The organism is Metabacillus lacus (genome assembly GCF_009674805.1).
Lineage (GTDB): Bacteria > Bacillota > Bacilli > Bacillales > Bacillaceae > Metabacillus_C > Metabacillus_C lacus.
Genome location: NZ_WKKI01000004.1, coordinates 1 through 57,671, shown reverse-complemented (window position 1 = coordinate 57,671; position 57,671 = coordinate 1). Strand labels below are relative to the sequence as shown.

Annotated in this window: 56 protein-coding genes, 1 tRNA gene, 1 pseudogene and 1 other annotated feature (1 of these 59 running past the window's edge); of the genes and pseudogenes, 51 read left to right on the top strand and 7 right to left on the bottom strand. The window is 42.5% G+C overall.

Annotated features, from left to right (window positions below):
- On the top strand, positions 1 to 495 hold the 3' portion of the coding sequence (gene holA / locus GJU40_RS04025; RefSeq protein WP_343031397.1) for a DNA polymerase III subunit delta. It extends 519 nt beyond the left edge of the window; 495 of the gene's 1,014 nt are visible here — the last part of the coding sequence; the start codon falls outside the window, past its left edge; the stop codon is at positions 493 to 495.
- Positions 496 to 527: 32 nt separating this feature from the next.
- Here the strand turns inward: holA and rpsT are convergent, their stop codons facing one another.
- Positions 528 to 794 carry a 30S ribosomal protein S20 gene (gene rpsT, locus GJU40_RS04020; protein WP_154306466.1) on the bottom strand — a complete coding sequence of 89 codons (267 nt, stop codon included), beginning with the start codon at positions 792 to 794 and terminating at the stop codon, positions 528 to 530.
- Between the two features lie 194 nt (positions 795 to 988).
- Here rpsT and gpr point away from each other — a divergent pair, with 194 nt between their 5' ends.
- The 40 genes from gpr to GJU40_RS03820 all read left to right on the top strand — a co-directional run bounded on the left by gpr (position 989) and on the right by GJU40_RS03820 (position 41,409).
- Positions 989 to 2,110 (top strand): GPR endopeptidase, encoded by a 1,122-nt coding sequence (gene gpr, locus GJU40_RS04015; RefSeq protein ID WP_154306465.1) that lies wholly within the window; start codon positions 989 to 991, stop codon positions 2,108 to 2,110.
- Between the two features lie 69 nt (positions 2,111 to 2,179).
- Positions 2,180 to 3,382: a stage II sporulation protein P gene (gene spoIIP / locus GJU40_RS04010; RefSeq protein WP_281350658.1), complete on the top strand. Its 1,203-nt coding sequence runs from the start codon at positions 2,180 to 2,182 to the stop codon at positions 3,380 to 3,382.
- On the top strand, positions 3,354 to 3,752 hold the full coding sequence (locus GJU40_RS04005) for a DUF3679 domain-containing protein (protein ID WP_154306464.1): 399 nt from the start codon (positions 3,354 to 3,356) through the stop codon (positions 3,750 to 3,752). The genes spoIIP and GJU40_RS04005 overlap by 29 nt, the downstream gene beginning before the upstream one ends.
- A gap of 184 nt (positions 3,753 to 3,936) precedes the next feature.
- Entirely contained in the window at positions 3,937 to 5,763 is a 1,827-nt protein-coding gene (gene lepA / locus GJU40_RS04000) for a translation elongation factor 4 (RefSeq protein WP_154306463.1), read from the top strand.
- A gap of 99 nt (positions 5,764 to 5,862) precedes the next feature.
- Positions 5,863 to 7,005 (top strand): radical SAM family heme chaperone HemW, encoded by a 1,143-nt coding sequence (gene hemW / locus GJU40_RS03995; protein ID WP_343031395.1) that lies wholly within the window; start codon positions 5,863 to 5,865, stop codon positions 7,003 to 7,005.
- Between the two features lie 173 nt (positions 7,006 to 7,178).
- Positions 7,179 to 8,216, top strand: a complete 1,038-nt coding sequence (gene hrcA, locus GJU40_RS03990) for a heat-inducible transcriptional repressor HrcA (protein ID WP_154306461.1) — start codon at positions 7,179 to 7,181, stop codon at positions 8,214 to 8,216.
- Between the two features lie 91 nt (positions 8,217 to 8,307).
- The gene (gene grpE / locus GJU40_RS03985; RefSeq protein ID WP_343031378.1) at positions 8,308 to 8,883 is read left to right on the top strand and encodes a nucleotide exchange factor GrpE; all 576 of its coding nucleotides are present in this window, start codon (positions 8,308 to 8,310) and stop codon (positions 8,881 to 8,883) included.
- A 38-nt stretch (positions 8,884 to 8,921) separates the two neighbouring features.
- Positions 8,922 to 10,757 carry a molecular chaperone DnaK gene (dnaK, locus tag GJU40_RS03980; RefSeq protein ID WP_154306460.1) on the top strand — a complete coding sequence of 612 codons (1,836 nt, stop codon included), beginning with the start codon at positions 8,922 to 8,924 and terminating at the stop codon, positions 10,755 to 10,757.
- A 249-nt stretch (positions 10,758 to 11,006) separates the two neighbouring features.
- The gene (gene dnaJ / locus GJU40_RS03975) at positions 11,007 to 12,128 is read left to right on the top strand and encodes a molecular chaperone DnaJ (protein WP_154306459.1); all 1,122 of its coding nucleotides are present in this window, start codon (positions 11,007 to 11,009) and stop codon (positions 12,126 to 12,128) included.
- Positions 12,129 to 12,145: 17 nt separating this feature from the next.
- A complete protein-coding gene (prmA, locus tag GJU40_RS03970; RefSeq protein ID WP_154306458.1) occupies positions 12,146 to 13,084 on the top strand; it encodes a 50S ribosomal protein L11 methyltransferase in 939 nt (312 codons plus the stop codon).
- 14 nt (positions 13,085 to 13,098) lie between these two features.
- Positions 13,099 to 13,854, top strand: a complete 756-nt coding sequence (locus GJU40_RS03965; protein ID WP_154306457.1) for a 16S rRNA (uracil(1498)-N(3))-methyltransferase — start codon at positions 13,099 to 13,101, stop codon at positions 13,852 to 13,854.
- Positions 13,855 to 13,860: 6 nt separating this feature from the next.
- Entirely contained in the window at positions 13,861 to 15,213 is a 1,353-nt protein-coding gene (gene mtaB, locus GJU40_RS03960) for a tRNA (N(6)-L-threonylcarbamoyladenosine(37)-C(2))-methylthiotransferase MtaB (protein ID WP_154306456.1), read from the top strand.
- A gap of 441 nt (positions 15,214 to 15,654) precedes the next feature.
- A complete protein-coding gene (deoC, locus tag GJU40_RS03955; protein ID WP_154306455.1) occupies positions 15,655 to 16,326 on the top strand; it encodes a deoxyribose-phosphate aldolase in 672 nt (223 codons plus the stop codon).
- A gap of 227 nt (positions 16,327 to 16,553) precedes the next feature.
- Positions 16,554 to 16,727: a 30S ribosomal protein S21 gene (gene rpsU, locus GJU40_RS03950; protein ID WP_015595024.1), complete on the top strand. Its 174-nt coding sequence runs from the start codon at positions 16,554 to 16,556 to the stop codon at positions 16,725 to 16,727.
- A gap of 15 nt (positions 16,728 to 16,742) precedes the next feature.
- Complete coding sequence (locus tag GJU40_RS03945) at positions 16,743 to 17,189, top strand: GatB/YqeY domain-containing protein (protein ID WP_154306454.1); 447 nt, start codon at positions 16,743 to 16,745, stop codon at positions 17,187 to 17,189.
- 177 nt (positions 17,190 to 17,366) lie between these two features.
- Positions 17,367 to 18,659 (top strand): NfeD family protein, encoded by a 1,293-nt coding sequence (locus GJU40_RS03940; RefSeq protein ID WP_154306453.1) that lies wholly within the window; start codon positions 17,367 to 17,369, stop codon positions 18,657 to 18,659.
- 15 nt (positions 18,660 to 18,674) lie between these two features.
- A complete protein-coding gene (floA, locus tag GJU40_RS03935; protein ID WP_154306452.1) occupies positions 18,675 to 19,661 on the top strand; it encodes a flotillin-like protein FloA in 987 nt (328 codons plus the stop codon).
- A gap of 34 nt (positions 19,662 to 19,695) precedes the next feature.
- The gene (locus tag GJU40_RS03930; protein WP_154306451.1) at positions 19,696 to 20,238 is read left to right on the top strand and encodes a hypothetical protein; all 543 of its coding nucleotides are present in this window, start codon (positions 19,696 to 19,698) and stop codon (positions 20,236 to 20,238) included.
- Between the two features lie 68 nt (positions 20,239 to 20,306).
- Positions 20,307 to 20,591, top strand: a complete 285-nt coding sequence (gene yqfC / locus GJU40_RS03925) for a sporulation protein YqfC (RefSeq protein WP_154306450.1) — start codon at positions 20,307 to 20,309, stop codon at positions 20,589 to 20,591.
- 23 nt (positions 20,592 to 20,614) lie between these two features.
- On the top strand, positions 20,615 to 21,802 hold the full coding sequence (gene yqfD / locus GJU40_RS03920; RefSeq protein WP_154306449.1) for a sporulation protein YqfD: 1,188 nt from the start codon (positions 20,615 to 20,617) through the stop codon (positions 21,800 to 21,802).
- Between the two features lie 3 nt (positions 21,803 to 21,805).
- Positions 21,806 to 22,765, top strand: coding sequence for a PhoH family protein (locus GJU40_RS03915; protein ID WP_154306448.1), 960 nt, complete (start codon positions 21,806 to 21,808; stop codon positions 22,763 to 22,765).
- A gap of 95 nt (positions 22,766 to 22,860) precedes the next feature.
- Positions 22,861 to 25,056, top strand: a complete 2,196-nt coding sequence (locus GJU40_RS03910; RefSeq protein WP_154306447.1) for an HD family phosphohydrolase — start codon at positions 22,861 to 22,863, stop codon at positions 25,054 to 25,056.
- Positions 25,053 to 25,541, top strand: coding sequence for an rRNA maturation RNase YbeY (gene ybeY, locus GJU40_RS03905; protein WP_212029789.1), 489 nt, complete (start codon positions 25,053 to 25,055; stop codon positions 25,539 to 25,541). Before GJU40_RS03910 ends, ybeY begins: the two co-directional genes overlap by 4 nt.
- A complete protein-coding gene (locus GJU40_RS03900; protein WP_154306446.1) occupies positions 25,507 to 25,902 on the top strand; it encodes a diacylglycerol kinase family protein in 396 nt (131 codons plus the stop codon). Before ybeY ends, GJU40_RS03900 begins: the two co-directional genes overlap by 35 nt.
- Before the next feature lie 97 nt (positions 25,903 to 25,999).
- Positions 26,000 to 26,398, top strand: coding sequence for a cytidine deaminase (locus GJU40_RS03895; RefSeq protein WP_154306445.1), 399 nt, complete (start codon positions 26,000 to 26,002; stop codon positions 26,396 to 26,398).
- The gene (gene era / locus GJU40_RS03890) at positions 26,391 to 27,302 is read left to right on the top strand and encodes a GTPase Era (protein WP_154306444.1); all 912 of its coding nucleotides are present in this window, start codon (positions 26,391 to 26,393) and stop codon (positions 27,300 to 27,302) included. The genes GJU40_RS03895 and era overlap by 8 nt, the downstream gene beginning before the upstream one ends.
- 119 nt (positions 27,303 to 27,421) lie before the next feature.
- Positions 27,422 to 27,565, top strand: coding sequence for a YqzL family protein (locus GJU40_RS03885; RefSeq protein ID WP_154306443.1), 144 nt, complete (start codon positions 27,422 to 27,424; stop codon positions 27,563 to 27,565).
- 32 nt (positions 27,566 to 27,597) lie between these two features.
- Complete coding sequence (gene recO, locus GJU40_RS03880; RefSeq protein ID WP_154306442.1) at positions 27,598 to 28,362, top strand: DNA repair protein RecO; 765 nt, start codon at positions 27,598 to 27,600, stop codon at positions 28,360 to 28,362.
- A 39-nt stretch (positions 28,363 to 28,401) separates the two neighbouring features.
- Positions 28,402 to 28,581, top strand: a binding site (T-box leader).
- A 63-nt stretch (positions 28,582 to 28,644) separates the two neighbouring features.
- Positions 28,645 to 29,535 (top strand): glycine--tRNA ligase subunit alpha, encoded by an 891-nt coding sequence (gene glyQ / locus GJU40_RS03875; RefSeq protein WP_154306441.1) that lies wholly within the window; start codon positions 28,645 to 28,647, stop codon positions 29,533 to 29,535.
- The gene (glyS, locus tag GJU40_RS03870) at positions 29,528 to 31,594 is read left to right on the top strand and encodes a glycine--tRNA ligase subunit beta (protein WP_154306440.1); all 2,067 of its coding nucleotides are present in this window, start codon (positions 29,528 to 29,530) and stop codon (positions 31,592 to 31,594) included. Before glyQ ends, glyS begins: the two co-directional genes overlap by 8 nt.
- Positions 31,595 to 31,820: 226 nt before the next feature.
- A complete protein-coding gene (ccpN, locus tag GJU40_RS03865; RefSeq protein ID WP_343031377.1) occupies positions 31,821 to 32,459 on the top strand; it encodes a transcriptional regulator CcpN in 639 nt (212 codons plus the stop codon).
- 19 nt (positions 32,460 to 32,478) lie between these two features.
- Positions 32,479 to 33,294, top strand: a complete 816-nt coding sequence (locus GJU40_RS03860) for a pyruvate, water dikinase regulatory protein (RefSeq protein WP_154306438.1) — start codon at positions 32,479 to 32,481, stop codon at positions 33,292 to 33,294.
- A 254-nt stretch (positions 33,295 to 33,548) separates the two neighbouring features.
- Entirely contained in the window at positions 33,549 to 34,001 is a 453-nt protein-coding gene (locus GJU40_RS03855; RefSeq protein WP_154306437.1) for a YaiI/YqxD family protein, read from the top strand.
- Positions 34,002 to 34,033: 32 nt separating this feature from the next.
- The gene (dnaG, locus tag GJU40_RS03850) at positions 34,034 to 35,857 is read left to right on the top strand and encodes a DNA primase (protein ID WP_154306436.1); all 1,824 of its coding nucleotides are present in this window, start codon (positions 34,034 to 34,036) and stop codon (positions 35,855 to 35,857) included.
- Positions 35,858 to 35,926: 69 nt separating this feature from the next.
- Positions 35,927 to 37,042 carry an RNA polymerase sigma factor RpoD gene (gene rpoD, locus GJU40_RS03845; protein ID WP_154306435.1) on the top strand — a complete coding sequence of 372 codons (1,116 nt, stop codon included), beginning with the start codon at positions 35,927 to 35,929 and terminating at the stop codon, positions 37,040 to 37,042.
- A gap of 182 nt (positions 37,043 to 37,224) precedes the next feature.
- On the top strand, positions 37,225 to 37,764 hold the full coding sequence (locus tag GJU40_RS03840; RefSeq protein WP_154306434.1) for a hypothetical protein: 540 nt from the start codon (positions 37,225 to 37,227) through the stop codon (positions 37,762 to 37,764).
- Between the two features lie 64 nt (positions 37,765 to 37,828).
- Entirely contained in the window at positions 37,829 to 38,968 is a 1,140-nt protein-coding gene (locus GJU40_RS03835; RefSeq protein ID WP_154306433.1) for an acyl-CoA dehydrogenase family protein, read from the top strand.
- A 160-nt stretch (positions 38,969 to 39,128) separates the two neighbouring features.
- Positions 39,129 to 39,491 carry a cytochrome c550 gene (cccA, locus tag GJU40_RS03830; protein WP_154306432.1) on the top strand — a complete coding sequence of 121 codons (363 nt, stop codon included), beginning with the start codon at positions 39,129 to 39,131 and terminating at the stop codon, positions 39,489 to 39,491.
- Between the two features lie 87 nt (positions 39,492 to 39,578).
- The gene (locus GJU40_RS03825; protein ID WP_154306431.1) at positions 39,579 to 40,295 is read left to right on the top strand and encodes a tRNA (adenine(22)-N(1))-methyltransferase; all 717 of its coding nucleotides are present in this window, start codon (positions 39,579 to 39,581) and stop codon (positions 40,293 to 40,295) included.
- Positions 40,288 to 41,409 carry a Nif3-like dinuclear metal center hexameric protein gene (locus GJU40_RS03820; RefSeq protein ID WP_154306430.1) on the top strand — a complete coding sequence of 374 codons (1,122 nt, stop codon included), beginning with the start codon at positions 40,288 to 40,290 and terminating at the stop codon, positions 41,407 to 41,409. The genes GJU40_RS03825 and GJU40_RS03820 overlap by 8 nt, the downstream gene beginning before the upstream one ends.
- Positions 41,410 to 41,472: 63 nt before the next feature.
- Here the strand turns inward: GJU40_RS03820 and GJU40_RS03815 are convergent, their stop codons facing one another.
- Positions 41,473 to 42,417: a 4-hydroxy-3-methylbut-2-enyl diphosphate reductase gene (locus GJU40_RS03815; RefSeq protein ID WP_154306429.1), complete on the bottom strand. Its 945-nt coding sequence runs from the start codon at positions 42,415 to 42,417 to the stop codon at positions 41,473 to 41,475.
- 135 nt (positions 42,418 to 42,552) lie between these two features.
- On the bottom strand, positions 42,553 to 43,215 hold the full coding sequence (locus GJU40_RS03810) for a YqfQ family protein (RefSeq protein WP_246188264.1): 663 nt from the start codon (positions 43,213 to 43,215) through the stop codon (positions 42,553 to 42,555).
- 261 nt (positions 43,216 to 43,476) lie between these two features.
- On the opposite strand from GJU40_RS03810, the gene GJU40_RS03805 reads away from it, so the two are divergent.
- Positions 43,477 to 44,793, top strand: a complete 1,317-nt coding sequence (locus GJU40_RS03805) for a DEAD/DEAH box helicase (protein ID WP_154306428.1) — start codon at positions 43,477 to 43,479, stop codon at positions 44,791 to 44,793.
- A gap of 10 nt (positions 44,794 to 44,803) precedes the next feature.
- Positions 44,804 to 45,712 carry a deoxyribonuclease IV gene (locus GJU40_RS03800; protein ID WP_154306427.1) on the top strand — a complete coding sequence of 303 codons (909 nt, stop codon included), beginning with the start codon at positions 44,804 to 44,806 and terminating at the stop codon, positions 45,710 to 45,712.
- Between the two features lie 45 nt (positions 45,713 to 45,757).
- Here GJU40_RS03800 and GJU40_RS03795 read toward each other — a convergent pair whose 3' ends face one another.
- Entirely contained in the window at positions 45,758 to 46,012 is a 255-nt protein-coding gene (locus GJU40_RS03795; protein ID WP_154306426.1) for a DUF2624 domain-containing protein, read from the bottom strand.
- Positions 46,013 to 46,380: 368 nt separating this feature from the next.
- On the opposite strand from GJU40_RS03795, the gene GJU40_RS03790 reads away from it, so the two are divergent.
- The 4 genes and pseudogenes from GJU40_RS03790 to GJU40_RS21475 form a co-directional block, all read left to right on the top strand.
- Complete coding sequence (locus GJU40_RS03790) at positions 46,381 to 47,148, top strand: metal ABC transporter ATP-binding protein (protein WP_343031376.1); 768 nt, start codon at positions 46,381 to 46,383, stop codon at positions 47,146 to 47,148.
- A 17-nt stretch (positions 47,149 to 47,165) separates the two neighbouring features.
- Positions 47,166 to 48,008: a metal ABC transporter permease gene (locus GJU40_RS03785; RefSeq protein WP_154306424.1), complete on the top strand. Its 843-nt coding sequence runs from the start codon at positions 47,166 to 47,168 to the stop codon at positions 48,006 to 48,008.
- Entirely contained in the window at positions 48,005 to 48,415 is a 411-nt protein-coding gene (gene zur / locus GJU40_RS03780) for a zinc uptake transcriptional repressor Zur (protein WP_154306423.1), read from the top strand. Before GJU40_RS03785 ends, zur begins: the two co-directional genes overlap by 4 nt.
- 589 nt (positions 48,416 to 49,004) lie before the next feature.
- A pseudogene (locus GJU40_RS21475) lies at positions 49,005 to 49,208 on the top strand (DUF308 domain-containing protein); the annotation flags it as partial.
- A 728-nt stretch (positions 49,209 to 49,936) separates the two neighbouring features.
- On the opposite strand, the gene ispG reads toward GJU40_RS21475, so the two are convergent.
- Both ispG and GJU40_RS03765 read right to left on the bottom strand, forming a co-directional pair.
- Complete coding sequence (gene ispG / locus GJU40_RS03770) at positions 49,937 to 51,034, bottom strand: flavodoxin-dependent (E)-4-hydroxy-3-methylbut-2-enyl-diphosphate synthase (protein ID WP_343031394.1); 1,098 nt, start codon at positions 51,032 to 51,034, stop codon at positions 49,937 to 49,939.
- A 120-nt stretch (positions 51,035 to 51,154) separates the two neighbouring features.
- Positions 51,155 to 51,679: a hypothetical protein gene (locus GJU40_RS03765; RefSeq protein ID WP_170289316.1), complete on the bottom strand. Its 525-nt coding sequence runs from the start codon at positions 51,677 to 51,679 to the stop codon at positions 51,155 to 51,157.
- Between the two features lie 124 nt (positions 51,680 to 51,803).
- Between GJU40_RS03765 and GJU40_RS03760 the strand changes: the two genes are divergently transcribed.
- The gene (locus tag GJU40_RS03760; protein WP_170289315.1) at positions 51,804 to 53,522 is read left to right on the top strand and encodes a methyl-accepting chemotaxis protein; all 1,719 of its coding nucleotides are present in this window, start codon (positions 51,804 to 51,806) and stop codon (positions 53,520 to 53,522) included.
- Between the two features lie 189 nt (positions 53,523 to 53,711).
- Here the strand turns inward: GJU40_RS03760 and GJU40_RS03755 are convergent, their stop codons facing one another.
- A complete protein-coding gene (locus tag GJU40_RS03755) occupies positions 53,712 to 54,482 on the bottom strand; it encodes a DUF1189 domain-containing protein (protein WP_170289314.1) in 771 nt (256 codons plus the stop codon).
- 233 nt (positions 54,483 to 54,715) lie between these two features.
- Between GJU40_RS03755 and GJU40_RS03750 the strand changes: the two genes are divergently transcribed.
- The 3 genes from GJU40_RS03750 (at position 54,716) to GJU40_RS03740 (ending at position 57,102) form a co-directional block, all read left to right on the top strand.
- On the top strand, positions 54,716 to 56,347 hold the full coding sequence (locus GJU40_RS03750) for a Na/Pi cotransporter family protein (protein WP_212029787.1): 1,632 nt from the start codon (positions 54,716 to 54,718) through the stop codon (positions 56,345 to 56,347).
- A gap of 85 nt (positions 56,348 to 56,432) precedes the next feature.
- Entirely contained in the window at positions 56,433 to 56,915 is a 483-nt protein-coding gene (locus tag GJU40_RS03745; RefSeq protein ID WP_154306417.1) for a DUF456 domain-containing protein, read from the top strand.
- Between the two features lie 113 nt (positions 56,916 to 57,028).
- Positions 57,029 to 57,102 (top strand) — tRNA-Ile (locus tag GJU40_RS03740).
- Positions 57,103 to 57,671: the final 569 nt, after the last annotated feature.

Here is a 57,671-nt window from a genome sequence, read left to right as displayed (position 1 = left end):
CTGCTGCAGCTTACTCAGGGAAATTTAATGATTCTTCATCAGGAAATACTTAAATTAACGACATTTGCTGCCCAAGAGGAAGAAATTACTGAGAACATGGTGAATCTCCTGGTTGCGCGGAGTCTAGAGCAGAACATCTTTGACCTGATTGACCATACTGTTCACAAGAGAACGGAAAAGGCGCTGCAAATCTTTTATGATCTCCTAAAAAACAATGAGGAGCCTTTAAAAATTCTGCATCTTCTGACGTCGCAGTTCAGATTGGTTTTTCAGGTGAAGCAGCTTGGACAATCAGGCTACGGTCAAAATCAAATAGCCGGTGCGCTGAAGGTGCACCCTTTTCGAGTAAAGCTTGCTTCTGAACAGACAAAGCATTTTACTGCAGAGCAGCTGAATGCCATTCTGCATGATCTAGCAGAAGCTGACTATGAAATTAAAACAGGAAAAAAAGAGAAGAGGCTCGCACTGGAACTGTTTCTTCTGAAATACGCATAAAAAAAACGATCCCCTGTTGAGGATCGTTTTTATTATGCGGAAAGACCGTTAATTTTTTTAGCTAGGCTGGACTTGTAGCGAGCCGCAGTGTTCTTATGAATCACACCGCTTTGGGCAGCTTTGTCAATCTTCTTAGCAGCATCAGCAAGAGCTGCAGAAGCATTTTCAGCGTCGTTGTTAGTAACAATCGTTTCAACTTTTTTAATGGCAGTACGCATTGAAGACTTAAGTGTTGCATTATGTGCACGGCGCTCTTCGTTAGTTTTTACGCGTTTAATAGCAGATTTAATATTTGGCATCTGTTTCACCTCCTAAAAAAGCAATCGAGATCTATTTCGCTCGATCAATCATAAACAGTTAGAACAAGAGATATTTTATCAAAGCCTCCCTCAGATTGCAATACTCTTGTAAAGGAAAATACATTGAAAGCTGTAAACAGAATGATTCTGGCGGTACTTGGCAAAAATAAAGCCAAAGAATAAAGGGAGGAAATATGATGGAAAAAAAGCTCGACTTGAGCAAGTATGCTATACGGACAGATTTGGCAATTGAGGCAAGGAGCATGGCCATCGAAAAGCAGGGCAAAGCAAAAAATGATGAAAGAGAAGATATTAAGGGAGTAATTTATAAAGAAAAAGAAGAGAACGGCATTAAAATATCCATAGTGGAAATTACAAAAGAAGGAACAGAAATGACAGGAAAAAGAGAGGGAAGATACCTCACTCTGGAAGTACAGGGTATCCGGGAGAAAGATTCAGAGCTTCAGCAAAAAGTGATTGAGATTTTTGCAAGAGAGTTCAGCGCCTTTTTGTCACTTCTTAAAATAAAAAAAGATGCTTCATGCCTTATAGTTGGTCTTGGAAACTGGAATGTAACTCCAGATGCTCTCGGGCCGATTGTGGTGGAGAATCTTTTGGTCACAAGACATCTTTTTAACCTTCAGCCGGAAAGCGTTCAGGAGGGTTTTCGGTCCGTTTCAGCGATTGTGCCGGGTGTTATGGGCATTACCGGAATCGAGACCAGCGATATTATTTCAGGAGTGATTAAAGAAAGCAAGCCTGATTTTGTCATTGCAGTAGACGCACTGGCAGCAAGGGCACTTGAGAGAGTAAACACAACCATCCAAATATCAGACACGGGTATTCACCCGGGCTCAGGGGTTGGCAACAAGCGTAAGGAACTCAGCAAGGAGACGCTCGGAATTCCTGTTATTGCCATCGGTATACCGACTGTCGTTGATGCGGTCTCTATTACGAGTGACACCATTGACTATATTTTAAAGCATTTTGGAAGGGAAATGCGTGAAGGTGACAAGCCGTCCAGATCGCTGACTCCTGCAGGAATGAGCTTTGGGGAAAGAAAGGTTCTGACTGAAGAGGATCTGCCGGGAGAAGAACACCGTCAGCAGTTTCTTGGAGTGATAGGAACTTTGATAGAGGAGGATAAAAGAAGACTCATTCATGAAGTGCTTTCGCCGCTTGGACATAATTTAATGGTCACTCCGAAAGAAGTAGATACATTTATTGAAGATATGGCGAATGTATTGGCAAATGGCTTAAATGAAGCACTTCACTCCAAAGTTGATAAAAATAACAGCAGTGCCTACACCCATTAGGCAGAGGTTCTAGCCTCTTCTTTTTTGTCATAGATTTTACTAGACAGGATAGAAGGAGGTAGAACTCTATTGAAGAAAATCAGGCCTCTTGGCAGGATGGTTGTATCTGTGAATGGGACAAGTTTGTTTAAGGTGTGTATGCTGCTGTTTGTGGGTCTAGTCATGACATTCCTCTTATCAGGGATTCTTACCTCTTTAAAACCGGAATACAGGATTTCTTCTGACTCGTTTCATACACTATCAGATCACCTTGCAGGAGAGGTATATGTACATATCCTGGGTATGGAAAATCGGTATTTCACCGGGGCAGCTAAGGGAGAAATTGCTCCTCCAAGTATATCAGGGCTGTTATTTAAAGTAGCCACAAGCATTAATCCTGACGACCCCAGGAGTCTTCTGGGAAGGGAACTGCCCGGATTCAGCATATTTGATAGTGAAATTCTTGTAGCCGGTGAGGGAACAAACTATACAAATGTCCCGATGGAATCAGCTCCGCCGACGGAGGTGCTTGCCAATGAAAGAGAAGCTTCCATAGAAAGTCTGGAAGCAATAGACAAAATTGCACAGGGGAGCAAATCTGATCCATCGGTCCTGACAACCGGGGACAGAAAGGTTGTTTATATTTATCACACACATACTACAGAGTCCTATCTGCCGCTCTTAAAGGATGCTTCAAAACCTTCTCAGGCTTTTCATTCAAAAGTAAATGTCACGCTTGTCGGAGATATGCTGGGAAAAGAACTTGAAAGCAGAGGGGTAGGAGCTTCAGTTGATAAGACAAATGTGCAGGATCAGCTTAAAAAGGCAGGCTGGAAATATTCAAAATCCTATACAGCCTCAAGGCAGGTTGTTGAGACAGCTATGGCTGCCAACAAGGATATGCAATATCTCATCGATATTCACCGTGATGTACTGAGAAAGAAAAATACAACGATTTCTCTTCAAAATAAAAACTATGCAAAAATTGCGTTTGTGGTAGGCGGAGATAATCCTCATTCAGAGAAAAATGAAATTCTTGCCAAGGAACTTCATAATTTATTTGAAAAAAAATTCCCCGGCCTGAGCAGGGGCGTAATTAAGAAAAAGGGTGCAGGGACAAACGGTATCTTCAACCAGGATTTATCTGCCTCCGCCATGCTGCTTGAAGTGGGGGGAGTAGACAATAATCTGGAAGAACTTAAAAATACTTCGGCTGCTATAGCAGAAGTAATCAGCCAATATTACTGGGATGCGGAAAAAGTAAATGCAGAGCCGGAAGCTGAGAAAAAATAGAGAGGGATGCAAAATGGGTAGATTTATGTTGAAGTGCTTTCTTCTTTTTAGCCTTTTGCTGTTAGGGGTGATTGCAGGGATGCAGTACGCTAACATGGGAATGCATAAGATGAAAGGATACCAAGATCCTGAATTAACAGGTGCCGCCACACTTTATCAAGGATCGGAAGGAGAAGTGAAAGCCTCTATTCTCGGCACTGTGGTCACGGAGGAACAGCTTTCTGACAAGCAAAAGAAGCTGGAAGAGCTGACTGCATTTAATTTGTTTTCCCAAATGGGAAAACAGGCGGCAGGCATGATTGAAAAAGGGACGAGAGCATTGCTGAATTCAGCTGGAGAAGCTGTCGGCAAAATGTTTGATAAGGGGTAGGGCCCTTTTTGCTCCTTTTGCTGCCAGTCCCTTTTGTAACTGTGCATGTATGGATGTGCACCGCTTTCAAGCTCGCCGGTTGGCGGGTTTTCTTATTTAGGAGCTAATTTCAATTGAATCTTATAATGTCAATTGATATAATCAAAGCTAGTGTATTGGGTAGTTCAGTAGGAGTGATACGATAATGAACAGAGACGAAAAATTAAACAGGCAGTCGAGAATAAGAAATTTCTCGATTATTGCCCATATAGACCATGGCAAATCTACGCTGGCTGACAGAATTCTTGAAAAAACTTCAGCCATCACACAGCGTGAGATGAAAGAACAGCTTCTGGATTCCATGGATCTCGAGAGGGAGCGCGGCATTACTATCAAGTTGAATGCTGTTCAGCTCAAGTATATTGCGAAAGATGGAGAAGAGTATATTTTTCATTTAATAGATACTCCTGGCCATGTTGATTTCACCTATGAGGTTTCAAGAAGCCTTGCAGCATGCGAAGGAGCTGTCCTTGTAGTGGATGCAGCTCAAGGAATTGAAGCGCAAACACTGGCCAACGTGTACCTTGCGCTTGATAATGATCTTGAAATCGTTCCGGTTATTAATAAGATTGATCTGCCGAGCGCGGATCCTGAAAGAGTGCGCCAGGAGATTGAAGATGTGATCGGGCTTGACGCTTCAGAAGCTGTTCTTGCGTCAGCAAAAGCCGGAATTGGCATTGAAGACATTCTTGAACAGGTAGTAGAAAAAGTGCCTGCTCCGCAGGGAGATCCTGATGCACCTCTGAAAGCTCTTATTTTTGATTCTCTGTACGATGCCTATAGAGGCGTAGTCGCTTATATCCGGGTGGTAGAGGGGTCCGTAAAATTAGGACAGAAAATTAAAATGATGGCAACCGGCAAAGAGTTTGAAGTGACAGAGATAGGTGTGTTTACTCCCAAGTCAACACCAAGGAAGGAACTGACCGTCGGAGATGTCGGCTTTTTAACGGCAGCTATTAAAAATGTTGGTGACACAAGAGTAGGCGATACCATTACAAACGCAAAAAATGGAGCAACAGAACCGCTCCCGGGCTACCGGAAACTCAACCCGATGGTGTTCTGCGGCTTATATCCGATTGATACAGCCAAGTATAACGACCTTCGAGATGCACTGGAAAAATTGGAACTGAACGATTCAGCCCTTCAATATGAACCGGAAACATCCCAGGCGCTTGGCTTTGGTTTTCGCTGCGGCTTCCTCGGTCTGCTTCATATGGAGATTATTCAGGAACGGATTGAGCGGGAATTTAAGATTGACCTGATTACAACAGCACCAAGTGTAATTTATGAAGTCCGCCTGACAGACGGATCCAGTCTCAGTGTAGATAATCCGTCGAATATGCCTGATCCGCAGACAATTGAAAGAATCGAAGAGCCTTATGTTAAAGCAACCATCATGGTTCCAAATGATTATGTTGGACCTGTTATGGAACTTTGTCAGATTAAACGGGGCAACTTTATTGATATGCAGTATCTTGATGAAAACAGGGTAAGCATTGTGTATGAAATTCCGCTCTCTGAGATTGTTTATGATTTCTTTGATCAGCTGAAATCAAATACAAAAGGATACGCATCATTTGATTATGAGCTGATCGGCTACAAAGAGTCCAAGCTTGTAAAAATGGATATTCTTCTAAATGCGGAAACTGTTGATGCCCTTTCATTCATCGTCCATCGCGATTCTGCCTATGACCGCGGAAAAATCATTGTTGAAAAGCTGAAGGAGCTTATTCCCCGTCAGCAGTTCGAGGTGCCTGTGCAAGCAGCAATCGGACAAAAAATAGTAGCCCGGTCGACCATAAAGGCGATTCGCAAAAACGTTCTCGCCAAGTGTTACGGCGGAGATATATCACGTAAGAGAAAGCTTCTGGAAAAACAAAAAGAGGGTAAGAAGAGAATGAAGCAAGTAGGTTCTGTTGAAGTTCCGCAGGAAGCCTTCATGGCCGTGCTGCGCATGGATGACAGCAAATAACTTTCCTTTCTTTTCAAAAGCCTGTACCATAAATCAGAAATACAATGCCGCCGCAGTAGATTACTGCGGCTTCTTGATTAAAAAGGATGAAGCAAATTGATTAAGTCAGCTTATATTCATATACCGTTTTGTCAGCATATTTGTCATTATTGTGACTTTAATAAAGTCTTTTTAAAAAATCAGCCTGTGGATCAATACCTGGACATGCTGAGAAAAGAGATGGAAAACGCCGTCAGCAGGCACGACCATAAAAATCTGCAAACCATATTTATTGGCGGAGGAACTCCGACAGCATTATCCAGCCAGCAGCTCCAAAAGCTCTTAACCAGCATTGCTGAGGTACTTCAACCTGATACCGGCAGAATTGAATACTCAATCGAAGCAAATCCTGGTGATCTGCCGCTGGAAAAGTTTCAGCTGCTGAAATCCTTTGGCATCAACAGGCTGAGCTTTGGAGTGCAGAGCTTTAACAACAGTCTGCTGTCTGCAATTGGACGAGCACATCAGGCAGAAGATGTGTTCCGGTCACTGGAGCTGGCCGGTAAAGCAGGATTTGAAAACATCAGCCTGGATTTAATGTACGGCCTTCCGGGACAATCTGCAGCTGACTTCGAAAGAGATCTTGATATTGCACTGAAACTGGATGTTGCCCACTTTTCTGCCTATTCACTTATCATTGAACCTAAAACAGTTTTTTATAATTTATCCCGGAAAGGAAAGCTCCCTCTTCCACCACAGGAAGATGAAGCGGTTATGTATGAAACGGCTATGGATAGAATGGAAAGCATGGGCTATCATCAATACGAGATCAGCAACTACAGTCTTCCCGGCTTCGAAAGCAGACATAATATCACCTACTGGAAGAATGAGCAGTATTTTGGTTTCGGCGCAGGAGCGCACAGCTATGTGGATGGATATAGAAATGCAAATTTCGGGCCATTAAAAAAATACATGAATGCTGTAGGAGAGCAGGGCCTTCCTTATGTTTCCTCCCATGAAGTTCCAAAATCGGAAGCAATGGAAGAAGAACTGTTTTTAGGTCTGAGAATGTCCGATGGTGTTTCAGAAAGTCATTTTTCCTCAAAGTTCGGTATAGAGCTGAACAGGGTTTTTCAAGATCAGATTGAAGAAGGAATCCACAAAGGTCTTCTCGTTAAATCAGGAGATATGCTCGCGCTGACAAGAAGGGGCAGGCTTCTCGGCAACGAAGTTTTCAGTTCATTTTTAGGAGCAGCAGAGTAGTGAGAGCCTGACTGGAGGGAGAGCTTCGGCAGCCTGCCGGAGTCCCTTCATGCTTTCTTGGAAAAAACACAGGCGCTGCAGAGTCTTTCCGTTGACAAGTAAACGCCATTTTGATAATTTGTAAATTAGAATTAGCACTCATACAAAGAGAGTGCTAACAGGGGTGATGATAGTTGCTTACAGAACGACAATTGTTAATTCTGCAAGTGATTATTGATGATTTTATACAATCGGCTACTCCCGTAGGTTCAAGAACCATTTCCAAAAAAGATTCAATCAATTTCAGCTCTGCTACCATCAGGAATGAAATGTCCGATCTGGAGGAATTGGGATTTATTGAGAAAACCCACAGCTCCTCGGGCAGAGTTCCTTCAGAGAAGGGCTACAGATATTATGTTGATCATCTGCTTGCACCGCAGAAGCTACACTCAGCCGACATATATAAAATTCAATCGATCTTTGCAGAAAAAATATTTGAGCTTGAAAAAACTGTTCAAAAGTCAGCGCAAATTGTGTCAGATTTAACAAATTATACGTCGATTGTTTTAGGTCCGAAGGTTACAGAAAACCGCATTAAAAAATTGCAGATTGTTCCCATTAACGACCATGCAGCTGTAGCTATTATTGTCACCAACACAGGGCACGTGGAAAATAAGACAATTACTTTTCCGGCTTCTGTAGACCCTGCCGACATTGAAACTATGGTAAATATCCTAAACGAGAGGCTGATCGGAGTTCCTCTGACAGATCTTCGGGACAAAATGTTTAAAGAAGTCGCAAGCCTCCTGAAAGTGCATATTCAAAACTATGATTTTATTTTAAGGGCACTTGCAGAAACACTTCCGGCAGAATTTGAAGGAAATGATGAAAAGATTTTTTTCGGCGGAAAGACAAATATGCTCAATCAGCCTGAATTTCATGACATTGAAAAAGTGAAACAGCTGATGACCATGATAGAGGAAGAAAACACTTTTTACCGCCTGTTAAAAAGCAACAAGTCAGCTCTGTCCATTCAAATTGGCAAAGAAAATAAGCTGGAAGTAATGGATCACTGCAGTTTAATTGTTGCAGCCTATTCCATTGATAACAATCCGCTCGGCAGAATAGCAGTGCTTGGGCCGACTCGAATGGAATATTCCAGAGTGGTCAGCCTGCTTCAATATGTTGCGTCAGACTTGTCAAAGGCTCTTACCAGCCTGTATCATGATTGATGGCAATGGCAATATTGAATACGGGACGGGATCGGGGATCCTGTCCGCTTTTCACGTGTAAGCGTGCAATCTTTAAGGGAGGTGAAAAACAGTGGCAGAAGAAAAACGTACAGAAAATGTTGAAGAAATCTTTGAAGAAACAGCTTCACCAGCTGCTGAGGAAGCAGGCGGCATTCCTGAAGAATCCGCTGTTGAAGAAACTTCTGAGGCAAATGAGGCATCAAAAATAGAAGAGCTTGAGGCAAAAGCGGAAGAGTCGGAAAACCGTCTGCTTCGACTGCAGGCAGATTATGAAAATTACCGCCGCCGGGTCAAGCTTGATCAGGAAGCTGCTCATAAATACAGAGCGCAGAGCTTAATTAGTGAAATACTTCCAGCTCTTGATAACTTTGAGAGAGCATTGCAAATTGAGGCTGCTGACGAATCCAGCAAATCTCTTCTTCAAGGAATGGAGATGGTGTACCGCCAGCTTATCCAGGCCTTGCAAAGCGAGGGTGTTGAGAAAATCGAAGCACTTCATCAGCCGTTTGATCCGCATCTGCACCAGGCAGTTATGCAGGTTGAAGACAGCAGCTATGAACCCAATACGGTTTTAGAAGAACTGCAAAAAGGATATAAGCTAAAGGACAGAGTAATCCGTCCTGCAATGGTAAAAGTGAATCAGTAATACATTCAGTAATACATAATAAGAGGAGGAAAACTGCTATGAGCAAAATTATCGGTATCGACTTAGGTACTACAAACTCATGTATCGCGGTTCTCGAAGGCGGAGAACCAAAAGTAATCCCAAATCCTGAAGGAAACAGAACAACTCCATCTGTTGTTGCATTTAAAAATGGAGAGCGCCAGGTAGGTGAAGTGGCAAAGCGCCAGGCGATCACCAACCCTAATACGATTATTTCCATCAAGCGTCATATGGGTACAGACTACAAAGTTGAGGCTGAAGGAAAAGAATTTACTCCTCAGGAAGTGTCAGCAATCATCCTGCAAAATTTAAAGTCTTACGCAGAAGAGTATCTTGGAGAAACTGTAACAAAAGCCGTTATTACAGTACCTGCATATTTTAATGATGCAGAACGCCAGGCTACAAAGGATGCCGGCCGCATCGCAGGACTGGAAGTAGAGCGTATTATCAATGAACCGACTGCTGCTGCACTTGCATACGGCCTTGAAAAACAGGATGAAGACCAAACCATTTTAGTATATGATCTTGGCGGCGGAACATTCGATGTTTCCATTCTTGAGCTTGGCGATGGCGTTTTTGAAGTTCGCTCTACTGCCGGTGACAACCGCCTTGGTGGAGATGACTTTGATCAGGTGATCATCGACCATCTGGTTTCTGAGTTCAAAAAGGAAAACGGAATAGATCTTTCAAAAGATAAAATGGCTCTTCAGCGTCTTAAGGACGCAGCAGAGAAGGCTAAAAAAGATCTGTCAGGCGTAACGTCAACTCAGATTTCACTGCCGTTTATCACAGCTGGTGACGCTGGTCCGCTTCATATGGAGTTAACATTGTCACGCGCTAAATTTGAGGAGCTTTCCTCTGACCTTGTTGAAAGAACAATGGGCCCTGTCCGCCAGTCTCTTCAGGATGCAGGCTTGTCCAGCAGCGAACTTGACCGTGTCATTCTTGTTGGGGGATCTACGCGTATTCCAGCTGTACAGGAAGCAATCAAGAAAGAACTTGGAAAAGAGCCGCATAAAGGTGTAAATCCTGATGAAGTAGTTGCTCTTGGTGCTGCTATTCAGGGCGGAGTAATTACAGGAGATGTGAAGGATGTTGTTCTTCTGGACGTAACTCCTCTTTCTTTGGGAATTGAAACAATGGGCGGCGTATTCACTAAGCTGATTGACCGCAACACAACAATTCCTACCAGCAAGTCACAGGTATTCTCTACAGCAGCAGACAGCCAGACTGCGGTAGATATTCATGTGCTTCAAGGTGAGCGCCAGATGTCTGCAGACAACAAAACGCTCGGCCGTTTCCAATTATCAGATATTCCACCGGCTCCACGAGGTGTGCCGCAAATTGAAGTAACTTTTGACATTGATAAAAACGGTATCGTAAATGTCCGTGCGAAAGATCTTGGAACAAACAAAGAGCAGGCAATCACAATCAAGTCTTCTACCGGCCTGTCAGACGATGAAATTGATCGTATGGTGAAAGAAGCGGAAGAGAACGCCGATGCCGATAAGCAGCGCAGAGAAGAAGTGGAACTTCGCAACGAAGCGGATCAATTGGTATTCACTACTGAAAAAACACTGAAAGATCTTGAAGGCAAGGTAGATGAAGCAGAAGTTGCAAAAGCAAATGAGGCAAAAGACGAACTGAAGCAGGCTATTGAAAACAATAACCTTGAAGAAATCAAAACAAAGAAAGATGCTTTACAGGAAATTGTTCAGCAGCTTTCCGTGAAGCTTTATGAAGAAGCTGCGAAACAGGCTCAGGCTCAGCAGGGCGGAGAAGCAGAATCACAGGGATCTCCTGATGACAATGTTGTGGACGCTGAATTTGAAGAAGTGGATGATCAGAAGAAATAATTCCTTTTTCCGGATGGGTAGCATAAAAAGTCAAAGTCAGGCAATTCTTGGCTTTGGCTTTTTATATGTGAAGAAACCTGTCAGTTAAGATGGCTGGCACGTTAGAAAAAAGCAGCCTATGGTTCACCTGCCCAGCCTGGCAAAATCGGCAGAATATTCATGCTGACCGGAGAGTCCAATTAGTAGTTGCTTTACGTTGTTTCAGAATGATACAATTTAATTTATGTGATAATTCGGGAGTGAGAGTTAATGAGCAAGCGTGATTACTATGAAGTCCTTGGTGTGAGTAAGAGCGCCTCTAAGGAAGAACTAAAAAAAGCATATAGAAAGCTTTCCAAACAATATCATCCAGACATTAATAAAGAACCTGATGCAGCGGATAAATTCAAAGAAATCAAAGAAGCGTATGAAGTGCTGAATGATGATCAAAAGCGGGCTCAATATGACCAGTTTGGCCATGTAGATCCAAATCAGGGCTTTGGCGGAGGCGCCGGCGATTTTGGCGGCTTTGGATTTGATGATATCTTCAGTTCCATTTTCGGCGGCGGCGGAGGCAGAAGGCGCGACCCTAATGCACCGCGTCAAGGAGCTGACCTGCAGTACACGATGAGTTTGAACTTTGAAGAAGCCGTATTTGGAAAAGAAACAACGATTGAAATTCCGCGTGAGGAAACATGTGATACTTGCCGCGGGACAGGCGCGAAACCCGGCACGAAGGTTAACACCTGCTCACATTGCGGCGGTTCCGGCCAGCTGAATGTAGAGCAGAACACTCCATTTGGCAGGATCGTCAACAGGCGTGTATGCCACTATTGCAGCGGCACCGGAAAAGAAATACAGCAAAAGTGCGGAACTTGCAGCGGCAGCGGCAAGGTGACAAAGCGGAAAAAAATTAAAGTTTCCATTCCGGCAGGCGTGGATGACGGCCAGCAGCTTCGGGTGTCCGGACAAGGAGAACCCGGAATAAACGGAGGTCCGGCTGGTGATCTGTACGTCGTGTTTCATGTAAAAGAGCATGACTTCTTTGAGCGTGACGGAGACGATATTTACTGTGAGATGCCGCTTACGTTTGCTCAGGCAGCACTTGGAGACGAGATTGAAGTGCCAACCTTGCATGGGAAAGTCAAGCTTAAAGTGCCTGCAGGAACCCAAACCGGCACGAAATTCCGCTTAAGAGGCAAAGGTGTCTCAAATGTACGGGGCTATGGGCAGGGTGATCAGCATATTATCGTAAGGGTAATCACGCCGACCAATCTGACTCAGAAGCAGAAAGAACTGCTGAGAGAGTTCGCCGACATAACAGGCAACAGGCCTGATGAGCATGAAGAGAGCTTTTTTGATAAAGTCAGGAAAGCTTTTAAAGGAGAATAAGGATTGGAGTTGGTAGAATGAAATGGTCTGAATTGAGTATTCATACTACACAAGAAGCAGTTGAACCTATTTCGAATATTTTGCATGAAGCTGGAGCGAGCGGCGTTGTTATTGAAGATCAATTTGATTTGATTAAAGAGAGAGAAAGTGTCTACGGAGAAATCTACCAACTCAATCCCGGCGATTACCCTTCAGAAGGCGTAATTGTCAAAGCATATCTTCCGGTCAACAGTTTTCTTGGTGAAACAGTTGACGGAATAAAAGATGCGGTAGCAAGCCTTGTGGAGCATGATATTGACCTTGGTAAAAATCATATTACGATCAGTGAGATTAATGAGGAAGAGTGGGCAACTGCCTGGAAAAAATACTATCATCCTGTTAAGATTTCCGAGCGCTTTACGATTGTTCCAACCTGGGAAACGTATGAGCCGGTCAGCACTGATGAACTGATTATAGAGCTTGACCCCGGAATGGCTTTTGGTACGGGCACGCATCCAACAACGGTTCTTTGTATTCAGGCTCTTGAAAGAATAGTAAAAAAAGGTGACAAGGTCATTGACGTTGGAACCGGCTCCGGTGTGCTCAGTATTGCTTCAGCCCTCCTTGGAGCAGCTGAGGTCAGAGCACTGGACCTTGATCCTGTTGCTGTTGAAAGTGCCAGGCTCAATGCGAAGCTGAATAAAGTATATCCCCCAGTTGAAGTGGCACAGAATAATCTCCTCCAAGGTATTCAGGGGAAGGCGGAAGTAATTGTCGCAAATATTCTTGCTGAAATTATCGTGAAGTTTACGGACGATGCTTATGAACTGTTAGTAGAAGGCGGCACCTTTATTACTTCAGGAATCATCAGCAATAAAAAGCAGGAGGTTAAAGAAAAACTTGAATCCTCCGGCTTTGTTGTAATGGAAACGGTGGTTATGGAAGACTGGGTTGCTTTTGCTGCCAGAAAAAAATAAGTAGGTGTTCAAACATGCAGCGTTATTTTATTTCTGATTCAAAAGAAAACATAGAGAACACTCTGCAGATTACGGGAGAAGATGTACATCATATCTCCCGTGTGATGCGGATGAAGGAAAGTGACCAGCTTGTCTGCGTTGTTAGCGGAGGAGAGCAGGCTCTTTGTGAAATAGCTGAAATAACCAATGACAGCGTCAAGTGCCGTGTTATACAATGGACTGAAATCAGCAGGGAGCTGCCTGTCAGAATTGCTGTAGCGAATGGGCTGCCTAAAGGGGATAAGCTTGAATATATCATCCAAAAAGGAACAGAGCTCGGCGCTCATATGTTTGTCCCTTTTAATGCTGCCCGTTCAGTTGTTAAGCTGGATCAGAAGAAAGCAGCCAAAAAGGTTGAACGATGGAAGAAAATTGCCAAAGAAGCAGCTGAACAGTCTTATCGGAACAAAATTCCGGAAATAATGGAACCCATGACATTTCAAGAGCTGATGAAGCTTTCTGAAGGCTTCCATAAGCGGATTGTGGCATATGAAGAATCCGCGAAGCAAGGGGAAAAGAAGAACTTTTCAAGAATATTAGAAAGCCTGAATCCTGAGGAGTCTTTGCTGATAGCAATTGGACCTGAGGGCGGTTTTTCAGAAAAGGAAATATCTCAGTTAACTGAGAACAATTTTGAGCTATGCAGTTTCGGCCCAAGAATTCTTAGAACAGAAACTGCTTCATTGTACGCACTTTCAGCCATTTCATACTATTTTGAACTATCGAGGTGAAAATATATGCCGACAGTTGCATTTCATACATTAGGATGTAAAGTGAACCACTATGAAACTGAGGCGATCTGGCAGTTATTTAAAGAGGCCGGATATGATCGCGGTGAATTTGAAAGCACTGCTGATGTTTATGTAATTAATACATGCACAGTCACAAACACAGGAGATAAAAAAAGCAGACAGGTGATCAGACGAGCTGTAAGGAAGAACCCTGACGGCGTCATTTGTGTTACAGGATGCTATGCACAAACCTCTCCTGCAGAAATCATGGCAATACCAGGTGTTGACATTGTTGTAGGAACACAGGATAGAAAAAACCTGCTGGGCTATATCAGTCAATTCCGTGAAGAAAGACAGCCAATCAACGGAGTAGGCAATATCATGAAAGCACGTGTATATGAAGAACTTGATGTTCCTGCATTTACCGACCGCACCAGAGCATCCCTGAAAATACAGGAAGGGTGCAATAACTTCTGCACGTTTTGTATTATACCGTGGGCAAGAGGGCTGATGCGTTCCAGAGATCCCAAAGAAGTCATCGCACAAGCACAGCAGCTTGTGGATTCCGGATATAAGGAAATTGTCTTAACCGGCATTCATACCGGCGGTTACGGCGAAGACATGAAAGATTATAACTTTGCCATGCTGCTGCGTGAGCTTGATGAAAAAGTAAAAGGATTAAAGCGGATCCGCATTTCTTCAATCGAAGCAAGCCAAATTACTGATGAGGTAATATCAGTGCTGAACTCTTCCGACAAAATTGTCAGGCATCTTCATATTCCGATTCAGTCTGCTTCCAATACTGTCCTGAAGCGCATGAGAAGAAAATATACGATGGAGTTTTTTGCGGAGCGTCTGGAACGGCTGAAAGAAGCACTTCCCGGCCTCGCAGTTACTTCTGATGTCATTGTAGGTTTTCCTGGTGAAACAGAAGAAGAATTTATGGAAACCTACAATTTTATTAAAAAACATCGTTTTTCTGAGCTTCACGTCTTTCCCTATTCTAAGAGGACAGGTACGCCTGCAGCCAGAATGGAAGATCAGGTGGATGAAGAAATGAAAAACAACCGTGTACACCGTCTGATACAGCTTTCAGATCAGCTTGCGAAAGAATATGCTTCTGATTATGAAGGGCAGGTTCTGGAAGTGATTCCTGAGGAGCTCTTCAAAGATGCTCAGGGACAAGGGCTGTATGAAGGCTACTCAGATAATTATCTGAAAGTCGTTTTTCCTGCCACAGAGGATATGGTTGGAAAAATTGTAAGGGTCAAACTGACAAAAGCAGGTTATCCATACAGTGAAGGACAGTTCCTTAGAGTGCTGGACGAAGAGCCTGTGCGCATTCCGTTAACTTCATAAAAAGAAATTATATATGGCAGGATCTCAAACTGCAGGCAAACTCAATAAAATGAGCTTGTCTGCAGTTTTTTAGTTTGAAAGGCCGCTATTGGGCAAGGTATTTACGATTTGTACACCACTTGGCAGGCAAAACCTGGCTGTAGCTCGCAATCGCCCAATGCTTTCTATTCTAACTGGACAAGAAAAAAACACCTCTGGCATAGATACTGTTTATTTGCAGAATCTCTTGCTGTTCCACTCACACTTGTCCTTCATCGCCCCTATGAAGGACATTTCTCTTACTGTTTCACTCACAATTTAGCTTCTTTTCCTCATGTAATTTCCTAAAGAAAATGTCCCGTTTTTTAAGATTAAGTGCATAATAATTTTGTACTACTCAATTAAAATAAAAGATGGTAAGATGTAAGAGGTCGGACCACTTAAATGAAAAGGGGCTTACATATGTTTGAAAACATAGCTAAAACAATTGATCATACGGCTTTAAAAGCGGATACAAAAAAAGAACAAATTGAAACACTATGTTCAGAAGCAAGAGAGTATGGTTTTGCATCCGTTTGTGTCAATCCGGCATGGGTTGAACTTGCGGCACAAAGGCTTCAGGGAAGCGAAGTTAAGGTCTGTACGGTAATTGGGTTTCCTTTAGGCGCTAATACGCCTGAAACAAAAGCGTTTGAAACAAAAGATGCTATTTCTAAAGGTGCGGGTGAAGTTGATATGGTGATTAACATCGGCGCTCTGAAGGAAGGCGATGACGAACTTGTTGAACGCGACATAAGAGCAGTGGTCGATGCTGCTGCAGGACAGGCTCTGACGAAGGTAATAATTGAGGCATCTCTTTTAACCGACGAAGAAAAAGTCAGAGCATGTGAGCTTGCAGTAAAGGCTGGAGCAGATTATGTTAAAACATCAACTGGCTTTTCTACAGGAGGGGCAACAGTTGAGGATATTACATTGATGAGAAAAACAGTCGGCCCGGATATTGGAGTAAAAGCGTCCGGCGGTGTAAGAGACAGAGCTGGTGCAGAGCAAATGATTTCAGCGGGTGCAACCCGAATCGGCGCAAGTGCTGGAGTCAGCATAGTCCAGGGCGGAGCATCGACCTCAGATTATTAAATTGGGGGTTCTCCAAAAGGATGATTGGGATAAACCTTGTCAAATAGGGAAGAAAAGCAGCAAAAGGCATAATTGAGAACATTAAAACATAATGATAATAGACTATTCCTTGCTGTTTCGGTTGACCTGAAAGTACCATTATATTATAATTGCAAAGTACATGTTTAAAAGCATGTCATTAAAAATGATACGTGTTGATCGGTTTTATTTGGAGGGAGGGAAATAGAATGTCAAAAACAGTTGTTCGTAAAAACGAATCGCTTGAAGATGCTCTTCGACGCTTTAAACGTACTGTGTCTAAATCCGGCACAATTCAAGAAGCTAGAAAGCGCGAATTCTACGAAAAGCCTAGCGTAAAGCGTAAGAAGAAGTCTGAAGCTGCTAGAAAACGTAAATTCTAAAAGAGGGTGTAGTGTATGAGTCTTCTTGAGCGCCTAAATCATGATATGAAACAAGCGATGAGAAACAGAGAGAAGGATAAGCTTACTGTGATCCGGATGACGAAAGCCGCATTGCAAAATGAGGCGATTAAGCTTGGCAGAAGCGAGCTGTCCGATACAGAAGAACTTACTGTGCTTTCTCGAGAAGTAAAACAACGAAAAGACTCCCTCCAGGAATTTAAAAATGCTGATCGTTTAGATTTAGTTGAAAATGTACAGGCCGAGCTTGAAATTCTTAGCCATTATATGCCGCAGCAGCTGACAGAGGAAGAGCTTTCCAGCATTGTTTCTGAAACAATCTCTGAAACAGGTGCTTCTTCAAAGTCGGACATAGGCAAAGTTATGAACGCAATTATGCCTAAGGTTAAAGGAAAAGCGGACGGCAGTCTGGTAAACAGGCTTGTTGCACAACAACTATCATAAATTATCCATGACACCTTGCCTCAGGCAAGGTGTTTTAAATTTGTGAATGTGTACATAACAATTTGCTTTTTTATGAAACCTAAACCTATTCTCATCCGTATAAGATGTATGTGGTTAATTTGAAAGGGGGAAAATAGCTTGTGGCGAAGTAGAAACCTCTTTTTGCTTGTCATACTTATGGGTTTTAGCTTATGCTTATTAGGAGTTCAGCAGAGCTCGAAAGCACAGCCTCAAAATAACGTAACAGTTATCCCTATTGAGGAAACCGTAGAAAAGGGATTGTCCCAATTCATACAGCGGTCCATTCAGCAGGCGGAGGAAGCACAATCGAGCCACATTATTTTTAATATAAATACGCCCGGCGGTGCTGTCGATGCTGCAATGGAAATTGCAGATGCCATGAACTCAACCGAGATTTCAACAGTTGCATTTATTAACAGAAGAGCATTGTCGGCAGGTGCCTACCTTGCTTTAAATGCAGATGAAATTTATATGGTGCCCGGGGCGAAGATGGGAACTGCTGCTGTGGTGGATTTAGAAGGAAATGCAGCTGACCAGAAAGCAAACTCACTTTGGCTGGCTGAGATGAAAGATTCTGCTGAGAGACATGGCAGAGACCCGCAATACGCATTGGCCATGGCTGATCCCAATATAGATCTGCCGGAATTGGGAGCAGGGGAAGGCAGCCTTCTGACACTGACTTCTGATCAGGCGCTTGAAATTGGGTATGCCGAAGGTGAAGCCTCAACATTGGAAGAGCTTTTGAGTCAGCTGAATCTTGCAGACGCTGAGATCAATTCAATGGAAGTAAGCTTTGCAGAACAAATTGCCAGATTTATTACTCATCCGGTTGTAGTGCCGATCCTGCTTTCCATAGGAAGCATTGGTCTTGTGGTTGAACTCTATTCACCAGGGTTTGGGGTTGCAGGCTTTATGGGAGCAGCTTCTCTGTTTTTATTTTTCTACGGCCATCTTGTGGCAGGCCTGGCAGGAATGGAATCACTTATTTTGTTTGGAATAGGCATACTGCTCATCATTGGTGAATTCTTCATAGCAGGAGGCATACTTGGTGCCTTTGGGTTTGCGGCTGTAATTGCCAGTTTATTTTTTGCATCGGGAAATATCCTGCATATGGGCATCTCCCTGCTGATCGCTGCCGCAGTGGCAGCAGCAGCATCAATTCTACTAGTAAAGGTGTTTGGAAAAAGAATGAAATTCTTTAAACGTATCGTCCTCAGGGACAGGACAGACACTAAAAGCGGCTATATTTCCAGCAAAACGCGTTCAGAGTTAATGGGGAAATCAGGAGTTGCACTTACGACTCTCAGACCTTCCGGAACAGCTCTCATTGATGATGAAAGACTGGATGTAGTGACAGAAGGCGGCTATATACTGAAAGGGCAGGAATTGAAAATCGTTAAGGTTGAAGGCTCTCGCATTATTGTGAGAGAAATCATACAACAAACATAATTCAGGAGGTACACTATGGATCCGTCATCAGTTTTGATTTTAGGCTTGATCGCGCTGGGTGTCATTTTTCTTGGCATCATCTTTACCTTTGTACCAGTAGCGCTGTGGATATCCGCACTAGCTGCCGGTGTCAAAGTAAGTATTTTCACCCTTGTCGGAATGAGGCTCCGCCGCGTAACGCCAAGCAGAGTTATTAACCCGCTCATTAAGGCTCATAAAGCAGGTTTGGATGTTACAACTAACCAGCTTGAGAGTCATTATCTTGCGGGTGGTAATGTTGACCGTGTTGTTAACGCTCTTATTGCAGCGGAGCGCGCGAATATTGAACTCAGCTTTGAACGCTGTGCAGCCATCGACCTAGCAGGCCGTGACGTGCTGGAAGCCGTTCAAATGAGCGTTAACCCGAAAGTAATTGAAACGCCGTTTATCGCCGGTGTTGCGATGGATGGAATTGAAGTAAAAGCAAAAGCCCGGATTACAGTCCGTGCAAACATCGACCGATTAGTCGGGGGTGCCGGAGAAGACACAATTATTGCTCGTGTCGGCGAAGGGATCGTAAGTACAATCGGTTCGTCTAATAATCATAAAAAAGTGCTTGAAAATCCTGATTTGATCTCTCAAACAGTCTTGAACAAAGGCCTTGATTCAGGGACAGCATTTGAAATCCTCTCGATCGATATTGCGGACGTTGATATCGGGAAAAACATTGGTGCTATTCTTCAGACAGACCAAGCCGAAGCAGATAAAAACATTGCACAGGCAAAAGCTGAAGAAAGACGTGCTATGGCTGTGGCGCAAGAACAAGAAATGCGTGCCCGCGTAGAAGAAATGCGTGCGAAGGTTGTGGAAGCTGAGGCGACGGTTCCTCTTGCAATGGCTGAAGCTCTGCGTTCCGGAAACATCGGCGTGATGGATTATATGAACATCCAGAACATCACTGCTGATACAGACATGCGTGATTCAATCGGCAAACTGACTCAGGACGATGAAGAAAATAAATAGAACTTAGAAGCTCTCGAAAAAAGGAGGGAGCATATTGCTGGATATTCTATTACAGAATCCATTATTAATTGCTTTTCTGATCTGGGTTATTTCTTCTGTTTTTACCAGAGGATCCCGACAGGAGCAGCGGAGAACCGGCCAGGGGCCGGCTCAGCAGCCAAGGCAGCAGCAAAGACCTCAGCAGGGGCCGACACAGCAGCCAAGGCAGCAGCAGCCAAGGCAGGGACCGGCACAGCAGCCAAGACAGCCGCAGCGTGCTGAACAGTCTGCTGCGCAAAGAGACAGGACATCTACCGTAGAAAGGGACATCCGTCAGAGGGCAGAACAGACCATATCCCAGGTTCAGGAAGATGCAAAAAAGAGATATGAAAATGTAAAAAGACAATCATCTGACAGATATCAAGGCTCCTCCGAAAGGATGAGAGTGCAAAAGGCAGAAGTTGTTCAGAAGGAACAGCGGAAGAGAAGGGCTGCCATCAACGGCAAGAATGCAGTTGACGGCATTATCTGGAGTGAGATTCTTGGCTCGCCGCGTTCCAGAAAGCCTCATTCCACCTTGGGCAGACGCATTAGATAATTAAAAAATAACAGTATTAGAACCCCCTTTTGTCTCATACATATGAGATGAAAGGGGGTTTCTTTTTTATGGCAAAAAAATGGCGCAGCCAAATGTTGAATTGGGTTACAAAAACGATGGAAATCCCTCCTGATGTCATGATGGATTTACCAAGAATTACAATGGTAGGCCAAATCCATATTTATATAGAAAATCACCGGGGGCTGCTGACCTTCACTGATCAGGAGCTTCGGCTTTTATTAAAGCAGGGGCAGCTGTTGATAAAAGGAGAAGGTTTTGTAATCAAAACCATTCTTCCGGAAGAAATATTGCTTGAAGGAAAAATAGAAGCGGTGCTTTACATAGAGCAGTAAGCACTTTAAATAGGGGGATTACCATGAAAAATCAGTGGACAAACTTTTTTTTCGGGTCTGTTTCGGTTCATGTTTCAGGGATAGGAATTGAAAGGCTTCTCAACGACTCCTTAAGGAACAGCATTTCTGTATGGAGTGTGAAAAGACATGGAGATGACACAGTGTCTTTTTTTATTAAGCTAAAAGATGTACATGCCTTCAGGAGGATTATCAGAGGGCATGAATGCACATGCAGATTTCAACAGCGGAAAGGGTTTCCGTTTCTGTTAAAGAAAACCGGCCGAAACAGCGGATTCGCCATCGGTTTTGCGGCATTTCTATGTTTGATTTTTCTGCTGTCAAACATGGTCTGGGGAATTAAAATAGAGGGTGCAGTTCCAGAGACAGAACATCGCATTCAAAAAGAATTAAAAGCAATGGATATTAAGCCGGGGAAGCTGCAGTTTCTTGTGAAAAATCCGGACGAGATCCAAAAACAACTGACTGACAGAATCGGGCAGATCACCTGGGTAGGTGTAGAGTTAAGAGGGACAACTTATCATCTGAAAGTAGTTGAAAAGAATCAGCCTCAGCAGGAAAAACCCTTGGGGCCCCGCAATATTGTCGCTAAAAAGAAAGCGGTGATTACCAGGATGTTTGTGGAAGAAGGAAAACCGCTTGTCAACATTCATGATACTGTTCAAAAGGGGCAGGTTCTTGTTTCAGGACTAATTGGAAATGAAGGAGCCGGAAAGCTGATACCAGCTAAAGCGGAAATTATGGGAGAAACATGGTATAAATCCACTATCTTTGTTCCTCTTTCAACGACTTTTCAAGTGTTTTCTGGGAATGATATAACTATGTATTATTTGTCTGCAGCTGCGAGGGATCTTAAGTTTTGGGGCTATAGACAGGAGCTGCCAGGCCAATTTGAACTTGAAGAGGAGGTTCGTCCCTTCAGGTTTCTAAAATGGGAGCTTCCTGTTTCTTTCAAAAGCAGAGTTTACCGCGAACGAGAAACCGTACAGAGGAAATACTCGAATAACGAAGCCGCCCTGGCAGGAATACAAACTGGAAAAGCTCAGATTCTTCAGAAAATTGGCGATGGCGCGGAGATCATTGGTGAAAAAGTTTTGCACCAATCGGTGGAGAATGGTAAAGTTAAACTAGTAGTACTGTATCAAGTGAATGAGAATATTGTTCAAACTACACCAATAGTTCAGGGAGATTAAATAATGCCAGAAGATTTAATATCGATTGATCAGCAATTAGAAAATCCTCAAGAGGCAATCGCCTTATTCGGCAATAACGATAATCACCTTAAATTGATGGAAGAGGAATTAAATGTTTCTATCATCACAAGGGGAGAAGCGGTTTATGTCTCAGGCGAAAGCGGAAATATTGAGGTAGTTGAAAATGTATTGTCCTCACTCCTATCCATCATACGCAAAGGAATCACAATCAGCGAACGTGATGTTGTATATGCTCTTCAAATGGCTAAAGATCACAAATTAGATCATTTTGAAAGCCTGTATCTGGAGGAAATCACTAAAAGTGCCAAAGGTAAATCCATTCGTGTAAAAACACTTGGGCAAAGAAAGTATGTGTCGGCTATTAAACAATCTGATCTTGTTTTGGGGATTGGAGCAGCCGGAACGGGAAAAACCTATCTGGCAGTTGTCATGGCTGTTACGGCACTGAAAAATAATCAAATCAAAAGGATTATCCTGACGAGGCCTGCTGTGGAAGCAGGAGAAAGCCTGGGCTTTCTGCCGGGTGACTTGAAAGAAAAGGTGGATCCTTATCTTCGTCCTTTATACGATGCTCTTCATGATGTTCTTGGCATGGACCAGACAGAAAGGCTGATTGAACGGGGAACAATAGAAATTGCTCCGCTCGCTTATATGAGGGGAAGAACCCTTGATGACGCTTTTGTCATTCTGGATGAAGCGCAAAATACTACACCTGCACAAATGAAAATGTTTTTAACGAGGCTTGGGTTTGGCTCTAAAATGGTTATTACCGGAGATATTACCCAGGTGGATCTTCCAAGAGGCGTGAAATCAGGACTTGCTGCGGCGAGAGATATTCTTAAAAATGTACAAGGTCCAGTTATAATAGAGCTTGAACAGTCTGACGTAGTAAGGCATCCGCTTGTAGCAAAAATCATCCAGGCTTATGATAAGTATGAGTAAGAGTGACCCGAGTGCCCGAATTCGGGTCACTTTTTTAGCTTGCCGTAAGATTTGGCAACGCTTCCTTTAGTAGAAAAGGGCAGGAGTGGACTGGAATGAAAACAAAGAGAAAATCCGAATTTAAAACCAAGTTGCCGAAGTTTATCAAAAAACTAAATACTTTTCGATTCCTGAATATCAGTCTTTATGCTTTGCTGGGCATTCTCCTGTTTCTCGCGCTGTTTGATAGTGTTAAGCCTGAGAAACTTGATGCTGAGCTGTTTTCTGTGTCAGATACAACAATTTATGCACCTGTAACAGTTGAGGATAAGGAAGCAACAGAAAGAAGGAAACAGGAAGCGTATGACACTGTTGAAGATCAGTATACCCTGCGCAGGGACTACTCGGATAACAGGGTGGATTTGGCTTCCAGTATTTTTGACAGCATTACAGAGGTGAACCGGGAAGCTGATGAAAAACAAAAAGAGGATCAAGGGCCGGCCTCAGGAGAAACGCAGGGAGGGCAGGTGGTCATTTCTGTCGACGAACGCTATCAAAATCTCAGTGAAAAGCTGACAACGGATATTAATGAGAAGTTGTCCAAAGAGGTTTTTATTCCCTTGCTCAATGCCACGCCTCAGGAGCTTGCTCTTGCCCGCGACGCCGTTGTCACAACCGTTAATAATGTAATGGGAAAGGAAATTCCCGTTGAAGAACTTTCCAGTGCAAAAGAAGAGGTAAGAGAAGAGCTTCAATATACTCCTATCAGGTCCGAAGTTTTGGCTTCTTCCGCCGAGATAGGTGTATTTGCTGTCATACCAAACTACGTCTTTGATCCCCAGGGCACAGATGAAAAGAGACAGCAGGCTGCTGACAGCGTACAGGAAGTACAAATTAAACAGGGGCAGATTTTAGTGGAAGAAAATGAGCTGATCAGCAGGGAGGTTTATAGAAAGCTGGAACTGGTGGGTCTGTTAAACAACACGGAATCCTACAAACCATTTACCGGGCTTACTATGTTTGTTCTGCTGATTCTCTCTGTCGTTATCTTCTATTTCGAGAGACGGGACAGGCCTTCACAAAAGAGAAATCATGCTCTTTTGATTTATGCATTAATTTTCAGTCTTACGATTGCCATGCTGAAAATCCTCAGCCTGTTTCAGCAGATGGATATCAGCTATGTAGGCTTGATTGCTCCCGCAGCAATGGGGCCGATGATTATAAAGCTCTTGCTCAACGAAAGAATCTCTATTATTACAAGCATGATTTTTGCTGTGTGCGGAAGTATTATATTTAATGAAGGTGTTACAGGTACCTTTAATTTTACAATAGGTATATACTATTTAGCGGGCTGCCTGGCAGGAGTCTTGTTTTTGAGGGAGCATAATATGAGAACAAGAATCCTGCAGACAGGATTATTTATTGCGATGATTAATATAATCACCATTTTTGCACTCCTCTTAATGAGGAATGGCAGCTATTCTAATATGGAAATAGGCTTTTACATCGGCATGGCAGCAGTATCGGGAATTGTCTCATCCGTACTGACAATCGGAATCCTGCCATTCTTTGAAACCGGCTTTGGTATTCTGTCAACCATGAGGCTCATTGAGCTTTCCAATCCGAATCATCCTTTGCTGAGAAAGATTCTGACCGAAACTCCCGGCTCCTATCATCACAGTGTTATGGTGGCAAATCTTTCTGATTCAGCATGTGAAGCGATAGGTGCCAACGGCCTGCTTGCGAGAGTGGGAGCTTACTATCATGATATTGGCAAAACAAAGCGGCCCAGATATTTTATAGAAAATCAAATGAATATTGAAAATCCGCATAACAAACTGTCACCTCAGCTGAGCAGAAATATTATTTTTGCACACGTTTCTGATGGAGTGGACATGCTGAAAAAACATAAAATGCCTAAGGAAATTATTGATATTGCGGAACAGCACCATGGGACCTCACTCTTAAAGTTTTTCTACCACAAAGCAACGGAAAAGAGCGACCAGGTTTTTGAGGAAGAATTCCGATATCCGGGGCCAAAGCCGCAAACAAAGGAAATTGCCATTATTTCAATTGCGGACAGCGTGGAGGCCGCAGTCAGGTCATTAAACAATCCTACTCCTGAAAAAATTGAAAAGCTTGTGAAAGGAATTATTTCTGATAAGCTTCAGGATGGGCAGCTCGATGAATGTGATCTGACTTTAAAAGAGCTGGACATAGCAGCACAAACATTTTGTGAAACACTAAAAGGGATTTTCCACTCGAGAATTGAATATCCCGAACTAACTAAACAGAAGGTGAAGCAGGCATGATAAACAAGTTGATATTGGATATGACAGATGAGACTGCCAGCCTCTCAGCGGAAGAACTGGATAAAATCAGCGAGCTTCTTCAATTTGCAGCTTTATATGAAGGTGTGGCTGAAGAGGCGGAACTGTCTCTTACGTTTGTCACAAACGAACGCATTCATGAAATTAACCTGCAGTACAGGGATAAAGATCAGCCGACTGACGTCATTTCTTTTGCAATGGAGGAAATGGGTGAGGGAGAACTGCAAATAGTAGGAGCTGATATGCCTCCTGTACTGGGAGATATCCTGATTTCTGTGAAAAGGGCTCAGGAGCAGGCGGAGGACTACGGCCACTCCTTCCTAAGGGAACTGGGCTTCCTAGCAGTTCATGGGTTTCTGCATCTCCTTGGTTATGATCATGAAAATGAAGAGGATGAAAAGAAAATGTTTAGCAAACAAAAGGAAATCCTAGATGAATTCGGACTTAAAAGATCAGAGACCCTTTAGTCTGAAAAAACTGCTCAAAAGTTTTAGGTATGCCGGCCAGGGTATAAGGGAAGCAGTGAAACATGAACAAAATTTCCGAATCCATCTTATGTTTTCAGCTGTCGTCATTTCAGCTGGGCTTATTCTCAGAGTGTCTGCCTGGGAATGGATCGTCATTTTAATGTTGATAGGCGGAATGCTGAGCTTGGAACTTATCAATACTGCAGTTGAAAGGGTTGTTGATCTTGTAACCGAAAACTACCACCCATTAGCAAAAGCGGCAAAGGATGTTTCTGCTTCAGCTGTTCTGGTATACAGTATTCTGTCTGTCGTCGTCGGACTGATTATATTTCTGCCCAGGATACTCGCCTTTTTCATGTAACAATTTCATAACAATTGAAGATGGCGGATGGAAAAAAATGAAAAATAAGGTAAAATGAATAGTAACTGCGGTGATACGCAGAAAGGAAGAGCCAATATTGAACATTGAAAAACTCATACAAGAAGCTAAAACAGCAAGAGAGGCAGCATATGTGCCTTATTCAAAGTTTCAGGTTGGAGCGGCACTGCTGACAAAAGACGGTACAGTCTACAGAGGCTGCAATATAGAAAATGCTGCGTACAGCATGTGCAACTGCGCAGAAAGAACTGCCCTTTTTAAGGCATATTCTGAAGGGGAGAAGAATTTCACTGCAATGGCAGTAGTTGCAGACACTAGCAGACCTGTTCCGCCATGCGGAGCATGCAGGCAGGTAATTTCCGAACTTTGCCCTAAAGACATGAAAATCTTTTTGACAAATCTCAACGGGGATGTAGAGGAACTATCAGTGGAGGAACTTTTGCCAGGGGCATTTTCAGCGGAGGATTTACATGAATAACAATACAGAATATAAATCTGGCTTTATCTCTATCATTGGGAGACCCAATGTAGGAAAATCAACATTTTTAAATCGGGTAATCGGTCAGAAAATCGCGATTATGAGTGATAAGCCGCAAACGACCAGGAATAAAATTCAGGGAGTTTATACAACAGACGATTCGCAGATTATATTTATAGACACACCCGGAATTCATAAGCCAAAGCATAAGCTTGGGGACTTCATGATGAAAGTGGCCCAAAACACACTGAAAGAAGTAGACATTATCATGTTTATGATTAATGCTGATGAAGGCTACGGCAGAGGCGATGAATTTATTATTGAGAAATTAAAAAATACCAATACACCAGTTTTCCTGGTTATTAATAAAATAGATCAGATACACCCTGATGAACTGTTTCCTTTAATTGAGCAGTACAAAGCGCTCTATCCATTTAAAGAGATTGTTCCCATCTCAGCGTTGCAGGGCAATAATGTTGATACCCTTCTTAGGCAGATACATGAATATCTTCCGGAAGGTCCGCAATATTATCCTGCAGACCAGGTCACAGATCATCCGGAACGCTTTATTATCTCAGAGCTAATTCGTGAAAAGGTTCTTCACATGACGCGAGAAGAAATTCCCCATTCCATTGCTGTTGTCATTGATCAGATAAAGAAAAGGGAAAACAACGGTGCCATTTATGTAGGTGCCACGATTATTGTTGAGCGTGATTCTCAAAAGGGAATTGTAATTGGCAAACAAGGAAAATTGCTGAAGGAAGTGGGCCAAAAAGCAAGAGCAGATATTGAGGCGCTGCTTGGTTCAAAGGTTTTCCTGGAGCTGTGGGTAAAAGTGCAAAAAGACTGGAGAAACAAAAGCGGCCAGCTTAGGGATTTCGGATTCAGAGAAGACGAATATTAATCTGCCGGCAGCCTGTTTTACAAAATAAGGCAACATGAAACCAAGGGAAATAGGTCAAGATATTGATAAGAAACTGGTCACTTGCTAGTCAGTCATAAAAACGAGAGGCGGGGTATCTCATGTTAGACTTTACCTGGAAAATTTTCTCGAGCACAGGTGATATTAATACTTATCTTCTTTTTAAGGAACTTGAAAAGGAGCATCCTGATTCACCCGATTTAGAGGACGATGACCTAGCTGAACTAGATTTCCCAATACTGTAATCTTGCCTGTTTCCCGGCCGGGTGGTGGGATCATGCTTCAAAAAAGCGAAGGAATTGTAATCCGGACAAGTGATTACGGAGAAACAAATAAAATTGTTACGATTTATACAAGAGAAAACGGAAAGATAGGTGTAATGGCCCGGGGTGCTAAGAAGACAAACAGCCGCCTGGCCGCTGTTACCCAGCCGTTTACCCATGGTTATTACCTGTATCAGCGGTCGTCCGGCCTGGGCAGTTTGCAGCAGGGCGAAGCTGTTACAAACATGAGGGGCATCAGGGAAGACATTTTCTTAACGGGCTATGCTTCTTATGCAGCAGAACTGCTGGATAGAGCGACTGAAAATCATCAGCCTAATCCTTTTTTGTTTCAGCTGTTTCTTCAGCTGCTTACGTATATTAACGAAGACGTTGACGCTGAAATATTAATCCATATTTTCGAGATGAAGATGCTGAATGTACTGGGTCTGTATCCTCATTTGGATTCCTGTTCCATCTGCAGCAGCAAGGAAGGGGATTTTCATTTTTCCATCCGGGAAGGCGGCTTTATCTGCCATCGCTGCTTTGCTAAAGATCCTTATCGCATTCCTCTCTCCCAGACTGCAGTAAAGCTGCTAAGGCTGTTTTATTATTTTGATCTTAACAGGCTTGGCAGTATTTCTGTTAAGCCACAAACAAAAAAGGAATTAAAGACTGTAATTGATACCTACTATCAGGAATACTCAGGATTGTATTTAAAATCCAAAAAATTCCTGGATCAAATGGACGCGCTTCGGGGCAAGCTGTCAGATCAAAGTTGACAATTGCTTATTTTTCGATTATATTTTTAAAAAACTGAACATGCTGCATAGAAGGAAAAAAGTATCTGCACTCTTTCAATTTCAGCGACTCCGGGATGGTGAAAGCCGGGGATGAAACGGCGGAGAAGGGCATTCCGGAGCGGCACCATTACATAAAGCGGCTGAGATATCTTCTTCTTGGCAAATAGGGTGGAACCGCGGGTAACTCTCGTCCCTATGTCAACTTCAAAGACATAGAGACGGGAGTTTTTTATGTTTTTAAATTTATTGGGAGGTGCTTGAATGAATATTCAACAAATGATACTGACGCTTCAAAAACACTGGTCAGATCAGGGCTGTATCCTTATGCAGGCCTATGATACTGAAAAAGGTGCCGGAACAATGAGTCCGTTCACTTTTTTAAAAGCAATTGGACCGGAGCCATGGAATGTGGCCTATGTAGAGCCTTCTCGCAGGCCTGCTGACGGAAGATATGGAGAAAATCCAAACAGGCTGTATCAGCATCATCAATTTCAAGTGATTATGAAACCTTCGCCAGATAATATTCAGGAGCTGTACCTGGACTCATTAAAGGCACTGGGGATTAACCCGCTTGATCATGATATTCGTTTTGTGGAGGATAACTGGGAAAATCCTTCCCTTGGGTGTGCAGGTCTTGGATGGGAAGTATGGCTGGATGGAATGGAAATTACTCAATTCACTTATTTTCAGCAGGTAGGGGGCATTGAGTGCAAACCTGTTTCTGTTGAAATTACATACGGAATTGAAAGGCTGGCATCTTATATTCAGGATAAAGAGAATGTTTTTGACCTGGAGTGGACAGAAGGATTCTCTGTAAGGGATATCTTCCTTATGCCTGAATATGAACATTCTAAGTACACATTTGAAACATCTAATACCGACATGCTTTTTGAACTTTACAGCATGTATGAGAAAGAAGCGCTTCGCCAGATGGATGAAGGGCTTGTTCATCCGGCATATGACTATGTATTGAAATGCTCGCACACCTTCAACCTTCTTGATGCAAAAGGAGCGATTTCCGTTACAGAGAGAACCGGCTACATCGGAAGAATGAGGAATATGGCAAGAAGGGTAGCCGGAACTTACTATGAGGAACGTGAAAAACTTGGTTTCCCTATGTCAAAAGAAGCGGAGGGCAAGAATCATGAATAGACAAGACTTTCTCCTTGAAATAGGCCTTGAGGAGCTCCCGGCAAGGTTTGTTACAGACGCGAGCACTCAATTGAAAAGCAAGGTTGAAGCCTGGCTGAAAGATAACCGTATTTCCTATGCTGAAGCTGTGCCCTTCTCTACTCCAAGAAGACTTGCAGTGCTGGTGAAGGAAGCTGCAGAAAAACAGGACGATATTGAAGAAGAAGCAAAAGGTCCGGCAAGGAAAATAGCCATTGATTCTGAAGGAAACTGGACAAAGGCTGCAATTGGTTTTACCAGGGGGCAGGGTGCGTCTGTTGAAGATATCTTCTTCAAAGAGATAAATGGCATAGAGTATGTTCATGTACAAAAACATATTGCCGGAGGAGAAACACTGAGCTTGCTTGCAAAGGATTTGCCGGCTATTATTACAGGATTATCCTTCCCGAAAAATATGAGATGGGGAAATTCTGACCTTCGTTATGCCCGCCCTATTAAATGGATTGCTGCATTATTCGGAGAGAAACTCATTTCCTTTGAAGTGGCAGGCGTACAATCTTCTGTGCATACATGGGGCCACCGGTTCCTGGGAGGCAAAGCCAGCATCAGTGAACCTTCTCAGTATAGAGCTGTACTGAAAGAACAATTTGTTGAAGGTGATGCAAAAGCGAGAAAAAGCTGTATTCGAGAACAGCTGAAAGCACTTGAGCTTCAGCACTCCTGGATAATACCTGTTGATGAAGAACTGCTGGAAGAGGTTAATAATCTTGTAGAATACCCAACCGCTCTTTATGGGTCTTTTGAAGAAGAGTATTTAACGCTGCCTCAGGAAGTACTCATTACTTCAATGAAAGAGCATCAGCGCTATTTTCCTGTGAAAAACGCAGACGGAAAGCTGCTACCTCACTTCGTGACAGTCCGTAATGGGGATGACCGCAGCCTTGATGCGGTTGCCAGGGGAAATGAAAAAGTTCTGAAAGCGCGGCTTTCCGATGCAAACTTTTTTTACAAGGAAGATCAGAAGCTGTCCATCAGCACCGCAATGGAAAAGCTTGAAAGAGTCGTATTTCATGAAAAGCTTGGAACTGTCGGCGATAAAGTAAGAAGAATCGTCAAGCTTTCGCAACAGATTGGCGAACAGCTGAACTTCACGGATGAAGAGCTTATGCTTCTTGAAAGGGCGGCCGGCATCTGTAAATTTGATTTGGTCAGTCACATGGTATATGAATTCCCTGAGCTGCAGGGTATGATGGGTGAAAAATATGCACTTCTTGCAGGAGAGGCACCGGAAGTTGCAGCTGCAATTAATGAACATTATCAGCCGCGATTTGCTGAGGATGCTGCTCCGGCATCACGCATAGGTGCTGTAGTTGCTTTGGCAGATAAGCTTGACTCCATCGCAGGATTTTTCTCTATCGGTAATATCCCTACAGGCTCACAGGATCCATACGCACTTCGCAGGCAGGCTTCAGGAATTGTGCAAATTCTCCTGGCTAAAAGATGGAGATTGTCTTTCCCTGAACTGGCGGAGATGGCTTTAGCCTTATTTGAAGCAGGGGGGCATGAAGATGCCCAAAAGGATATTCTGCAATTTTTCAGAATGAGGATGAAGCATGTTCTGGGAGAAGAAGGAGTCCGTTATGACTTGATTGATGCGGTGCTTGGCTCCAAGCATCAAGAAGCAACAGCCCTTTTTGCCAAGGCAAAGGTTCTTGAGGCCGCGTCAGGAAAAGAAGGGTTTAAGGAGACAGTGGAAGCACTGGCCAGGGTGTTAAACATCTCCAGTAAAGGGACCAAAGGTGAAATACAGGAAAATCTTTTTGAAAATGAGCATGAAAAGAAGCTGTATCATAACTTTAAACAGCTGGAAATAAGACTGCAAACACTAGAAGAAAAAGCAGACTATGACTCGGTTTTTTCCGAGCTGAATGCTCTTGAGCCTGCAATCCGCCAGTATTTTGAACATACAATGGTAATGGCACCGGACACTGCTTTGCAAAGTAACAGGCTGAGCCAGATGGTTCACCTGGCTGAGGCAATCAAATCCTTTGCCGATATGAATGCGGTTATAGTAAAATAGAGTAGTGGAAAGGCGGTTATCAATGGATAATCGTCTTTTCGCTTGTTAATATATGCTTACTTTACCGGGGAATTAGTATATAATATTAATATATAGTATAACCTAATTAACTTACTCAGCAGCAGTAGTCATAAAAAGAAGAAAATGCTGATAGAATTTTAAATAAGCGGCTATGTTCAGCAGGAGCATACGCCAGTTAATAGATATCCGTTTTAAGAGCAGGGTGGTGAGTAAAATAGAACTGAACAAGCGGCAGGAAAAAATCCTTGAAATTGTAAAAGAAAATGGACCCATTACCGGGGAGCATATTGCAGAGCGGCTGCACTTAACAAGAGCTACGCTCAGGCCGGATCTGGCCATCCTGACAATGGCCGGCTATTTGGAAGCAAGGCCGAGAGTTGGATATTTTTTTACAGGCAAAACCAGCAATCAGCTGCTGTCCGAGAAACTGAATAAACTCCAGGTGAAGGACTTTCAGTCTATCCCGGTAGTAGTGCCTGACAATGTTTCTGTATATGACGCCATCTGTACCATGTTTTTGGAGGATGTCGGCACTCTGTTTGTAGTGGATGAACAATCGCTATTGGTAGGAGTACTCTCAAGAAAAGATCTTCTCAGAGCAAGTATTGGAAAGCAGGAATTAACCTCTTTTCCTGTTAATATTATAATGACAAGAATGCCTAACATCACAGTGTGCCGGAAAGATGACTACATAATGGATGTTGCCAAAATACTAATTGAAAAGCAGATTGATGCTCTGCCTATCATTAGGGACACGGAGCAGGGCTATGAAGTAACGGGCAGAATTACGAAGACAAACATGACTAACATCTTGGTGCGTCTGGCAGAAAATGATATGCTTTAGTGAGAGAACGGGGGAATCAATGGGTATGAGAACAGTTTATGTTGTCTCGGATTCAGTAGGGGAAACTGCAGAACTGGTTGTAAAAGCGGCAATCAGCCAATTTAATGGCAATGTTTCCGCCACAACGATTAAGAGAATTCCATATGTTGAAGATATAGGAACGGTACATGAAGTGATTTCACTGGCAAAGATGGACAGGGCAATTGTTTGTTTTACACTTGTAGTACCAAATTTAAGGAAGGCTCTAATTGAAGAAGCTGAAAAAAAGGGCGTCATCTATTATGATATCATCGGACCGTTGATAGATAAAATGGAGACTTCATATGAACTTCAGCCAAAGTATGAACCGGGCCGTGTCCGAAAGCTTGATGAAGACTACTTTAAAAAAGTCGAAGCAATTGAATTTGCAGTAAAGTATGATGACGGGCGGGATCCCCGCGGAATTTTAAAAGCAGATATCATCCTAGTCGGTGTTTCAAGGACATCAAAGACACCCCTTTCACAATATCTTGCACACAAACGATTCAAAGTGGCCAATGTTCCGATTGTTCCTGAAGTTGAGCCCCCTGAAGAACTTTATAAAGTTCCTTCATCAAAATGCATAGGCTTAAAAATTAGCCCTGATAAGCTGAATGATATTAGAAGAGAGCGGCTGAAGTCTTTAGGTTTGAATGACAAGGCAATGTATGCAAACATGGATCGAATTCACGAGGAACTCTCTTACTTTGAAAAAATTGTCGATAGAATCGGCTGTGAAGTAATAGACGTTTCAAACAAAGCAGTGGAGGAAACAGCCAGTTTAATACAGACCATTATGACAAAATCAAGTTCATAAACAATGACTCAGGGGTTTCTCCCTGGGTTATTATTTTTTGATAGCTAAAATAGAAAGTTTGTATTATAATAAAAATTTGTGATAAATTTATTTATTTTAGGTTTAGACTTTTAAAAGTTCGAATAAACTATCTAAGGTGTAATGTCAAGGTTTTGGACGGTAAATAATTCGACATGATTTTCAATTTGGTGATTTCCACACAAAAGAAGGATATAGCGGAGTGATGTAGAATAGAAAAGGATAGCGATAGATATATGAAAATTTTTGTCGACGCTGATGCCTGCCCTGTGAAAGAGGAAATTCTTCAGGCGGCGGGCGAGCATCATCTCCCTGTCATTTTTGTCGCGTCATATAATCATCTGGCCAACCCTTCGCTCGGAGGGGAATGGGTGTATGTTGATACCGGCAGGGAGGCAGCAGATTTATACATTGCTAACCATACAAGCTCCGGAGATTTAGTCGTGACTCAGGATATTGGGTTAGCCGGATTGCTGCTAAGGAAAAACGTTACAATTATCACTCCAAGGGGTAAACAGTATACAGAGTCTAATATTGACTCTGCTTTGCAATACCGCTATCTTGCTGCAAAGGAAAGAAGCCTCGGCAACCATTCAAAAGGACCGAAAAAACTGACTGATAAAGATAAAATGAATTTTATCACAGTTCTTAAAAAAATACTGTCGAATTATGAAGGATTTCCTTTATGAACAGCGAATAACTGTAACACGGAGTTGTTGTTATGGGAAATAGAATCCCCGATGAAACAATTGAAAGTATTCAAAGCTCAGTTGACATTGTAGAAGTGATTAATGAATATGTTCAATTGAAGAAACAGGGAAGAAATTATTTTGGGCTCTGCCCGTTTCATGGGGAAAGCACCCCTTCTTTCTCAGTATCGCCTGAAAAGCAGATTTATCACTGTTTTGGCTGCGGAGAAGGAGGAAATGTTTTTTCTTTTCTCATGAATCTTGAAGGCTTGTCTTTTATCGACTCTATTTATAAACTGGGCGAAAAAGCAGGCATTGATCTGCCTGATCCTGCCGGAAGCCAGCAGGCTTCCCCTGAAAAAAACAAAGATGTTCACACCATGATAGAAGCTCACGAGCTTTTAAAGAAATTTTACCATCATTTGTTAATAAACACAAAGGAAGGTCAGGAAGCTCTGGATTATTTGCTTCAAAGGGGCTTTACAAAAGAAACAATTGAAAAGTTTGAAATAGGCTACTCGTTGGATTCATGGGATTTTGTAGTCAAGTTCCTCACAAAACGGGGCTTTGACGCAGAACTTATGGAAAAGGCCGGCCTGCTTGTGCGCAAACAGTCAGATCAGTCTTTTCTGGACCGTTTCAGAAACCGGATTATGTTTCCTATTCACGACCACCATGGAAACACCGTTGCTTTTTCCGGAAGAGTTCTCAATAAGAATGAACAGCCGAAATATTTGAACAGCCCTGAAACTAAGATTTTTAACAAAAGTAAATTGCTGTATAACTTTAATCAGGCAAGATTACATATTAGAAAACAAGAACAGGCTATTCTGTTTGAAGGCTTTGCCGATGTTATTTCAGCAGCTGCATCAGGTGTAGAACATTCCATTGCGACAATGGGAACTTCACTGACCGATGAACAGGCTAAAATACTGAAGCGGAATGTTTCTGATATCATCATCTGCTATGATTCGGATTCTGCCGGCGCAGATGCCACAATAAGAGCTTCAAGAACTCTCACTTCAATCGGCTGCAAAGTAAGAGTCGCCGTTATCTCTGATGGGATGGACCCCGATGACTACATAAGAAAACATGGTCCTGAGAAATTCAGGAATGATGTAATAGGGGCAAGCGTAACATTAACAGCTTTTAAAATGCAATACTACCGCAGAGGAAAAAATCTTCAAAATGAAGGAGAACGAGTTGAATATATCGAAAAGGTTCTTCATGAAATTAGTTCCCTCAAAAGTCCGGTAGAACAGGAGATTTATCTCAAACAGCTTTCCAGTGAATTTTCTCTTCCAATTGAAGTGCTGAAAGAGCAGATCCATCGGAGCAGCGGCCGTAAAGATCCAAACGCCAGGCCAAACAGTCAGCAAACGTCTCCAGCTGCACAAAAGCCTGCTCAATTTAAGGCTAGACAAAAAAGACTGCTTCCTGCCTTTCATAATGCGGAGCGCTTGCTCATTGCACATATGCTGAAAAATGAAGACTTTGCTTTTAAAGTTTTGGACCGCGTAGGCCTCCAGTTTAATATCGAAGAACATCGTGCTATTGTTACTTACTTATATGCTTATTATGAGGAGGGCAACGAGGCTAATGCTGGGAAATTTTTAGCCAGGGTGCAAGACCGCAAGCTTCATCAGCATCTTACAGAGCTTGCAATGATGCAGGTACAGGATGAGATTTCTGAACAGGAATTGTCCGACTATGTAAAGCAGGTGTTGAATCACCAAAATTGGTTAAAGATAAAAGAAAAAGAAGCAGAAAAAAACGATGCCGAAAGAGCAAAAGATTATGTGAAGGCTGCGCAGGTTGCAATGGAGATTGTAGGTTTGAAAAGAGCGTTAAAATAGATCGCATACTTACACAGCTGCCCACAATCCCGGCAGCGATTGATTCATTTTTTTGAAGGAGGGGATCCAATGGCTGATAAACAAACCCATGATTCCGAGCTAACGATAGAACAGGTAAAAGAACAATTAACTGAGATTGGTAAAAAACGCGGGGTTTTGACATACGAAGAGATCGCTGAACGGATGTCAAACTTTGAAATAGAGTCAGATCAGATGGATGAGTATTATGAGTTTTTGGGCGAGCAGGGTGTAGAACTTCTCGGCGAGAATGAAGAGACGGCAGACCCTAATGTTCAGCAGCTGGCGAAAGAAGAAGAAGAGTTTGATCTGAATGATCTCAGCGTTCCTCCGGGAGTAAAAATCAACGATCCTGTCCGTATGTATTTGAAGGAAATTGGACGTGTAGATTTATTAACAGCTGATGAAGAAATTTCTCTTGCAAACAGAATTGAAGCTGGCGATGAGGAAGCGAAACGCCGTCTGGCAGAAGCAAACCTTCGTCTCGTCGTAAGCATTGCGAAGCGTTATGTAGGACGCGGCATGCTGTTTTTGGATCTGATTCAGGAAGGTAATATGGGCTTAATGAAAGCCGTTGAGAAATTCGACTATCGTAAGGGCTTTAAATTCAGTACGTATGCAACATGGTGGATTCGCCAGGCCATCACAAGGGCAATTGCAGACCAGGCCAGAACCATCCGTATCCCTGTTCATATGGTGGAAACCATTAATAAACTCATCAGAGTCCAAAGGCAGCTCCTGCAGGATTTGGGGAGAGAACCGTCTCCTGAAGAAATCGGAGAAGACATGGATCTGACACCGGAAAAGGTAAGGGAAATTCTTAAAATAGCCCAAGAGCCTGTTTCACTTGAAACGCCGATCGGTGAAGAAGATGATTCACACCTGGGTGATTTTATTGAGGACCAGGATGCTACTTCTCCTTCTGAACATGCCGCATACGAGCTTCTAAAAGAGCAGCTGGAAGACGTATTGGACACTCTGACTGATCGTGAAGAAAATGTACTTCGCCTTCGTTTTGGGCTTGATGATGGCAGAACAAGGACCCTTGAAGAAGTTGGCAAGGTATTCGGTGTAACGAGAGAGCGTATCCGCCAAATAGAGGCTAAAGCGCTGCGTAAACTTCGCCATCCGAGCCGCAGCAAACGACTAAAAGACTTCTTGGAATAGGAGGCGGACATGAGTCCGTCTTTTTTTTATGAAAGTATTTCTGCTGCAGTGCTGTACCATTGAGCTTCCAATTTTCTTTCATCCAGGAATTCCTTCCATACACTTACGGCTTTTCTTGTTTACAAGCTGTTCCTCCACTTTTACAATAAACTTATAACGACATTTCTGAAGGCAGGTAGCGCATGGAACAGGACCGCAAACACGTGATCATACAAGAGATACTGTACTGGAAAGAAAATAAACTTCTGCCGGAAACCTACTGTAATTTTCTCTTAGCTCTTTATACAGAAGGAGCTTCAGCTGGAGGCGGGGAAGGAGTTCCTGCACCAGCATTTCATAGACGCAAGAGGGTTTTTTATTTCCTCATGCTCGGAGCTTTGATTCCGCTTAGCCTTCTTGTTTTTTATTTTAATGGTTTGCCAACCTATTTGCAAATCTCTTTTGTCTTTATTTTCTATCTTATCGGAATTTTCGGAATTTATTACCTGAGAAAAACAAGCTTATTACATGCTCTTACTGGCATCTTTTTTTTGCTGCTGCTTCTGGGCAGCTTGCATATTACTACGTTATTTCTCCCTGAAATAAATGTGTATTCTGTATTGCTGGTCAATGTCTTGATTTGGACTGCGGCCGGCATCTTTAAAAAACTGCGATATTATCTAATTGTTGGAACGGCAGGATTGCTTTTGACACTTTTATCATATTTGGTAAAAGTTATTTAAAAGTTGAGAAAATATTGAATCATCTTTATAATATTTCTGTAAGCGCATTCAAAGGGGGATTACAATGAATTTTGATTTGTCGCAGGAGCAGAAGCTGATATTAAGGACAATCAGGGAGTTTGCGGATGGGGAAGTAGCACCGGGAGCAATAGAAAGGGACAGGACTAAAGTATTTCCCAAAGAGATATTTGATACTCTGGGGGAATTGGGAATGCTTGGACTGCCTTTTCCGGAAGAGTATGGCGGAGCGGGAGCGGATACCATTAGTTTTGCTATTGTAACGGAGGAACTGAGCAGAGCATGCGGATCCACAGGAATCACTTATTCTGCTCATATATCTCTGGGAGGTGCTCCCATTGATTTATTTGGTACTGAGGAACAGAAGCTAAAATACCTTCCGCAAATTTGTTCCGGTGAATCACTTGGAGCTTTTGGCCTGACAGAACCGAATGCCGGTTCAGATGCAGGAGGAACGCTGACACAAGCAAGAGAACAGAATGGTAGCTTTATCATTAACGGAAATAAGTGCTACATTACAAACGCTTCATATGCCAAGTTTCTTGCATTAACGGCTGTTACAGGCAGAGTGGATGGGAAAAAAGAGATTAGTGCAATTATCGTTCCGACTGATGCGCCGGGTTTTACCGTGCTGGATCAGTATGAAAAAATGGGGCTTCATTCATCTAATACGACTGAACTGGTTCTGGAGGATGTGGAGGTTCCGCAAGATCATCTCCTTGGAGATCGAGGGAATGGTTTTAAGCAATTCCTCGCTACACTTGATGGCGGACGAATAGGAATTGGAGCTATGGCGGTTGGAATTGCCCAGGCTGCTCTTGATAAAGCTCTGATCTATGCGAAAGAAAGAAAGCAGTTTGGAAAAGCCTTATCGGAATTTCAGGCCATACAGTTTAAACTTGCAGATATGGCAATGAAGGTTGAACTTGCAAGAAATATGGTATATAAAGCCGCCTGGTTAAAGGATCAAGGAAAGCCGTTTGGAAAAGAAGCTTCCATGTGCAAGCTTTATGCATCGGAAATATGTATGGAAGTTGCCTCTCAGGCTATTCAAATTCATGGCGGATATGGATATATGAAAGAATATGAAGTGGAAAGATACTTAAGAGACGGAAAACTTACCGAAATAGGCGAAGGGGCAAGCGAGATACAGAGAATGGTCATTGCAAGGCACCTTGGCTGTTGAAACAAAGCGGAAACTTCATCTTTCCAAGATGGGGTTTTTTTGTCAAATTCGTGAAATTCTTATCAAGATGCTATGAATATCCTTTATCTTCTAGTAAAATTAAAGTAAAATAGAGATTGTTTGGAATTTTTGTTAGTTATACATAAGGGAGGAAACAAAGATGAACCGCAACCCGCTAATTCCTTTTGCACTAATTGCCGTTCTTGGAATCGGCCTTATTTTCTTATTTTCTTTTAAGGGTTTAGGAGATGCAAGACAGCTTGCTGAAGGTGGAGAAGAGCAGCCGGCAGAAGACGTTGCAAACGCTTCACCTGAAGAAATTTACGCTCAGCAGGGCTGTATTAACTGTCATGGCCAAAATTATGAGGGCGGAGTCGGACCGAAGCTTACAGGTGTCGGCGAAAGATTAAGTGAAAATGATATCAAAAATATTATCCAAAACGGTGGAAACGGTATGCCGGGCAACCTTGTTCCACAGGAAAAATTAGATGAGATGACTGCGTGGGTCGCAGAATTACAGTAGAATTTTGAGGATGTCCTTTGCATATGTGAAGGACTTTTTTTATTATATAAAGAGAAGATAATCTTAAAAGAAAATTGTGGTGAAAACATGAATGAACAAAAATTGTCACAAAGGCTTGAAGCAGTAAGTTCTTATATTCCTAAAGGAGCTGTGCTTGCTGATATAGGATCTGATCATGCTTATCTTCCCTGCTATGCGGTTCTTAATGAACTTGCGGAAGAAGCTATTGCAGGCGAAGTAGTGGAGGGACCATTCCAATCCGCTGTTGAACAGGTCGCTAAAAGCGGACTTGAAAATAGAATTGAGGTTAGAAAAGGCAGCGGCCTGTCCGTTTTGGAAAAGGGAGAGGCTGACTGCATCACGATAGCCGGAATGGGCGGCACTCTGATTACGAAGATTCTGGAAGAAGGCAGGAGCATACTATCTGGAAAAGAAAGGCTGATTCTCCAGCCGAATGTGAATGCTAACAATATACGAAAATGGCTGATCGACAACGAGTGGCAGCTACTCCACGAACAAATTCTAGAAGAAGATGAAAAAATCTACGAAATTCTGGTTGCAGAAAAGGGTGCTCCACTTCTTCACTACTCAAAAGATAAGCTGGAAACCGAGCTTCTTCTTGGTCCGATACTAATGAGAGAAAACTCTGATGTATTTGAGAAAAAGTGGAAAAATGAAAGAAAGCACTGGGAAAGAGTGCTGAGTGATTTATCTAAAGCTCCTGGTACTCCGGAGAATCTAAGAAAAACAGAAGAGCTGAAAATGAAGATCAAAGAAATTGAGGAGGCGGTCAATAATGAGTAAAGTCCCCAACGGCTATGAAGTCATTTCATTATTTGAAAGCTATGCACCTAAATCACTTGCGCTAGAAGGAGACAAAATCGGTCTTCAAATCGGCACACTGAATAAGCCTGTTTCCCAGGTGATGATGACACTGGATGTGATGGAGGAAGTTGTTGATGAAGCTATTGAAAAAGGGGCTGACCTGATCATTGCCCATCATCCTCCACTTTTCAGATCGTTAAAAAATGTTATTACAGATACACCATCAGGAAGAATAATTGAGAAATGCATCAAGCATGATATTGCTGTGTACGCAGCACATACGAATCTGGATGTAGCAGACGGAGGCGTAAATGATATGTTGGCCGGTGCTCTCGGCCTTACAGACACAAAGCTGTTAGCCCCTACATATACAGATGAATTAAAAAGGCTCATTGCCTTTGTCCCTGAGACGCATAAGAAACAGGTGAAAAAAGCTTTGGGGGATGCAGGGGCAGGACATATCGGCAATTACAGCCACTGCACCTTTACAACCGAAGGAACAGGATCATTTCTTCCTCTGGAAGGATCTCACCCATACCTTGGAGAGCCTGGGGAGATGGAAGAAGTACATGAAGTGAAACTAGAAACAATCTATCCGAAAAGCAGGGAAAAGATGGTACTCTCTGCCTTGAAAAAAGCGCATCCCTATGAAGAAGTTGCATATGACATCATCCCTCTGGAAAACGAAGGAATTCAAAGAGGGTTGGGGAGAGTGGGACAGGTTCCTGAAGAAATGACACTTAAGAGATTTGCAGAACATGTTAAGCAGTCCTTGAATGTAGATACAGTGAGGATTGTTGGAAACCCTGATGATACTGTGAAAAAAGCAGCGGTGCTTGGCGGAGATGGAAATAAGTATATTCACCAGGCAAAGTTCAGCGGGGCAGATGTGTTTGTTACTGGTGATATTTATTATCATACAGCTCATGATGCGATGATGCTTGGATTGAATATCATTGACGCAGGCCATCATATAGAAAGTATAATGAAACAGGGCGCAGCTGACGTTCTGCTCTCAATGGCGAATGAGAAGTCATTTGAACTCAGCGTGTTTGCATCAGAATCCAGAACGGATCCTTTTTTATTCCTTTAAAAGATGAAGAACAGGCAAGAAAGAAGAAAGCTGGCGGAAACTTCCCGCCAGCTTTCTTTGTAATTATGCTTTTGATTTTACTTTAGGCAAAATTTTCTTGAGAGGAATGCTGTGCTCCTGAAGCCATGTAGAGGAATCAGCTTCTTCAAATTTCTCCAGAAACTGAATGACCTCCTTTGTAATGGGCGTAGGTGTAGAGGCACCTGCAGTCACTGCCACCGTCTCAATCCCTTGCAGCCATTCCAGCTGAATATCACGTACATCAGAGACACGGTAAGCTCTTGTACCTGCGATTTGTTCAGACACCTGTGCTAAGCGGTTGCTGTTATTGCTTTTTGGATCTCCTACAACGATTGTCAGGTCCGCTTCACCAGCCTGCTCGGCTACCGCTTCCTGACGCACTTGAGTGGCCAGACAAATTTCCTGATGAAATTCAACATGAGGGAATTTGTCTTTTACCAGTTCCATAATATCTCCAACATCCCATTGGCTCATGGTTGTCTGGTTCGTAACAATAATTTTTTCGCTGTTCAGTGTTAGGTTTTTAACGTCTTCCTCTGTCTCCACAAGATGAACGATGGCTGGGGCTACACCAACAGCTCCTTCAGGCTCAGGGTGGCCTTTTTTGCCAATATAGATAACTTGATAGCCTTCCGCTTCTTTTTCGCGAATCAGGTCATGAGTTCTTGTTACATCAGGGCAGGTGGCATCCAGCGTGACCAATCCTTTCCTGCTTGCCAGCTCTCTGACCTCCGGGGAGATTCCGTGGGCTGTGAAAATAACAGTTCCGCTTTCTATCTTACTGAGGATTTCAAGGCGGTTCTCTCCATCCAGTGTGATAATTCCTTCTTCTTCAAAAGCATCTGTAACATGTTTATTATGAACAATCATTCCCAAGATATAAATAGGTCTTGGCAGAGTTTTATCTAAAGCAGCATTCTTGGCTATTACCATCGCATCTACAACACCATAGCAATAGCCCCGGGGTGCAATTTTAATTACTTTCAAATGTCATTCCTCCTCAAGAGAGCCAAGCGCAATGCTTGTCCATCTAAACAGTAAAAAAGCCATAAAAGGCTTTTTAAAATCCATCGTTCAATCACTTCATATTATATCGAATTGTCCGTTGAAATTCAAAGAAATCTACACATAAAGGCGAGGCCTTGACGCACCGCTTCTTACAGCCCTTGGCTCCTGAACCTCTTGCGGGGCATCCTCGTAGTCTATTTCAGCTGTGGTGCTTTCGCTGATTTGTACAGGCTGAGCAGCTGGCGGAGCTTCTTGTTCCGTACTGTTTTCCTCATTGGAATCACTGCCGGTATTTTTTAATTCACTGTATATTTTCATCATGGCAGGAAGATTTCTGACCAGCGGCCCATACTGCTGCACCATTGGTGTTACTTGCTGTGCCATTCCAAGAACCTTCTGGACATTGCCGAGCATACCTGAAATATTCTGGGGATTCATCAGGCCGGAAATGCCCTGTGCACTTCCAGCCGCTGCTTGAACTCCTCCAATAGCGGGAACGCCGCCGATACCTGGCAGACTTCTGGCTGCTCCACCGGCAGCGTTGGCAGCATTCTGGCCGCCTCCCGGAAGGATCTTCGAAATCATGCCTTTCAGTCCTCCTGTTTTCACGGGCGCCTGCTGATAAGGAAATTGCTGGCCCATCCCCATCTGGCGGAATTGCTGCATTCCTCCCATACCTCCCATATTTCCCATACCTCTTCCGAACGGCTGCTGAAACGGCCCTCTCATGTTCATGTTTCCAGGATTCATTGGCGGCATTGGTCTTTGCTGGAACATAACATACCCTCCTCTCATAAAACTAATATCTACCTTTAACGTATGCATAATTGGGGCAAAATGTTTATAGAAAAAGAGCGGAGATACTGATATGCAGGCTTTTCACCCTGTTTCTGCGCTGGACGCTTCCAAAAAAGGGACAAAAATGAACAAGTTCATAAGAGATTGGTGTTTTAAAAGGTAATGCTATATAATGTGGAGATGAACTCAAGCTATTTGGACGCTGATTAGCTAATACAGCACATTAAAGGAGAATAAAATATGCCGGAAACAAAATTTGAGAGGTTTTCACTGAAGCCTTTTCTTATAGAAGCAATTGAAGATTTAGGATTTTATGAACCGACCGAGATTCAGGAAAGACTTCTGCCTGCTCTGCTGAAAGGCGAAAGCGCAATCGGGCAGTCACAGACCGGGACAGGAAAGACGCTTGCTTACCTGCTGCCAATCATAGAAAAAATTGATACTTCCATTCCTCATGTACAAGCAGTCATCACAGCTCCAACACGAGAGCTTGCCAATCAAATCTACTTGGAAGCACAGAAGCTGATAAAATTTGCTCCTAAGGATCAGGCAATATCTGCAAAGCTATTCATCGGAGGAACAGACAAGCAGAGGGCGATTGAAAAATTAAAGCAGCAGCCTAATCTTGTGATTGGTACTCCGGGCAGAATCAACGATTTGATTAAAGAGCAGGCCCTGTTTGTCCATCAGGTGAAAACGCTCGTTATTGATGAAGCGGATCTCATGCTTGATATGGGGTTCCTCGAGGATGTGGATCAAATTGGAAGCCATATGCCTGAAAAGCTTCAAATGCTGGTCTTTTCAGCAACAATCCCTGAAAGGCTGAAAGGGTTTTTGAAAAAGTATATGGAAAACCCTAAATTTACACATGTAGCACCAAAGCAGGCGACTGCTGCCAAAATTGAACATTTACTGATTCCGCTGAGACATAGAAACAAAGTGAATATATTACATGAGCTGCTAAAGGCGTTTAATCCATACTTGGCGATTGTTTTTACCAATACAAAAAAGAAAGCGGATGAAGTAGCAGACGCTCTTGCACAAAAGGGAATGAAAACAGGAAGAATTCATGGAGATCTTTCGCCACGGGAAAGAAAGAAAGTGATGAAGCAGATTAATGATCTGGAATTTCAATATATTGTTGCCACTGACCTGGCGGCAAGGGGTATTGATATTAAAGGAATCAGCCATGTTATTAACTTTGAGCTGCCAAGCGATCTTGATTTTTACATCCACAGGGTTGGAAGAACAGCAAGAGCTGAAGCTTCAGGAACAGCAGCCACTATTTACGATCTCTCAGATGAAGACAGTATAATCAGGTTGGAAAAGCTAGGAATCAGCTTTGAAAACAGAGACATTGTTAAGGGAGAATGGAGAAAGCTTGAAGATAGAAACAGCAGAAAAAAACGTACGAGAACGCCGGATGAAGCGGATGAAACAGCTAAAAGGCTGGTGAGAAAACCAAAGGCTGTAAAGCCGGGATACAAGAAGAAGATGCAGCAGGAAATGGATAAAATTAAAAAAAGACAAAGAAGACTTGGCAGAAAAGGCAAGTAGGGGGATTAAAATGCTGAAGATAGGGTCACATGTGTCTATGAGCGGAAAAAAAATGCTCCTGGCTGCAAGCGAGGAAGCAGTCTCGTACGGCGCAAATACATTTATGATCTATACGGGGGCGCCACAAAATACAAGACGAAAAAGTATTGCAGACCTGAACATAGAAAATGGCCTGAAGCACATGGCTGAAAACGGAATATCCGATATAGTTGTTCATGCACCATATATTATTAACATTGGAAATACAACAAATCCTGCAACGTTTGAGCTGGGAGTCAACTTCCTTCGAACTGAGATGGACAGAACAGCCTCGCTGGGAGCAAAGCAAATAGTTCTCCATCCTGGTGCCCATGTAGGAGCAGGAAGCGAGAAAGGCATAGAAAAAATTATCGAAGGATTAAATGAGGTTCTTGATAAAGATTCAGAGGTGCAGATCGCACTTGAAACCATGGCGGGAAAAGGTACTGAATGCGGCAGGTCTTTTCAGGAACTGGCGCAAATCATGGAGGGTGTAACTCATAATCAGCATTTGTCTGTTTGTTTTGATACATGTCATATCCATGATGCAGGCTACGACATTGTTAACGACTTTGACGGCGTTCTTGAAGAATTTGATTCCATTATCGGTCTGGACCGTTTAAAAGTGCTTCACATCAACGATAGCAAAAATCTTGCAGGGGCCAGAAAAGACCGTCATGAAAATATCGGCTTTGGACATATTGGCTTTGAAGCAATATCTTATATCGTGCATCATGAACAGCTTGCCGGCATTCCAAAAATATTGGAAACACCTTATGTTGGAGAAGACAAGAAATATAAGAAGCCTCCATACAAGTTTGAAATTGACATGCTTTTCAGTAAGAAATTTGATGAAGAGCTGCTAACTAAAATTCAAGCGCAGCCTCTAAAAGCGCTATAATGAGTAAAAAAGGAAGCAGGACATTGCTTCCTTTTTTATGTAGTCTCATCCACCGAGCTGCTGCAATAGCTTGTTGACCTGCTGTGCTGTTTGTGGCGAGGTGATCGATGACACAGATTCCAAAAGTGATTTTTTTTCCTTTTCATCAAATACATTAATATTCTTTCCTTTTAGGAGCTTAGCTACTTTTGCAGATTGATCCTGGGTAATGCTGATCTTGTATTGTGCTGCAAATTTCAGCAATTCTTCAGGTGAAATGGTATTAAGCTTCTGATTCACAAGTTTTTGAATTAAAATCAATGTAAAATCCCTCCTCACAACAATGTATGGAGCGGGCTTGGCAGATGTGCCTACTTTTCACAGCTGTTTTCCATCTTTGACGGCTCCTGTTATATCTGGCAGCAGGCTCAACGGATTACTTACAATGAGTACAAAAAAGGCGTCTGCCTTGACATTTTTTTGGCACTGGGGCATAATTTTAATGTTATTCTTATAACTTTTTTATAATGGTTGCAATTTGCTGCCATTTTTCTATTTATAGAGGTTCAGCGGAACAAAGCAATTGAGCAGGTGACGCGGACTTAGTCCAGCGGGCTTCCGGGCTAAGTGAAATGCGATGATTTTGAATAATAAATCGTAACGATTCTTATAGATTGAAGGTGAACTGTGTGAAGGATGCTGTTATTGACATACGGCACTTGTCATTTTACTATGACAGGCAAAAAGTGCTGGAAGATATTAATTTAACAGTTGAAAAAGGGTCTTTTCTGGGGCTTGTTGGTCCAAACGGCTCAGGCAAAACAACGCTTCTAAAGTGTCTGCTCGGTCTTTTAAAGCCTCAGCATGGAGAGGTGAGGCTGTTTGGAGAGGATATTAGAAAGTTTAAAAATAAGCATGATATAGGGTTCGTCTCCCAAAAAGCGAACAGTTTTAATACAGGTTTTCCTGCTTCTGTGCAGGAAGTCGTATCCAGCGGGCTGACTGCTAAGCTGGGCTTGTTTAAGAGGATGTCTCAAAGTGACAAGAAAAAGACAGCGGCTGCCATCGAAGCAGTAGGGTTAAGTGAGTTTTCTGATAGAAATATCGGCGAGCTTTCAGGAGGACAGCAGCAAAGAACGTTTATTGCCAGGGCTCTGGTAAGTGATCCTCAGCTTTTAATTCTCGACGAACCTACTGTAGGCGTTGACGCAGGAACAGTCGAAAATTTTTATCATATGCTTCAGGATTTGAATAAAAGGCTGGGCATTACGCTGATTCTTGTAACACATGATGTAGGCACAATAACTGACAAGGTGACTCATGTAGCATGCCTAAACAAACACCTTCATTTTCATGGTAATTCTGCTGAATTTGAAGCAATGGGTGAACAGGGACTATCTGATTTTTATGGACACTCCGTAAATATTATCACGCATGATCACCACCATCATCATTAGGTTGGGAGACTTTTAACATGTTAAGCAGTATGTTTCAATATGAATTTTTGCAAAATGCTTTTATATCCGGGGTGTTAATAGGATTTATTGCACCTCTGCTTGGAGTGTTTATTGTTGTCAGGAGGCTTTCCTTAATTGCGGATGCACTCAGCCACGTCACTCTTGCGGGGATTGCAGCTTCCCTTCTGCTTGAAAAGAAGGTCATGGGCTTCAGCGGGCTTAACCCCCTTTACCTGGGAATGGCCTTTTCAGTAGGAGGCTCTCTGATGATTGAAAAACTACGTACAGTGTATAAGCATTATCAGGAGCTGGCTATACCGATTATACTTTCAGGAGGCATCGGACTCGGAGTTATATTTATTTCCCTGGCCAATGGCTTTAATACCGACTTATTCAGCTACCTGTTTGGCAGTGTCAGTGCAGTAACGAGATCTGATTTATATATTGTGACAGGCATTTCTGTTGTTGTGCTGTTAATCATCATTGTGCTGTTTAAAGAATTATTTTTGCTGAGTTTTGATGAAGAATATGCTGCAGCCTCGGGAGTAAAGGCAAGATGGATTCATTTCATCTTTATTTTGACTGTTGCACTGGTAATTGCCGCTTCAATGAGAATTGTCGGCATCCTTCTCGTTTCATCCTTAATGACCCTTCCTGTAGCAGCAGCAATCAGGATAGCGAAAGGTTTCAAACAAGCAATTTTCTTCTCTGTTCTGTTTGGAGAGATTTCCGTCATTGTAGGCTTAATTCTTGCCTATAACCTGGACTTGGCTCCTGGGGGGACGATTGTGATGTTATCTGTTTTCATCTTGATTATAACGTTAATTTTCAGTAAAGTTAAAAGGGGGTTAAAATCATGAATGTACAGCAGGCATTGCAATTGTTAAAGGAAGAAGGATACAAATTCACAAACAAGCGGGAAGACATGCTGGATTTATTTGCGCAGTCTGATAAGTATTTAACGGCCAAAGAGGTTCAGGAAACTTTGAAGGAAGATTATCCAGGCCTGAGTTTTGATACTATATACAGAAATCTGTCTATTTTCGCAGATCTGGGTATTCTTGAAAGCACTGAGTTATCAGGTGAAAAGCACTTTAGATTCACTTGCTCTGTAAATCATCATCATCATCATTTTATTTGCCTGACATGTGGAAAGACCAAGGAAATAGAGCTTTGCCCTATGGATCGCTTGCGTGATTCCCTGCAGGGCTATGATGTCAGCGGTCATAAATTTGAAATATACGGTACATGCCCTCAATGCATGTGAACACCCGGAAAAATATCCGGGTGTTTTTTTTGAAAAGAAAACATTCCTCAGTCCTGGGTTTTCATCGAGATAGCAGGACATCCTGCTATCTTCTTGTGTGTCCTAATCTTTAACAGTTATAGTCAGCGCTGATCTACTCATACTATTAATGCTTTCTTCAACAAGAAAAGAAGGAGGAATGACAATGTCTGATGACAAAAATTACGACTACCATAATGGTATGGTAAACAGCGACATGAAAGACGACCAGGATCACATTGGGACAGATGAAAATCTGGGTGCCAACTCTAATCAGGGTGACCAGTATTCTCAAAAGGGACCATCTGATCAATATGCTGATCAGTCGACTCAGGGAGATGCAGGTGCAACTGCGTCCAGCAGAAGCTATCATACTGCTTCAGGACCTACAAGCAGTATCACACCGACGTATACAAATGAAGACTCCAGCAATCAGACGGGTCTTCAAAAAGAGGATAATTCTGATCAATACCGTGAGGAAACATCAGCGGAACTGACTGCTCCTGTTTCAGCAGGCAGAGACAACAATAATAAAAGTTCAATGAACCAGGGAGATCAAGGCGGTGCCGGAGTGATGAGCGGCAGAAGTGTTGGTTTTCTGGCAATTGGCTTGTCGATCCTTTCATTGTTTGTCCTTCCAATCATTTTGGGAGCTGCAGGCATTATCATCGGGTTTATCGCACGTCGTCAAGGTTCCAAGACGCTAGGAGCCTGGGCAATTGGAATAGGGGTAGTGTCTTTGATCATGGGTATGTTTATAACACCGTTCTTTTAAGACAGAGGAAAAGTAAGCTTGAAAAAGGGTTCGGAATGTTCTCATTCCGAGCCTTTTTGATTTTGCGGGTGATGAAAAAATAGAATACACTATTCTATACAGTTTCGCTCATATGCTGGATACCTCTAAAGGCACAAATTGGCGATGACAAAGAGCTTCTTCTGTTGCGGTGGGGTTTGACTGCTCCCACAGCTGAAGCAATGGGATTCCACCCCAAAGCCCTTTAAATAGAAACAAAAAACATGCACTAGGAAAGGCCTTACCCTATAAGCGTAAGAATTACGGTTATATTCTATTTGACTCCTTTTTGATAGAGAATGAGGGAGACATTCCGGTTAAGCTGCTTAAAATCAATCATATTAAAGTTTTTTAGTGAATTAGTCGGAAATCCTACGTTTATTTCAGCCTATTTTCGCTATTTTTCTGGGTAAGCGAAAATGCTCCGTTTTTTTATGGGGGACGCACATTAGGCAAGGCCCCTACCTAAGACGTGAAGAATTCAGCAAATTTTGCATCCGATAAGCTGCTTAAAATCAAATTAAGATTTTAAAGTGGATTGGCTGGAAAACCTCCATTCATTCTAATAATGGAAATGATTTTTGATTAAGGTGAATGATTCATTTCTATAAGAATTAGCCTGATTTCTTAAGCACAAACGGAATCTTAATGAAAATCAGCAAAAGAAGTCAGAAAACAGCCCCTGCTGAAATTCAGCAGGGGCTGCAGGATTATTGGCTGATTTCTTCCAAGGCTTTTTTCTCGAAGTATTCTTCAGCAATTTTATCTATTTCTTTTTTGAGTTCTTCCACCATTGTTTCTTCAGGAACTTTCCTGACAATCTGCCCCTTGCGGAATAAAAGGCCCTCGCCTCTCGCGCCGGCAATGCCGATATCGGCTTCACGTGCTTCACCTGGTCCATTCACTGCACAGCCGAGTACTGCCACTTTTATAGGGGCTTTAATGGTTGAAATATATTCCTCAACCTCATTCGCAATACTGATTAAATCAATTTCAATTCTTCCGCATGTAGGACAGCTGATCAGCGTAGCTGCATTGGAAGAGAGACCAAACGATTTTAACAACTCCCTGGCTACTTTTACTTCTTCAACAGGGTCAGCGCTCAAGGAAATTCTTAGTGTATTTCCAATGCCCATGCTGAGTATAGCGCCTAATCCTGCTGCACTTTTAACGGTTCCTGCAAAAAGCGTGCCGGATTCTGTAATTCCAAGATGAAGAGGGTAGTCAAAGGCACGTGCTGCTTTTTCATATGCCTCAATCGCCAAACTCACATCTGAAGCTTTCATGGAAACGATAATATCATGAAAGTCGAGATCTTCAAGAATTTTAATATGATGAAGGGCGCTTTCAACCATGCCATCTGCAGTAGGATAACCATACTTTTCAAGAATTTTTCTTTCAAGAGATCCTGCGTTTACGCCTATGCGGATCGGAATTCCTTTTTCCTTTGCAGCTTTTACCACTGCTTCCACTTTTTCTTTTCTTCCAATGTTACCAGGGTTGATTCGAATTTTGTCCGCTCCGCCTTCAATGGCTTTAAGTGCTAATTTATAATCAAAATGAATATCCACCACAAGGGGAATGTTAATGCGTTTTTTGATTTCTGAAATTGCTTCAGCAGCACGCTCATCAGGACATGCGACGCGCACGACCTGGCATCCAGCTTCTTCAAGACGGTTAATTTCTGCCACAGTTGCTTCAACATCATGTGTTTTTGTTGTTGTCATACTTTGGATAACAAGTTCATTGTTTCCGCCGATTGTTAAATTGCCAACTTTAACTGGACGAGTATTAGTACGATGTGTGATTTCACCCACGTGTAAATCGCTCCTTATATAGATAAAGTGCTAGCCACTTTATTGATATAGTAAGTAATCATTCCTCACATATTGTAACAGTGACACTAACAGATTGACAAGGAATACATACTAGCGGCTGCTGTAAATTGGAAACTTATAGGATTTGCCCACTACTATTTTTTCAGCTTGGGCCTGCTGATTTGCTTTTTCAAAGTCAGCCACAATCGTTTCGATAGGGACAGGGAGCGTTTGTTGATGAAGCTTCTCTGTAATAGACAATACTGTTTCTCCAGGCATAACCTCCCTGATCATATAGCTTGTTTCCTGCTGAAGAGACATGCTGCCGGCAGTCTCTGCTTCTGCCTCTAACTGGCCCTCAACTGGCTGCCGGGAAAGCTCCTGCAATGTTCCATGGCTGAGATCGTAGAAAACAATATAGCTTAAAAATAAAAACAAGAGAGAAAAAAACAACCGCCTCAAAAACCCCGCCTCCCTGATTCTTCTATATAGTATATGTACAAACTGATCTTTGATTTTATTCATTCTGTAGAAATCTTTTAATTCCTCTTTTGGGACACGGGGACGGGTACATCGTCCCTCCTTGTAAAGCACACATACTTCAAGAGTCTGCTGCTGCCTCAATGCCTGACTCAACAAAATGCTTACTTCTCAATACAAATTGGTAGTATCAGCTAAAATTAATGAAAAATTTACATGAAATCCACAAATTTCTGGCATAATTTCTTTATAAATGAAAAATAAGGAAAAGGACCTAAATATGTCGAAAACAAATTGGAACTTAAACATGTTAAAAGGAAAAATGCCTGTTATTAAGAAAGAGTTCGGCCTGCCATATAGAATGTTAACTCTCGTTTTGTCAGTTATGATCATATCTGTCGCTGTTGTAGGGACAACTGCTTATCAAAAAGCAAAGGATACCACCATAACAATGATGGAAAACCGTGTAGAGAGAGAAGCCTCGATGGTGAATGATATCGCAGGAAGCATGATGTATGCATATGTGGGACAGGAAGAAAAGTTTATGGAGAAATTCAATAAGTCCGTACTGCCTAAACAATTATCACAGCTGATACAGGATGGGCTCACAGCTGATTTTTTTCTGGTGAAGGATCATGCGTCGGAACCGTTCAAAATAAGCAAAAACTCAAAGCTGGTACTGGATGAGCAATTGGTAGAGGTAATTGAGAAAAAAGATCACGGCGTTTTAACAACAACCATTGGCAAAGATTCTTATACCCTTTCCTTTATCCACATTCAGGAGCTGAAAGGGAAATATGTGATAGCAGTTCCGGCTGATAAGTATCTGAAGCCCCTCTACACCCTGTTACACTATATTCTTGTGATTGCAATCGTCTGCGTTGCTGCCGCGTCAGCAATTAGCTATCTTTTTATCAGAAGCTTAACGAAGCCCCTGTCCATCTTAAGAAATAAAATGAAGGCAGTCAGGGAAGGGGATTTGACTCAGGAAATCAACTTTTCTACGTCAGTTCCTGAAATAAGTTCTCTCCTAAAAAGCTTTAATGCTATGATGCAGCATATGCGTAAGATGGTTTCAAATGTGGGAGCTGCCACTACTGAGCTGTCATACAATGGAACTTTGCTTTCTGAAACTTCTACTCAGGTTAGAATTCAGAATCAGCAGCTCCTTGAAGCAATCTCTGTTGTAAAATTAGGTGCTGAGCAGACTGCTGCCGGGTCGGATGCCCATCATAATGAGTTTTATCATTTTAAAATACAAATAGAGCGCCTTTTAGGAGAAATGACTGCTGTTTTTCAGCGGGCGGAGGGAATGATGACTTCTGCCCATAAAGGTGAGGATTCTTTGGCTAAAATGATTTCTGCCATGCAGGAAGCGGGCAGCGACTTTCAGGAGATGTCAGGCACAATCAGCAGTGTAGAGCACAATTCAAAAGCAATCAAAAATGTAATTGGAACCATTCAGACAATAGCAGAGCAAACGAGGCTGCTCGCTTTAAACGCTGCAATCGAGGCAGCGCGAGCAGGGGAATCGGGAAAAGGATTTGCAGTGGTCGCTGCAGAAGTGAAAAAGCTTGCAGAACAATCTTCGCAGGCTGCAGTAGGAGTGGCCCACTCCATTCAGCAAATGGAGGCAATCTCAATGAATGCTTCAGCTGAGTTCAAAGAGCTTCAAAAGAAGCTGAACTCTCACCTGGACATAGCGGGAATCTCGAGAGAGGCGTTCGATGAACTCATGGGTGAAATTACCAATGTAAATGAAAAGCTTTCAGAAATGGAAAGAAATTTAAAACAGCTTCAAGGTACAATTCCGCATATGGAAACATCAGCGCTTGAGTTTGTATCAGTTTCTCAGCAGACACTGTCAAGTGCAGAAGAAATGCTTGCAGCTTCTGAAGAGCAAGCCAGTTCGATGGAGAAAAACAACGAAATAGGATCCAAGCTCATTCATTTATCTCAAAATTTATCGCAGATGACTCAAACGTTTAAGTCTACTTAAAAATGCAGGGCCGCCACTGGCCCTGCATTTTTATTTGCAAAGTATTACAGTAAGAATAAACTTGCCGTAATAAGCGAAAACTTTCAAGACAGGCTAGAAGCATGCTATTCAGAAAACCTGTCCCTTAATCGTGTAACAGGCTTGACATACAAAATTGATAAAACTTGTTGAAACAGAAACAGTCACGCCTTAGGCGAGCTTTTTTCTGCCGGGTACTTCCTTAACAGCCATATATAAGATCATAAAATGAATAAACCAGTTGATCATCAGCGCACTAGGTACATTTGCATGCAGTAGATCCATCACAGCGAAAAATACTGTGGCCAGCGTGACGGAGTATGCAGACATTACCCAAAGCTGCTTGAAGTTGAGATTTTTTTGCATAATGTTTTTAATCAGCAATCCTATGGCAGCAAGCAATGTGATTTCAATAAATTTGGCCGCTGCGGTAAAAAGATAAATGAAGAAGATGAAAACTGATATAAATATGGGAAATAAGCTTTTAAACCCATCCATATATTCCAGAATATCTCCTTTTGATAAAGGCCCGTTTACTAATGAATAAGAATAAGTTTGTGCTTGACCATTAATTACAAGCACAAATTCTTCTTGCAAAAGTCCAACTGAATTTCGCTTTGCCTGAAGCTCTTCTTCAGTAAAAGAGCCGGTCGGGTCAAAGACAATAAAGAAATCATCCTTTTTAAATTCAACTGATTGATTATCTTCAGAAGTAAGTGTCCCATTCGCTATTGTAAAATCAGGCAGTTCCTCTTCAACAGCAGTGTCCAGCCCGGCTAAACCTTGCTGAATGCCTGTTGCCAGGTTAATGGCTGCAGGAAGCGCCGCCAAGATTGATAAAAGAAAGACAAAAAGAATTGTCTTTCCAATTCCCTGAAACCGAAACATGCTTATGTGCTTAGGGGAATATGTACTTTTTGCAAATTGTTGAAATACGTTCATAAGGCCCACATCCTTTTTAGTCATCCGCTTTTATTCTACATTTTGAAGATAAGATTCACAAGAAATACTGATACGATTAACTGATTGGAAAAAACTATGAAGTGAATGTTAAGGTTTTGTAAATTTTATCGAAAACTATAAAAAATATCTTTACAATAATCACACATTTCGTTAATAATTGTTTACGGTTGTAGATGTTTGTCGATTGAAGACGAATGAAGGAGCTGAACAGTTTGGAATTGGATGTTCAAAGAATGATTTTTGAGTTTATAGGCGGTCTTGGTATCTTTCTGTTTGGAATTAAGTCAATGGGAGATGGGCTTCAGAAATCTGCCGGCGACAAATTGAGAGATATTTTAGATAAATTCACTACAAACCCTCTTATGGGTGTGCTGGCAGGTATTGTAGTAACCGTCCTGCTTCAAACAAGTACAGGCACCACTGTTATAACCGTAGGACTGGTTAGTGCCGGTTTCATGACATTGCGGCAGGCAATTGGTGTAATTATGGGTGCTAACATTGGTACAACAATTACAGCATTTATTATCGGTATTAAAATCTCAGCATATGCCCTGCCGATTATAGCTGCGGGAGCATTGCTTTTGTTCTTCTTTAAAAGTAAAAAAGTCCATAATATCGGACAAATTGTTTTTGGCTTCGGTTCCCTGTTTTATGGATTGAATCTAATGGGAGACGGTATGAAGCCGCTAAGGGAGTTTGAGACATTTCATGAACTCACAGTCAGCATGAGTTCAAATCCGCTTCTGGGCGTATTTATAGGTACATTGTTTACAGTGGTTGTCCAAAGCTCCAGTGCGACAATTGGCATACTGCAGGAGTTGTTCGGCCAGGGCTTGGTTGATCTGCAGGCTGCGCTGCCTGTATTATTTGGCGATAATATTGGAACCACAATTACAGCTGTTCTTGCTTCCATTGGTGCAACCGTGGCGGCCAGACGAGCAGCGCTTACACATGTCATTTTCAATTTGTTGGGAACAATTGTGTTTTTGCTGATTCTGCCCCTGTATACAAGCTTAATTGCTGCCATACAAACAAACCTGCAGCTAAACCCAGAAATGACCATTGCATTTGCGCATGGAATATTTAACACGACCAACACATTAATACAGCTTCCTTTTGTTGGATTTTTAGCATTTCTGGTTACAAAGCTGATACCTGGCGATGAATCAGTTGTGGAATACAAAGCGAAACACCTTGATCCCCTGTTTATAGAACAGTCTCCTTCCATTGCGCTTGGGCAGGCAAAAGAGGAAGTTCTTCGCATGGGACAGTTTGCAGCAATCGGCCTTGAAGAATCTAATACTTATTTGAAGACGAGCACCAAAAAGCATGCAGACATGGCGCTTCAGCTTGAAGATGCCATCAACAACCTTGACAGGAAAATTACAGATTATCTTGTGCTGCTTTCTCGAAAGGAAATGTCTTTTGCAGAATCTGAAGAGCATACCATGCTGATGGATACTGTACGGGATATTGAACGAATAGGTGATCACTTTGAAAATGTTGTAGAGCTGGTAGATTATAAGCTGGCTAACAAGGTGAAAATCACTGATCAGGCGTTAGCTGATTTGAATGAAATGTTTGAATTGACCATTCAAACTTTAAAGGACGCAATTACAGCTCTTGATGATAAGAATACTGAACTTGCCTCTAAAGTTATTACAGCCGAGGAGCAAATCGATAAAATGGAACGCTCACTCCGCAAAAAGCATATACTGCGCATGAATGAAGGACAATGCAGCGGACAGGCAGGAATTGTTTTTGTGGATATTATCAGCAACCTGGAGCGTATTGGAGATCATTCTCTCAACATTGCAGAGGCAGTGCTGGGCTACCGTAAATAATGTTTTATAACATACTATAATAGGTATAATGAAAGGCAGGGTGCTTATCACCCTGCCTTTCATACTGTATGAGGAGAGGGTTTTTATGGAATTTATATACTGGGCTCTGATAATTATCATGTTTGTCATTGCATTTGCAGGCTTAATCTATCCGATTATTCCCTCAGTGCTGTTTATTATTGGCGGATTTCTTATATATGGTGCATTTTTTGGATTTCAATCGTTTACTTACACATTCTGGTTGATACAAGGGGTTTTTGTAGCGGTCTTATTTGCTGCTGATTATGCTGCAAACCTTCTTGGAGTCAAAAAATTTGGCGGCAGCAATGCATCCATATGGGGCAGCACCATAGGATTGTTAATCGGACCGTTTGTGATCCCGGTCGCAGGCATCATTATTGGTCCATTTATAGGGGCAGTTGCAGCTGAAATGCTTGTGCATAGAAAGAGCGTGAAGCAGGCCTGTAAAATTGGTCTTGGCAGCCTGATTGGCTTTATTTCAAGTTTATTTGCCAAAGCAGTCATTCAGCTCATCATGATAGCATATTTTTTCTTTGTCATACTGTAAGCTTTTTGACACACTTTCTAAGCGATGTTAAAATGTTATTCTAAAGCGACTCAGCAGCTGCTGGAAGTTTCCCGTGTTAAAAGAGTCAGCCGCAGCCGATAACATATCAAACCGGACCCTTAGCTCAGTTGGTTAGAGCAGACGGCTCATAACCGTCCGGTCGCAGGTTCGAGTCCTGCAGGGTCCATACTAGGAAACAGAGAACCTCTTTTTCCCTGGGTAACAAGTTCTAATTCAATAAGAGATATTTGATACTACATTTAAAAGGCTTAGGGGGTTTTTCTCTAAGCCAATTTTTTTTTACTCAATTAAAGTGCCTGGATTGATCTATGAGCAGGTACTCCAATAAGCTCTAAATTGTTACAACTTAGAACAGCAGTAGAAATGTCCTTCATAGGGGCGATGAAGGACAAAACAGAGTGGAATGGCAGTAGAAACGTCCTTCATAGGGGCGATGAAGGACAAAACTCTGTGGAATGGCAGTAGAAATGTCCTTCATAGGGGCGATGAAGGACAAAACAGAGTGGAATTGCAGTAGAAATGTCCTTCATAGGGGCGATGAAGGACAAAACTCTGTGGAATGGCAGTAGAAATGTCCTTCATAGGGGCAATGAAGGACAAAACAGAGTGGAATTGCTGCAGAAATGTCCTTCATAGGGGCAATGAAGGACAAAACTCTGTGGAATTGCTGCAGAAATGTCCTTCATAGGGGCGATGAAGGACAAAACTCTGTGGAATGGCAGTAGAAATGTCCTT

What these genes read in the sequence shown, in the direction of transcription:
- GJU40_RS03900 (WP_154306446.1), top strand. Translation starts at nt 25,507, where the DNA reads ATGAATTCGGACTTAAAAGATCAGAGACCCTTTAGTCTGAAAAAACTG.
- rpsT (WP_154306466.1), bottom strand. Translation starts at nt 794, where the DNA reads ATGCCAAATATTAAATCTGCTATTAAACGCGTAAAAACTAACGAAGAG.
- GJU40_RS03940 (WP_154306453.1), top strand. Translation starts at nt 17,367, where the DNA reads ATGGGTTTTAGCTTATGCTTATTAGGAGTTCAGCAGAGCTCGAAAGCA.
- ybeY (WP_212029789.1), top strand. Translation starts at nt 25,053, where the DNA reads ATGATAAACAAGTTGATATTGGATATGACAGATGAGACTGCCAGCCTC.
- yqfD (WP_154306449.1), top strand. Translation starts at nt 20,615, where the DNA reads ATGAAAAATCAGTGGACAAACTTTTTTTTCGGGTCTGTTTCGGTTCAT.
- GJU40_RS03755 (WP_170289314.1), bottom strand. Translation starts at nt 54,482, where the DNA reads ATGAACGTATTTCAACAATTTGCAAAAAGTACATATTCCCCTAAGCAC.
- rpsU (WP_015595024.1), top strand. Translation starts at nt 16,554, where the DNA reads ATGTCAAAAACAGTTGTTCGTAAAAACGAATCGCTTGAAGATGCTCTT.
- GJU40_RS03915 (WP_154306448.1), top strand. Translation starts at nt 21,806, where the DNA reads ATGCCAGAAGATTTAATATCGATTGATCAGCAATTAGAAAATCCTCAA.
- floA (WP_154306452.1), top strand. Translation starts at nt 18,675, where the DNA reads ATGGATCCGTCATCAGTTTTGATTTTAGGCTTGATCGCGCTGGGTGTC.
- lepA (WP_154306463.1), top strand. Translation starts at nt 3,937, where the DNA reads ATGAACAGAGACGAAAAATTAAACAGGCAGTCGAGAATAAGAAATTTC.
- GJU40_RS03745 (WP_154306417.1), top strand. Translation starts at nt 56,433, where the DNA reads ATGGAATTTATATACTGGGCTCTGATAATTATCATGTTTGTCATTGCA.
- GJU40_RS03835 (WP_154306433.1), top strand. Translation starts at nt 37,829, where the DNA reads ATGAATTTTGATTTGTCGCAGGAGCAGAAGCTGATATTAAGGACAATC.
- GJU40_RS03820 (WP_154306430.1), top strand. Translation starts at nt 40,288, where the DNA reads ATGAGTAAAGTCCCCAACGGCTATGAAGTCATTTCATTATTTGAAAGC.
- deoC (WP_154306455.1), top strand. Translation starts at nt 15,655, where the DNA reads ATGTTTGAAAACATAGCTAAAACAATTGATCATACGGCTTTAAAAGCG.
- era (WP_154306444.1), top strand. Translation starts at nt 26,391, where the DNA reads ATGAATAACAATACAGAATATAAATCTGGCTTTATCTCTATCATTGGG.
- recO (WP_154306442.1), top strand. Translation starts at nt 27,598, where the DNA reads ATGCTTCAAAAAAGCGAAGGAATTGTAATCCGGACAAGTGATTACGGA.
- glyQ (WP_154306441.1), top strand. Translation starts at nt 28,645, where the DNA reads ATGAATATTCAACAAATGATACTGACGCTTCAAAAACACTGGTCAGAT.
- gpr (WP_154306465.1), top strand. Translation starts at nt 989, where the DNA reads ATGATGGAAAAAAAGCTCGACTTGAGCAAGTATGCTATACGGACAGAT.
- mtaB (WP_154306456.1), top strand. Translation starts at nt 13,861, where the DNA reads ATGCCGACAGTTGCATTTCATACATTAGGATGTAAAGTGAACCACTAT.
- GJU40_RS03910 (WP_154306447.1), top strand. Translation starts at nt 22,861, where the DNA reads ATGAAAACAAAGAGAAAATCCGAATTTAAAACCAAGTTGCCGAAGTTT.
- GJU40_RS03945 (WP_154306454.1), top strand. Translation starts at nt 16,743, where the DNA reads ATGAGTCTTCTTGAGCGCCTAAATCATGATATGAAACAAGCGATGAGA.
- GJU40_RS03805 (WP_154306428.1), top strand. Translation starts at nt 43,477, where the DNA reads ATGCCGGAAACAAAATTTGAGAGGTTTTCACTGAAGCCTTTTCTTATA.
- GJU40_RS03885 (WP_154306443.1), top strand. Translation starts at nt 27,422, where the DNA reads ATGTTAGACTTTACCTGGAAAATTTTCTCGAGCACAGGTGATATTAAT.
- dnaK (WP_154306460.1), top strand. Translation starts at nt 8,922, where the DNA reads ATGAGCAAAATTATCGGTATCGACTTAGGTACTACAAACTCATGTATC.
- GJU40_RS03860 (WP_154306438.1), top strand. Translation starts at nt 32,479, where the DNA reads ATGGGTATGAGAACAGTTTATGTTGTCTCGGATTCAGTAGGGGAAACT.
- GJU40_RS03760 (WP_170289315.1), top strand. Translation starts at nt 51,804, where the DNA reads ATGTCGAAAACAAATTGGAACTTAAACATGTTAAAAGGAAAAATGCCT.
- GJU40_RS03825 (WP_154306431.1), top strand. Translation starts at nt 39,579, where the DNA reads ATGAATGAACAAAAATTGTCACAAAGGCTTGAAGCAGTAAGTTCTTAT.
- GJU40_RS03810 (WP_246188264.1), bottom strand. Translation starts at nt 43,215, where the DNA reads ATGTTCCAGCAAAGACCAATGCCGCCAATGAATCCTGGAAACATGAAC.
- GJU40_RS03855 (WP_154306437.1), top strand. Translation starts at nt 33,549, where the DNA reads ATGAAAATTTTTGTCGACGCTGATGCCTGCCCTGTGAAAGAGGAAATT.
- zur (WP_154306423.1), top strand. Translation starts at nt 48,005, where the DNA reads ATGAATGTACAGCAGGCATTGCAATTGTTAAAGGAAGAAGGATACAAA.
- GJU40_RS03800 (WP_154306427.1), top strand. Translation starts at nt 44,804, where the DNA reads ATGCTGAAGATAGGGTCACATGTGTCTATGAGCGGAAAAAAAATGCTC.
- GJU40_RS03785 (WP_154306424.1), top strand. Translation starts at nt 47,166, where the DNA reads ATGTTAAGCAGTATGTTTCAATATGAATTTTTGCAAAATGCTTTTATA.
- GJU40_RS03840 (WP_154306434.1), top strand. Translation starts at nt 37,225, where the DNA reads ATGGAACAGGACCGCAAACACGTGATCATACAAGAGATACTGTACTGG.
- rpoD (WP_154306435.1), top strand. Translation starts at nt 35,927, where the DNA reads ATGGCTGATAAACAAACCCATGATTCCGAGCTAACGATAGAACAGGTA.
- dnaJ (WP_154306459.1), top strand. Translation starts at nt 11,007, where the DNA reads ATGAGCAAGCGTGATTACTATGAAGTCCTTGGTGTGAGTAAGAGCGCC.
- GJU40_RS03965 (WP_154306457.1), top strand. Translation starts at nt 13,099, where the DNA reads ATGCAGCGTTATTTTATTTCTGATTCAAAAGAAAACATAGAGAACACT.
- cccA (WP_154306432.1), top strand. Translation starts at nt 39,129, where the DNA reads ATGAACCGCAACCCGCTAATTCCTTTTGCACTAATTGCCGTTCTTGGA.
- prmA (WP_154306458.1), top strand. Translation starts at nt 12,146, where the DNA reads ATGAAATGGTCTGAATTGAGTATTCATACTACACAAGAAGCAGTTGAA.
- GJU40_RS04005 (WP_154306464.1), top strand. Translation starts at nt 3,354, where the DNA reads ATGCAGAGCCGGAAGCTGAGAAAAAATAGAGAGGGATGCAAAATGGGT.
- yqfC (WP_154306450.1), top strand. Translation starts at nt 20,307, where the DNA reads ATGGCAAAAAAATGGCGCAGCCAAATGTTGAATTGGGTTACAAAAACG.
- dnaG (WP_154306436.1), top strand. Translation starts at nt 34,034, where the DNA reads ATGGGAAATAGAATCCCCGATGAAACAATTGAAAGTATTCAAAGCTCA.
- glyS (WP_154306440.1), top strand. Translation starts at nt 29,528, where the DNA reads ATGAATAGACAAGACTTTCTCCTTGAAATAGGCCTTGAGGAGCTCCCG.